The 40,672-nt window shown below is 65.0% G+C and carries 37 protein-coding genes; 30 read left to right on the forward strand and 7 right to left on the reverse strand.

Annotated elements, in window-relative coordinates; translation table 11 throughout:
- Positions 1-253 precede the first annotated feature (253 nt).
- Complete coding sequence (locus ACZ2IA_RS19595; RefSeq protein ID WP_470294273.1) at positions 254-466, reverse strand: hypothetical protein; 213 nt, start codon at positions 464-466, stop codon at positions 254-256.
- A gap of 280 nt (positions 467-746) precedes the next feature.
- Between ACZ2IA_RS19595 and ACZ2IA_RS19600 the strand changes: the two genes are divergently transcribed.
- The 7 genes from ACZ2IA_RS19600 to ACZ2IA_RS19630 all read left to right on the forward strand — a co-directional run bounded on the left by ACZ2IA_RS19600 (position 747) and on the right by ACZ2IA_RS19630 (position 10,222).
- Positions 747-1,517: an ABC transporter substrate-binding protein gene (locus ACZ2IA_RS19600; protein WP_470294274.1), complete on the forward strand. Its 771-nt coding sequence runs from the start codon at positions 747-749 to the stop codon at positions 1,515-1,517.
- 171 nt (positions 1,518-1,688) lie between these two features.
- Complete coding sequence (locus ACZ2IA_RS19605; RefSeq protein ID WP_470294275.1) at positions 1,689-2,888, forward strand: amidohydrolase family protein; 1,200 nt, start codon at positions 1,689-1,691, stop codon at positions 2,886-2,888.
- A 60-nt stretch (positions 2,889-2,948) separates the two neighbouring features.
- Complete coding sequence (locus tag ACZ2IA_RS19610; RefSeq protein WP_470294276.1) at positions 2,949-4,421, forward strand: amidohydrolase family protein; 1,473 nt, start codon at positions 2,949-2,951, stop codon at positions 4,419-4,421.
- Positions 4,422-4,968: 547 nt separating this feature from the next.
- Positions 4,969-6,651 (forward strand): FAD-binding protein, encoded by a 1,683-nt coding sequence (locus tag ACZ2IA_RS19615; RefSeq protein WP_470294277.1) that lies wholly within the window; start codon positions 4,969-4,971, stop codon positions 6,649-6,651.
- Positions 6,635-7,411, forward strand: a complete 777-nt coding sequence (locus tag ACZ2IA_RS19620) for a glucose 1-dehydrogenase (protein ID WP_470294278.1) — start codon at positions 6,635-6,637, stop codon at positions 7,409-7,411. Before ACZ2IA_RS19615 ends, ACZ2IA_RS19620 begins: the two co-directional genes overlap by 17 nt.
- A gap of 4 nt (positions 7,412-7,415) precedes the next feature.
- Positions 7,416-8,438 (forward strand): 2Fe-2S iron-sulfur cluster-binding protein, encoded by a 1,023-nt coding sequence (locus tag ACZ2IA_RS19625; RefSeq protein ID WP_470294279.1) that lies wholly within the window; start codon positions 7,416-7,418, stop codon positions 8,436-8,438.
- Positions 8,439-8,638: 200 nt separating this feature from the next.
- Positions 8,639-10,222 carry a FadD3 family acyl-CoA ligase gene (locus ACZ2IA_RS19630; protein ID WP_470294280.1) on the forward strand — a complete coding sequence of 528 codons (1,584 nt, stop codon included), beginning with the start codon at positions 8,639-8,641 and terminating at the stop codon, positions 10,220-10,222.
- 396 nt (positions 10,223-10,618) lie between these two features.
- On the opposite strand, the gene ACZ2IA_RS19635 is transcribed toward ACZ2IA_RS19630, so the two are convergent.
- The gene (locus ACZ2IA_RS19635) at positions 10,619-10,852 is read right to left on the reverse strand and encodes a hypothetical protein (protein ID WP_470294281.1); all 234 of its coding nucleotides are present in this window, start codon (positions 10,850-10,852) and stop codon (positions 10,619-10,621) included.
- Between the two features lie 472 nt (positions 10,853-11,324).
- Between ACZ2IA_RS19635 and ACZ2IA_RS19640 the strand changes: the two genes are divergently transcribed.
- A complete protein-coding gene (locus tag ACZ2IA_RS19640) occupies positions 11,325-11,924 on the forward strand; it encodes a hypothetical protein (protein ID WP_470294282.1) in 600 nt (199 codons plus the stop codon).
- A gap of 296 nt (positions 11,925-12,220) precedes the next feature.
- On the opposite strand, the gene ACZ2IA_RS19645 is transcribed toward ACZ2IA_RS19640, so the two are convergent.
- Together ACZ2IA_RS19645 and ACZ2IA_RS19650 are read right to left on the reverse strand one after the other, a co-directional pair.
- Positions 12,221-12,793 carry a DUF1643 domain-containing protein gene (locus ACZ2IA_RS19645; RefSeq protein WP_470294283.1) on the reverse strand — a complete coding sequence of 191 codons (573 nt, stop codon included), beginning with the start codon at positions 12,791-12,793 and terminating at the stop codon, positions 12,221-12,223.
- A 158-nt stretch (positions 12,794-12,951) separates the two neighbouring features.
- Positions 12,952-13,767, reverse strand: coding sequence for a hypothetical protein (locus ACZ2IA_RS19650; RefSeq protein WP_470294284.1), 816 nt, complete (start codon positions 13,765-13,767; stop codon positions 12,952-12,954).
- Positions 13,768-14,259: 492 nt separating this feature from the next.
- Between ACZ2IA_RS19650 and ACZ2IA_RS19655 the strand changes: the two genes are divergently transcribed.
- From ACZ2IA_RS19655 to ACZ2IA_RS19755, 21 genes are all read left to right on the forward strand, one after another.
- On the forward strand, positions 14,260-15,153 hold the full coding sequence (locus ACZ2IA_RS19655) for a VOC family protein (protein WP_470294285.1): 894 nt from the start codon (positions 14,260-14,262) through the stop codon (positions 15,151-15,153).
- Positions 15,154-15,157: 4 nt separating this feature from the next.
- Complete coding sequence (locus ACZ2IA_RS19660; RefSeq protein WP_470294286.1) at positions 15,158-16,048, forward strand: CoA transferase subunit A; 891 nt, start codon at positions 15,158-15,160, stop codon at positions 16,046-16,048.
- 10 nt (positions 16,049-16,058) lie between these two features.
- Positions 16,059-16,844 (forward strand): CoA-transferase subunit beta, encoded by a 786-nt coding sequence (locus tag ACZ2IA_RS19665; RefSeq protein WP_470294287.1) that lies wholly within the window; start codon positions 16,059-16,061, stop codon positions 16,842-16,844.
- Positions 16,845-16,855: 11 nt separating this feature from the next.
- Positions 16,856-17,743: an enoyl-CoA hydratase gene (locus ACZ2IA_RS19670; protein ID WP_470294288.1), complete on the forward strand. Its 888-nt coding sequence runs from the start codon at positions 16,856-16,858 to the stop codon at positions 17,741-17,743.
- Positions 17,740-18,858 carry an NAD(P)H-dependent flavin oxidoreductase gene (locus tag ACZ2IA_RS19675; protein WP_470294289.1) on the forward strand — a complete coding sequence of 373 codons (1,119 nt, stop codon included), beginning with the start codon at positions 17,740-17,742 and terminating at the stop codon, positions 18,856-18,858. The genes ACZ2IA_RS19670 and ACZ2IA_RS19675 overlap by 4 nt, the downstream gene beginning before the upstream one ends.
- Positions 18,855-19,616 (forward strand): enoyl-CoA hydratase family protein, encoded by a 762-nt coding sequence (locus ACZ2IA_RS19680; RefSeq protein WP_470294290.1) that lies wholly within the window; start codon positions 18,855-18,857, stop codon positions 19,614-19,616. The genes ACZ2IA_RS19675 and ACZ2IA_RS19680 overlap by 4 nt, the downstream gene beginning before the upstream one ends.
- 117 nt (positions 19,617-19,733) lie before the next feature.
- Positions 19,734-20,900: an acyl-CoA dehydrogenase gene (locus ACZ2IA_RS19685; protein WP_470294291.1), complete on the forward strand. Its 1,167-nt coding sequence runs from the start codon at positions 19,734-19,736 to the stop codon at positions 20,898-20,900.
- A gap of 206 nt (positions 20,901-21,106) precedes the next feature.
- A complete protein-coding gene (locus ACZ2IA_RS19690; protein WP_470294292.1) occupies positions 21,107-22,168 on the forward strand; it encodes an acyl-CoA dehydrogenase family protein in 1,062 nt (353 codons plus the stop codon).
- An 8-nt stretch (positions 22,169-22,176) separates the two neighbouring features.
- Positions 22,177-23,325 (forward strand): acetyl-CoA C-acetyltransferase, encoded by a 1,149-nt coding sequence (locus ACZ2IA_RS19695; protein WP_470294293.1) that lies wholly within the window; start codon positions 22,177-22,179, stop codon positions 23,323-23,325.
- Positions 23,326-24,260: 935 nt separating this feature from the next.
- Positions 24,261-25,139: an SDR family oxidoreductase gene (locus ACZ2IA_RS19700; protein ID WP_470294294.1), complete on the forward strand. Its 879-nt coding sequence runs from the start codon at positions 24,261-24,263 to the stop codon at positions 25,137-25,139.
- 143 nt (positions 25,140-25,282) lie between these two features.
- On the forward strand, positions 25,283-26,422 hold the full coding sequence (locus ACZ2IA_RS19705; RefSeq protein WP_470294295.1) for an acyl-CoA dehydrogenase family protein: 1,140 nt from the start codon (positions 25,283-25,285) through the stop codon (positions 26,420-26,422).
- Positions 26,419-27,603: an acyl-CoA dehydrogenase family protein gene (locus ACZ2IA_RS19710; RefSeq protein WP_470294296.1), complete on the forward strand. Its 1,185-nt coding sequence runs from the start codon at positions 26,419-26,421 to the stop codon at positions 27,601-27,603. Before ACZ2IA_RS19705 ends, ACZ2IA_RS19710 begins: the two co-directional genes overlap by 4 nt.
- A 152-nt stretch (positions 27,604-27,755) precedes the next feature.
- Positions 27,756-28,544: an SDR family oxidoreductase gene (locus tag ACZ2IA_RS19715; protein ID WP_470294297.1), complete on the forward strand. Its 789-nt coding sequence runs from the start codon at positions 27,756-27,758 to the stop codon at positions 28,542-28,544.
- A 7-nt stretch (positions 28,545-28,551) separates the two neighbouring features.
- Positions 28,552-29,025 carry a MaoC family dehydratase gene (locus ACZ2IA_RS19720; RefSeq protein WP_470294298.1) on the forward strand — a complete coding sequence of 158 codons (474 nt, stop codon included), beginning with the start codon at positions 28,552-28,554 and terminating at the stop codon, positions 29,023-29,025.
- 4 nt (positions 29,026-29,029) lie between these two features.
- Positions 29,030-30,241, forward strand: a complete 1,212-nt coding sequence (locus tag ACZ2IA_RS19725) for an acetyl-CoA C-acyltransferase (RefSeq protein WP_470294299.1) — start codon at positions 29,030-29,032, stop codon at positions 30,239-30,241.
- A gap of 162 nt (positions 30,242-30,403) precedes the next feature.
- Positions 30,404-30,787, forward strand: a complete 384-nt coding sequence (locus ACZ2IA_RS19730; protein ID WP_470294300.1) for a steroid Delta-isomerase — start codon at positions 30,404-30,406, stop codon at positions 30,785-30,787.
- 312 nt (positions 30,788-31,099) lie between these two features.
- Positions 31,100-31,276, forward strand: coding sequence for a hypothetical protein (locus ACZ2IA_RS19735; RefSeq protein WP_470294301.1), 177 nt, complete (start codon positions 31,100-31,102; stop codon positions 31,274-31,276).
- 191 nt (positions 31,277-31,467) lie between these two features.
- Positions 31,468-32,454 (forward strand): WD40/YVTN/BNR-like repeat-containing protein, encoded by a 987-nt coding sequence (locus tag ACZ2IA_RS19740; protein WP_470294302.1) that lies wholly within the window; start codon positions 31,468-31,470, stop codon positions 32,452-32,454.
- On the forward strand, positions 32,455-34,833 hold the full coding sequence (locus tag ACZ2IA_RS19745) for an efflux RND transporter permease subunit (RefSeq protein WP_470294303.1): 2,379 nt from the start codon (positions 32,455-32,457) through the stop codon (positions 34,831-34,833).
- A 96-nt stretch (positions 34,834-34,929) separates the two neighbouring features.
- The gene (locus tag ACZ2IA_RS19750; protein WP_470294304.1) at positions 34,930-36,288 is read left to right on the forward strand and encodes a DUF1254 domain-containing protein; all 1,359 of its coding nucleotides are present in this window, start codon (positions 34,930-34,932) and stop codon (positions 36,286-36,288) included.
- 146 nt (positions 36,289-36,434) lie between these two features.
- Positions 36,435-37,259 (forward strand): ferritin-like domain-containing protein, encoded by an 825-nt coding sequence (locus ACZ2IA_RS19755; RefSeq protein ID WP_470294305.1) that lies wholly within the window; start codon positions 36,435-36,437, stop codon positions 37,257-37,259.
- Between the two features lie 211 nt (positions 37,260-37,470).
- Here ACZ2IA_RS19755 and ACZ2IA_RS19760 read toward each other — a convergent pair whose 3' ends face one another.
- From ACZ2IA_RS19760 to ACZ2IA_RS19770, 3 genes are all read right to left on the reverse strand, one after another.
- The gene (locus tag ACZ2IA_RS19760) at positions 37,471-37,992 is read right to left on the reverse strand and encodes a DUF1643 domain-containing protein (protein WP_470294306.1); all 522 of its coding nucleotides are present in this window, start codon (positions 37,990-37,992) and stop codon (positions 37,471-37,473) included.
- A 108-nt stretch (positions 37,993-38,100) separates the two neighbouring features.
- Positions 38,101-38,556 (reverse strand): MEKHLA domain-containing protein, encoded by a 456-nt coding sequence (locus tag ACZ2IA_RS19765; protein ID WP_470294307.1) that lies wholly within the window; start codon positions 38,554-38,556, stop codon positions 38,101-38,103.
- A 212-nt stretch (positions 38,557-38,768) separates the two neighbouring features.
- A complete protein-coding gene (locus tag ACZ2IA_RS19770; RefSeq protein WP_470294308.1) occupies positions 38,769-39,245 on the reverse strand; it encodes a cupin domain-containing protein in 477 nt (158 codons plus the stop codon).
- Between the two features lie 136 nt (positions 39,246-39,381).
- Here ACZ2IA_RS19770 and ACZ2IA_RS19775 point away from each other — a divergent pair, with 136 nt between their 5' ends.
- The gene (locus tag ACZ2IA_RS19775; RefSeq protein ID WP_470294309.1) at positions 39,382-40,371 is read left to right on the forward strand and encodes a GlxA family transcriptional regulator; all 990 of its coding nucleotides are present in this window, start codon (positions 39,382-39,384) and stop codon (positions 40,369-40,371) included.
- The last annotated feature ends 301 nt before the right edge of the window (positions 40,372-40,672 follow it).

Raw genomic sequence — 40,672 nt, forward strand, 5'->3', positions numbered from 1 at the left:
ACCGGTTATCCCCCTGAACAAACCGTGTCATTGCTCAGTCCTCGGCATGGCATTACGGAAATCATAGCCTTGGGGACGTTTTCACACAGCCTCCGGCCAAAGCGGACGCAGGCTATACGTCTGGCTAGCGCCTGCTTTAAGCCAAAAACAGACGCCCATACCACCCGTTAGGTCTGAGGCGTGTGGTTAACGAGGCGTCTAGGGAAGTGGGGCCGATTCAGTGGGTACTTCCACCTCTTACGCCGTGGTCCGATCAAAGACAGCTTGGCTTCTTCTGCTGCAATAGCTTTTTCTCGGCCACCGCTGCCATCGAGGCATCAGACAAACCGGTGATGCCACAGTCGGGGGCGCTCCACTGTAGAACCAACAATGCCCCCTGAGAGTAGGTCTCTTTCCAAGAAGCAAAGCTGGGCTTAGCTCGGCTCTGCTTCATTGGCATGACGTGGTCAATCAGAAGTGGCTTCATTACGTTCTCCACTGATAGTCATTTCAACATTTCATTTCAAAATGATGACGCACTTCCCTAAGCTGCTGTAGTCACAGCAGACGCAATTTGACTTTTCTAGGGGTTGGGTCCTAAGGCGGATTGCTGGTTTTTTCGTATCGCTAGTATGTGCATCCCCGCGTGAAGTTGTGCTCGCAAGCACAGGTTTTCCGTGGGGGTGATTTAGGGGCAATCAGAAAAAAACTACAACTGATTGACCATCTGCAACTGCAGTACTACTTAGCTTGTCTACGGAGATATCATGAAGAAGCTTGCAATTGCTGTTGCTCTCGCCTTGGTGGCTAATGGCGGCCATGCGATGGAAACAAAGGTCCTCCGCTTTGGCGTTGATCCCACTTATGCCCCATTTGAATCGAAGGCCCCTGATGGTAAGTTAGTCGGTTTCGATATTGATCTCGGCAATGCGATCTGTGAAACACTGAAAGCCAAATGTGTTTGGGTCGAAACTTCCTTCGACGGCATCATTCCTGCACTGAAAGCCAGGAAATTTGATGGGATTCTCTCCTCAATGAGTGTGACGGCGAAGCGGCAGGAACAGATTGCCTTTTCCGACAAAATCGACAATGTCCCTCCCCGCCTGGTAGTGAAGAAAGGCGCGCCTATCCAACCGACGGTCGAGTCGCTCAAAGGTAAGCATGTGGGTATGGAACAGGGGTCGACACAGGAAGCCTATGCCAAGGCGTACTGGGAGCCAAAAGGCGTGATTGTCACGACGTACCAGAATCAAGACCAGGTGTACCAAGACCTGGTGGCTGGCCGCCTGGATGCAGCCCTACAGTCGTCGGTTCAAGCCGACCTGGGTTTCTTGAAGACCGCGGCCGGCCGCGACTATGCCTTTGCCGGCTCCGCGCTGCACGATCCGAAAACCTTGGGCGTTGGTGCTGCTATTGGTCTGCGCAAGGAAGACAATGACTTACGCCTACAGATCAACAAGGCGCTTGCAGAGATGCTGAAGGATGGCACCTACCAGCGCATCGCCAAAAAGTATTTCTCCTTCGATATCTACAACTAAGCGATTTCAATAAGGCGTAGATAGAGCCCCTCCTCTCAAAGGCGGGGCCAATAGGCTTGGAAAATGAGCAGACCCTTGGTCTGCTGCAGGTGCCTTCTGGCAAAGGCTTAGAGAAGCGTCCTCATTTCCTTCCGCCTACGGGAGGCTCGCTCGCACAATCATGGAATTCAAATGACTAAATCTTTTTGGGTGCGCAATGTCCGCCCTTATGGCGGTGACTTTGAAGACATTAAGGTTGTCGATGGGCGAATTGCCGAGCGTCGCCCCGCCGGTACCGAACCGGCAACGAGTATTGACATGGATGGTCAAGGTCAGCTGCTGGTTCCAGCACTAGTGGAGAGCCACATCCATCTGGACAAGACCCTTTGGGGCCTGCCTTGGCGGCCGCATAGTGCCGGGCCGACGCTGAAAGACCGAATTGCTAATGAGCGTAGGGTACTCCGTGAGCTCGAATCCCCCATTGCTGAGCGTGCCGGCGCACTGCTTGAGCAGTGTATTGCTCGCGGTTCTCTCACGTTTCGTTGCCATGTGGATGTCGACCCCGAGCTGGGGCTGAAGCACATTGAGGCCATGCTGGCATTGCGCGAACGATACGCCGATCTTGTTGATATGGAGTTTGTGGCATTCCCACAGGCAGGGCTCATTCGTCACCCAGGCACAGAGGAGTTGATGTGTGAAGCCTTGAAGCTTGGCATTGAAGTCGTGGGTGGATTGGACCCCTGCGGCATCGACAATGACCCCATTGCCCATCTCACTACGGTGTTCGAGATGGCCGAGCGGTTTGGCTGTGGCGTCGATATTCACCTCCATGATGGCGGTGAGCTGGGGCTATGGCAGATTGATCGCATCATCGAGTTCACTGAGCGTTATCAGCTCCAGGGCAAGGTCATGATCAGCCATGCCTTCTGCTTGGGCATGAAGAGCTGGCCCGAGATACGCCCGCTTGCCGAACGGCTTGCGGCCAACCGGATCTCGCTAATGACCACCGCTCCTGCTGATATTGCCATCCCCCCATTTGCCGAGTTGATCGCGACAGGCGTCAACATTTGCCTTGGCTCTGACGGCATTCGTGATGCTTGGTCTCCAATGGGTAATGGCGACATGCTTGAACGCGCCATGTTGCTTGCCTTCCGCTGCGGCATGAGAAGGGACGAAAGCATTTGCACAGCGTTTGACGCCGCAACCCACTATGGCGCAAAGGCGCTTGGCCGCCTCGACTATGGGTTGGAAACGGGACACGCTGCCAACTTCCTATTGTTGCCAGCCGAGACCCTTAGCGAGGCAGTTGTCACTCGCCCGGTGGCCAGAACGGTGATCCGCCGCGGTGTTGTGGTCGCTCGACAGGGGCGTCTGCTTGAGAGTCGCTTGTGAGCCTGGAATTGCCCACCTGCTTGGCAATCCGATTTGACACTCTCATGCATGGATACCTTTATGACCATTCAGAATGACCTAAGCGCAGCCGTAGTGCACGTAGACTTGCTCATCGAACACGGTGTAGTCATCACCGTGGATGAGACTCGGCGAGTGATCCAAGATGGAGCCGTGGCCGTTCGTGGTGATCGCATCATCGCGGTGGGTAGGACGGATGAACTGCGTGTACGCTACACCGCAGACAAAATCATCAACGCCCGGAACAAGGCAGTGCTTCCGGGCCTGATTGACAGCCATGCCCACGCCGGCCATGCCATGTTGAAATCCCTTGGTGGTAGTGATGGTGATGCCTGGACGCTTGCTTGCCAGACCATCTACATGTCAGCCTCCGGCCCGGAGTTTTGGGAAGTGGACGCCAGGTTGTCCGCACTGGAGCGGCTCAAATGCGGCACTACCACGGGGGTGTCGCTACTGGGCGGCGGTGACTCGATCATGCGGGTCGACGATCCCGTCTATGCCCAGCGACATGCCCAAGCTATTGTCGAAACCGGTACCCGCTCTGTGGTGGCGGTAGGGCCGTCACGGCCGGGTGTTCCGCCCACCTATCTGGACTGGTCGACCGAACCTCCACGGCGACATGAAGTCGACTCTGTCACCGTGTTCGAGGTATGCGAAGAAATCGTCAGAACCTGTGAGGGGTTAGGTGGGGGGCGAGTACAAATCGCCATCTCGCTGCCGGTGTATGCACCACAGTATGAGCAAAGTCACCAGGCGCTCGCCCCAGTATTTCGCCAACAGGCACAGGACTACATGGCCCTGGCCCGGCGACACGGTTTGACCTTCACCCAAGATGGCCATCGCGGTGGAACACTGGCGCTGGCACATCGCGAGCTGGGCTTACTCGGCCCGACCTCCGCCATGTCGCACAGTATCGACCTGACAGAAGAAGACATAGCGCTGTGCAGGGAAACCCAGACCAAGATCATTCACAACCCCAGCGCCATCATGTCAATCCTCGGGCGTTGCCCAGTCCCTGAGCTGATCGAGGCCGGAGTGACGGTTGCCATTGGTTCAGACGGCGCGGCCCCGGATCGCAGTTATGACATGTTCCGCCACATGTTCCAGTGCATGCATTATCACCGTCGCCATTTCAGTGACCCGGACATCCTGCCGCATGGCAAGGTTCTGGAAATGGTCACCATCGATGCCGCTAAGGCGCTGTCGTTGGATCACGAGATCGGCTCGCTGGAAGTCGGTAAGAAAGCCGACATCATCCTGGTCGACCTGTTCAAACCGCACCTGATGCCGATGAACATGCCTGTCTACCGTGTTACCTGCTTTGCCAATGGAGGTGATGTCTGTACCACCATCGTCGACGGCAAGATCCTGATGGAAGACTACGTCGTGCGCATGGTTGACGAGCGCGCTGTCCTTGACGCCGCACAAGAAGAGTCGGAACGCATGCTGGCCCGCAGTGGTTTGCGCAGCCTCACTGTGGAGTCGGCCAACCTTTGGCGTGCGGCCCGGTACTAGGTTTACCAGACGGAGGGTGATTGAGAATGGACTGCCCCGACAACGGTAGACATTTCCTGCTTTGAGGATGGATGAACTTCCGCTATGTCGAGTTCAGTCTTACACGATGGGGGAAAGCTGCCGTTCCGCGCGAAGATCCCAACCAACGTCCGGTGACCGCTCTGTAGCGGAAGGTGACTGCTCGGATCTCCGAAGGCAGTAATGGCCGATGCACCGCCATTCTTTTGACAAGGGTCGAATGACCGAGATGGGGCAATGACAGTCATACGCTACGTTCTGAATCAAGCAAGCAGCTGTTCGTCATCATCGATAGCCTCTAACCTTCACAAGAGACTTAGCCGTAGATGCTTGCGGCCTACTGATTACGAATCAGTAGGCCTGTCGATGGGGATTCGAACCCCCGCCATGAGGCGGCGGGGATCGAACCCGCGTCCGTGAGTTCGAATCTCACCATTTCCTCATCGATTCTCCCCCTAGTCCCCTCGGACGATGTAGCCCATCCCCCCGCCCGCGAAGATGTCCGCAACCCTACTGACAGGTTGCGACGATGGCAGCGGACACCCACCACAGCGAACAAGACTGGCACGCCGCCTGCGACGTGCTGGTGATCGGCTTCGGCGCGGCCGGGGCGGCTGCGGCGCTTGAGGCTGCCGAGCAGGGCGCTTCGGTGCTAGTCGCCGAGCGCTTCGGCGGCGGCGGGGCCAGTGCCCTGTCCGGTGGCGTGGTGTACCTGGGCGGTGGCACCGCGCAGCAGCACGAGGCCGGCTTTGCCGACACGCCGGCGGCGATGGCCGATTACCTGCGCCACGAGGTCGGCGACGCGGTGTCGGCCGAAACGCTTCATCGCTTCTGCGCCGACAGCGTCGGGCTGGGCCGCTGGCTCGAAGCGCTCGGCGTCGAGTTCGATGCCTCGGTGCCTCCGCACAAGACGTCTTATCCCAGCGACCAGCATTACCTCTATTACTCCGGCAACGAGACGGTGGCCGCCTACCGCGGCGAGGCGCCGCCGGCGCCGCGCGGTCACCGGGTGAAGGGGCAGGGCATGTCCGGCCGCGTGCTGTTCGCGACCTTGGCCGCCGCGGTTCGCCGCGCCGGCGTTGGCCTGCTGCTGCAGGCGCGCGCCGAGCGGCTCTTGACCGACGAGGCCGGCCGGGTGATCGGTGCCGAGCTGCGCCGCTTGCGCCCGGGCAGCCTCGCCTGCGCCTTGCACCGCTGGCTGGCGCCGCTGGTCTTCACGCTGCACAACGCGCACCCAGCGTTGGGCGGGGCGGCGCGCCGCCTGCTCGGCTGGCTGGAGGGCCGTTTCGGCCAACCTTTCCGGGTCCACGCGCGCCGCGCGGTGGTACTGACCACCGGCGGCTACATCTTCGACCGCGAGCGGGTGGCGCGCGAGGCGCCGGCGTATCGCAGCACCTTCGCGCTCGGCAGCCCCGGTTGCACCGGTAGCGCCTTAAGGTTGGCCGAACCGCTCGGCGCGGCCGCTGAGCACCTCGACCGGATGTCGGCGTGGCGCTTCATCAACCCGCCCTATGCCTGGGTGCACGGCATGCTGGTCAACCGCGTGGGGCGGCGCTTCTGCAACGAGGAACAGTACGGCGCAGCGATCGGCCACGAGCTGGTGGAAAAGCAGGACGGCCGCGCCTGGCTGATCCTCGATGCCGCGCAGTTAAGGACGGCGCTGCACGAGGTGCGCCACGGCGGGCTGTGGCCGTTCCAGAGCGTGCCGGCCTGGCTGCTGATGCGGCTGGCGCGGCGCAAGGGGACGACGCTCGCCGCGCTGGCTCGCCGCATCGGCGTCGACCCGGCATCGCTCGCCGACAGCGTCGAGCGCTACAACGCCGCCGCCGCGGCAGGCAGTGACGCCGAGTTCGGCAAGTCGGCCGCGCTGCTGCAGGCGCTAGACACCGGCCCCTTCTACGCGCTCGACGTCTCGGCGGCGAGCCGCTTGTTTCCCTGCCCGACGATCACCCTCGGCGGCCTAGCGGTCGACGAGGGCAGCGGCGCGGTGCTCGACACCGCGCGCCGGCCCATCGCCGGACTCTATGCCGCCGGCCGCGCCGCGGTCGGCATCGCCTCCTGCCGTTACGTCAGCGGGCTGTCGCTCGCCGACTGTCTCTGGTCGGGACGGCGCGCCGGCCGCCATGCGGCCGAACAGCATATCGGCCGGAATCGTTCGGCCAACCCCCAGCCAATCAGAACCGAGGAGATGACAGATGACACAGCAAGCTGACAAGGGCCGGGTGGCCGGCAAGGTGGCGCTGATCACCGGCGGCGCCAGCGGCGTGGGCCGCGAGGACGCGCTGCTCTTGGCGCGCCAGGGCGCGCGGGTGGTGATCACCGACGTCAACGCCGACGCCGGCCAGGCGCTGGCGAGCGAGATCGGCGACGCGGCGCTGTTCGTGCGTCACGACATCGCCAGCGAAGCCGACTGGCAGCGCGCGATGGAGCTGACGCTGTCGCGCTTCGGCCGGCTCGACGTGCTGGTCAACAACGCGGCGATCCTGCAGCTCGGTTCGATCGAGGACACCACGCTGGAGCAATGGCGTCGCCTGCTCGACATCAATGCGGCGGGTTACTTCCTCGGCTGCCAGTCGGCGGTGAAGGCGATGAAGGACACCGGCGGCGGCTCGATCGTCAATATGTCCTCGCTCGCCGGCATCGGCGGCATGTCGATGTTCTGCGCGTATTCGGCCAGCAAGGGCGCGGTCAGTGCGCTCACCCGCAGCGTCGCCGCCTACTGCAAGCGCCAGAAGTACAACATCCGCTGTAACTCGATCCACCCGGACGGTATCAAGACGCCGATGGTGGCGGCGCTGGCCGCACAGGCCGACCCGAGCCAGATGAGCGATAGCGGTGCCGACCCGCTGGCGCGCATGTGCGAGCCGGTGGACGTCGCCAATGTGGTGCTGTTCCTCGCCTCGGACGAGTCGCGCTGGGTGAACGGGCTGGAGCTGCGCGTCGACAACGGCTTCCTGATGACCGCGGACTGACGCCATGGACTACGCCCGCGAATCCACTCCGGGCTTCTTCCGGCTGCGCGTCGCCGAGGTGCGCGCCGAAACGCCCGATGCCAAGTCCTTCGTGTTCGAGGTGCCCACCACGTTGGCCGAACGGTTCCGCGCCCGGCCCGGGCAATTTTTGACCTTCCGGCTGCCGGTGGCGGGCGAGGCGCTGATCCGCTGTTACTCGCTGGCGAGCAGCCCGGCACTCGCCGAGGCGCCGAAGGTGACGGTGAAACGGGTGCGCGACGGCCGGGCGTCGAACTGGCTGTGCGACCACATTGTCGCCGGCGACTGGCTGGAGGTGGCGGCGCCTGCCGGCCTGTTCGTGCCGGCCAGCCTCGACGCCGACCTGTTGCTGTTCGCCGGCGGCAGCGGCATCACCCCGGTGATCGCCATCGCCAAGTCGGCGCTGGCCACCGGGCGCGGATCGGTGACGCTGCTGTACGCCAACCGCGACGAGCGCTCGGTGATCTTCGCCGCCGAGCTGGCCGAACTGGCACGCACCCATCCGCAACGATTCCGGGTGATCCACTGGCTCGATGTCGTTCAAGGCATCACGTCGGCCGAACAGCTGGCTAGCCTCGCCGCGCCGTGGCGCGATGCCGACGCCTTCATCTGCGGGCCGGCGCCGTTCATGGCCGCCGCCGAGGCGGCGCTGGCGAGCATCGGCATGCCGGCCGCGCGGGTGCATCTGGAGCGCTTCGTCGCCGGTGACGCGCCGGCTCCGGTGGTTGGAGCCGAGACTGCGCACGTCGAGGTGGCACTCGACGACGAGGTCTACGCCTTCGACTGGCAGCCGGGCGAAGTGCTGCTCGACGCGATGGGCCGCGCCGGCATGAAGCCGCCGTCGTCCTGCCGCGCCGGCGCCTGCGGCGCGTGTATGTGCAAGGTCGAGGCGGGCGAAGTCAGCATGGCCGGCAATCAGGTGCTCGACGCCGCCGAGTTGGCCGAAGGCTGGATCCTGGCCTGCCAGGCGCGGCCGGTGTCGGCCACCTTGCGCGTCGCCTTTCCTTAGAGCCGCTAACAAAACCCTCCTGGCGTTGTTGCCCTGCCTTGCCGTACGACTTGTACTGTCTGCGGCAGGGCGCCTAGCCAGGACCGCTTCGCTGGGTTTTGTTAGCGACTCTTCATGTGAAGACAGAGTCGGGCCGCCCTCGCGGCCCATCCCATCCCCATGCCGGTTTTGCCCGGCGCCTGTCCAAGGATCACCGTTCCATGGCTGCGACCTATTCGACCATTCCGCAACTGATCGCCGACCGCGCCGTGCGCGATGCGGAGCGTACGGCGATCGATCACGACGGCGTGGCCCTGAGCTACGCCGAACTCGACGCGCTCCGCCGCCGCGCCGCCGCCGCCTTGCTCACCTTCGGCATCGAGAAAGGCGACCGGGTGGCGATCTGGGCGCCCAATTGCCCCGAGTGGATCGTCGCCGCGCTGGCGATCCACAGCGTCGGCGCGGTGCTGGTGCCGATCAACACCCGGATGAAGGGCATGGAGGCCGGCTATATCCTGGCCAAGAGCGGCGCGCGGCTGCTGTTCTGCACCGGCGATTTCCTGGACGCGCGTTACCCGGCGCTGCTGGCCGGCCACCGTCCAGCTACTTTGGAACAGCTGGTGGTGATCGGCGATGCCGAGCCGGGCGAGCTCGACTGGGGCGGCTTCGTCGCGCAGGGCGACGCGGTGGACGACGCAGTGGTGAACGAGTGCGCCGCCGCGGTCGGGCAGGATGACCTGTCCGACCTGATGTTCACCTCGGGCACCACCGGCCACCCCAAGGGGGTGATGACCCGCCACGGCCAGAACCTGCGCGGCGTCGCCGCCTGGGCCGGCTGCATGCGCCTGAGCCCGGCCGACCGTTACCTGATCGTCAACCCGTTCTTCCACACCTTCGGCTACAAGGCCGGCTGGCTCGCGGCGCTGACGGCCGGCGCCACCGTGCTGATGGAGCCGGTGTTCGACACGCGCCGGGTGCTGAAGCGGATCGAGCAGGAGCGCGTCAGCGTGCTGCCCGGCCCGCCGACCTTGTTCCACAGCCTGTTGGCCGAAGCGGACCTGGCGAGCTTCGACCTGTCCAGCCTGCGTGCCAGCGTCACCGGCGCGGCGACGATCCCGCCGGTGCTGATCGAACGGATGCGCAAGGAGCTGGGCTTCGAGATCGTGCTGACCGGTTATGGACTGACCGAATCCTGCGGCTTCGCCGCGATGAGCGAGGCCACCGACGACCCGCTCACCACCGCCACCAGCTGCGGCCACGCGCTGCCGGGGGTGGAGCTCTGCTGCGTCGATGCGGCAGGTCGACCGGTGGCGGCGGGGCAGGAGGGCGAGCTGTTGCTGCGCGGCTACAACGTGATGGCCGGCTATTTCGACGACGCGGCCGCGACCGCCGCCACCATCGATAACGACGGCTGGCTGCACACCGGCGACGTCGGCGTGCTGGACGAGCGCGGCTATCTGCGCATCACCGACCGCATCAAGGACCTGTTCATCGTCGGTGGCTTCAACTGCTATCCGGCCGAGATCGAACGGCTGCTCGCCAACCATCCGGGCGTCGCGCAGTCGGCGGTGATCGGCATGCCCGACGAGCGCCTCGGCGAAGTCGGCTGGGCCTATGTGGTGGCGCGCCAGGGTATCGAGCTGACCGAGGCCGGGCTGATCGCCTGGTGCCGCGAGCAGATGGCCAACTACAAGGTGCCGCGCCGGGTGCTGTTGGTCGACGCGCTGCCCACCAATGCATCCGGCAAGGTCGTGAAGTACCAGTTGCGCGAGCGGGCGGGGGAGGAGCTGCGGGTGGCGGGATAGGGTATCGCACCGTAGCCCGGAGGAGGCCCTACGGGCCGAGTCCGGGGAGTGTCGTCAGTCATGTCCCGGACGCGGGCTTGCGCCCTTCTCCGGGCTACGGAAGTGCCGACCAATGCGTCGGGCAAGATGGTGAGGTATCAGTTGCGGGAGCGGGCGGGGGAGGTGTTGCGGGAGGTGGGGTAGGGCGTCGTCGTCCGGCAGGGGAGCGGTTGCTCGACCTCGCGCGGTCGCCAGCACGCCCTGCTCGGCGAAGACGTCATAACGTAAATCGGCATTGATTAATCGCAATGCTTTGCCATATTGCAGGATATGGACATGGTATGTGTACGAACCTGATCTCTCCGGCGGGCCGAAGAACCTCAAAAAGTATCTGATCCCTGTTCGTCGGGTGAGTTGTTAACGACTTAATCGAGCAGTGTATTGCGGCTGATCTACCTTTGCGGCCGGCTGCTTGAACTTTGAACTCAAAGGGAAGCCATGGATACCATTGTATATTTTCTCTTCGGGATGGTGGTTTATGGCGCAGGCCCCTGCGCTATTGCCTATATGGTTTTCCGGTTTTTGAGGGAAAAGCGGCCGGGATACAGACCCATCATTCAGCACCACGATCGGCACCACGATGACGGCCATATTCACTCGGGGAGATGGGCAAGGCCATAGTCTGTACTACCTCTTAATAATGCAATCGGAGCGTAGCCGATTGCGTTACCGCTTCACCCGGTATATGACCAGTTATCTGGTTCAACGTGCCGGGTGAAAAAACACAGCGCCTTCCGTGCTCAATATGAGCCGGAAGGCGCTGTGTTTTTGGCATCGTGGAAACGAGCAGCCGCTACTAGGTCGTTAAGCCGATGGGCCGTACGGCCGGCCCCTGCCGCCACGCAGCACCGTAGCCCGGAGGAGGCCCAGGGGGCCGAGTCCGGGGAGCCCAGCCAGCCATTCCCCGGACGCGGGCTGCGCCCTTCTCCGGGCTACGGGACCTGAGCGACTGACTGATAGGCGAACGCGTACTATCTTGTCTTACACAGGGTTTCAGCCGTGGCTCGACACGGTGAGAGCGCTCGCGCCATGCGGGAGGAAGATGGGATAGAGGAAGCAGAACATGGTCTACCCATACTCGCCGATCGGCCGCATCGCCGCAGTTCTGTTGGCATTTGTCGCCCTGGTGCAAACCGTTGGCGGTGCTTCCAAGCCGACCGTTCAGGGGGAACGTGCGGAGTTGTCCTATGGGTACTACGAGACAAACGGGAAATCAGTCTATCTAAAAGAACTGGCGATTGACGGTAGCAAGCTGTCCGGCAAGGAATACCTGGCGCCGGGATCTCACAAGGTCACGGTAAAAGTGCTGTGGTCCAATGAATGGGAGGACGAAACGGCGCTCGATGCCGAGCTTGCTGCAGAGCGCCAGTATGTCGTCTTGGCCTATGAACTTGCCCCAGGTCAGCCCCCTTCAAGCGCGGTGCTGAAGCCTTATTCCGAGCCCAGCCTCGGCAAGATTGCGGGAGCAGGGGCTGCACAAGGTGCGCTTATAGGAGCCCTTCCGCTCATCATACTGACGGCTCCGATATGGGGGCCAATATGGTGGGCGGTCCACACACGCACTCCGTCTCCAATGGGAAGACCATTTGAGCACTGTTGCTTCGTCTGGATTCAGGATGTGCACTCAGGGGCTGTTGTGGCGGGCATGAGTCCACTGGGGTAACGTGAATGAGCCTAAAAATAAATCTGTCCCCTTTTCCTACTTTTCCTATCCCCCATGTCCGTATCCCCCATGTCCGGGCGCAGGCTGTGCCCTTTTCCGCATGAGAAAGGGGGGATTTATTTTTTAGGAGGCCGAACTGTTCGTGGCGACTACTCTCAACAGTTTAGGGTTTAAAAATAAATCTGTCCCCTTTTCGGTTTCCCCTTTTCTGGTTGTGGCAGGTATGAGTCCACTGGGGGGCGCGTGAATAATCCTTAATAAATCAGGCCCCATTTTTCCAATATGGGTTAAGCGTCTTAGTTTGCCTTTGATGGCCAAAGGGCAAGTTTGGTCTCGTCTCTAACGATCTCATCACTAATTAATAGAGGATGGTGGGGCTCACCTCTCTTTGTGTAACAAAGACATCGTGCTGATCCGAGCAATGCCAATACTGTACCTGAAGCATTAACGGTGCGCCCCTTATTGCCCCAAGCCACTATTGACTCCTTAGCGAGTGAGCGAAGCATTCGAAGCGCTGCGTCATTGATGGGGTCATGTTCGCGGTGGTGAGCCAGCAAGTCTTTAGCAGACTTAGTTCGCCATGCAATGACGTTCCCAAATAGAAGGCCGCCGTAGCCCCACCACTTTGACCACTTCTTGCACTGCTCCAGCGTGTTTCGGCGTCGTTGCTCGGTCTCGCCAGTGCCGGGGTTAAGCATTACCCACAGCACGAGCTTTCCCTGCGGATCCCAAATTTCCGAATAGGCGTAGCGCTTCGTTTTGTCCACCGAGTACATGAACTCTTGCGCCGAGTTGTCGGGTGCCAAGGTTGATACCACTTCCAGGTCGTGTGACGAAGCGTACTCATGAAATGTGATCGATGTTGTCATGCGAAGAACTGTGTATACCTAATATGATGTATGCGCCTTAAATGACACATTTAATAGAGAAGGGGGATGGATTTATTTTTTAGGAAGCCGAACTGTTGATGACGACTACGCCAAACAGTTTAGGGTGGTAAAAATAAATCTTTCCCCTTTTCGCATTTTTATGAAAATTCCATTGGAAAATCACGTTCAAGCTCCTGAAGGTTCATGAGAAGTAGTCTTAGTTCGCGGTTAAGATATTCTCTCCAGGTGAAAATAACTGTTTCTGAGAAAATTGTAGCCAAAATAAAAATAACATAAAAACACAAAGTGAGTTGATCTTTATAAACCCAAGAGAGTGGGCTCACCTTTACAACCCATCCGATGCATAAAAGAACAAAACTAACTATCATCATGAAAATTAAACGCTTAATATGGGGGCGCTCTATATAATAACCACTAATCAATGTGACTCCTGATTTGAAAATATTTACTGCTTGCTTTCTTGCTAATGTTCCTGTGGTATCTTCCTGTAAAAGTGAAATCATTGCACTCTTCAAAATAGAGCCAATTTCTTTGCGACGATAAGTCCATGAATATAAATCCAAACACAAATATATGAAGTAAATTGTTCCAAATATGTGTATGGATTTTGCAGTTAGTAGCAGCGAAACTAAAAGAATGCCAACTCCAAAAATTATGGCCGACTGGATGAAAAAACTCGTTGGAACGTAGCACCTTGGATCTAACCATTCGATAAGAGTTTTAAGTTCAAGTTTTCCAGAAAAAATCCAAAGCACCGCAAGAACACCTATGATTGTCAAGGTGATAAAATATGCATAATCATTTATTGATAGCAAGCCTTTTCGATAAATGGCCTTTAATAGTTCATCCAATATGTACTTTAAAGTCAATACTCCGCATATTATTTGTGTTGTCGCTCGTTCTGCATCGAGAAGGCTTTCACTCTGATCTTTTATATTATTTTTATTTGCCATGTATCTCGTGCTCACTTTCACACCCTCCATTGCTGCTAAGATGTTTAGCAATGTATAACCCTATCTCCGCTTGTCTGCCCTGACACTGGCTAAAAGACACAGATCGTGATGCGTTTCATGTCTTGCTATGTATTTGTAGGCTCAATCTACGGATGATTCTGAGGAAACTGCTGTCTTATTGTCTTGATTTAGGTATGGTCGGCTCGATGATGGATGATCAATGGAGCCATAAATCCAAGCCTGTACACCTCAAATGTCCAAATATTGAATTTTTCAGGGGCGGCAACATAAATTTATGCTAGATCATTTATGGGTTGTTGCAATTGGCATTGACAGTTGGCAGACCGATTTTTTCCACAAGGAGGTGCTTCGCATTCCTCCATCCACATCTTCCCCTTAGTCCCATCAGACGATGTCCCCCCTGTTCCGCGCGGCTACAGTCCGCCCCAAGCACTGGCGGTCTGCGCCAAGCGCACGGAACAGGAGGAGCACATGATCGACATTCGCGGCCTGGCCTATATCGTGGCCGAGGCGCAAGACCCGCAAGCGTGGCGCCCGTTCGGCGAACAGGTGCTCGGCACGATGGTGAACGACGCGCCGGACGGCGGCGTGTACCTGAAGCTTGACGAGCGTCACTTCCGCATCGCGGTACAGGCCGGTTCGGCCAACCGTTACTACGCCTCGGGCTGGGAGGTGGCCGACCAGGCGGCGTTCGACGCCGCGATTGCCGCGCTGAACAAGGCCGGGGTCGAGACGATCCGCGCCGATGCGGCGCTGAAGGCGGCGCGCCAGGTGCTGGATCTGGTGTCGTTCGTCGACCCGTCCGGCAACCGCCACGAGCTGGCGCTGGGCTTCAAGAGCGATTTCGCGCGCTTCGCGTCGCCGCAGGGGGTGCCGCACTTCGTCACCGGCCACCTGGGCATGGGGCACACCGTGCTGCCGGCGCCGAACTTCGACGCCACCGCCGCGTTCTTCCGCGACGTGCTGGGCTTCGGCCAGGCGGACACCTTTATCCACCGTTTCGCGCCGGACGCCCCGGCGCAGCGCATCCACTTCCTGCATTGCGGCAACGCCCGCCACCACAGCCTGGCGCTGTTCGAGGGCGAGGTGCCGTCCGGCTGCGTGCACGCGATGGTCGAGGTGCCGAGCATGGACGAGGTGGGCCGCGCGCAGGACCGCATGGAAAAAGCCGGCGTGAAGCTGATGGCCACGCTGGGCCGCCATGTGAACGACCACATGATGTCCTTCTACATGCTGACGCCGTCCGGCTTTGCACTGGAGTACGGCTGCGAGGGCCGGTTGGTGGACTGGGACGAGCACGTGGTGTTCGAGTCCACCGCGGTCAGCCAGTGGGGCCACGATTTCAGCGTCGGTTTCAGGGAGTGATGCGATGACCCGGCAACTCGATAAACGGACCAGCCTTGCCGAGGTGGTGGGGCAGTTGAAAAGCGGCATGACCATCGGCATCGGCGGCTGGGGCCCGCGCCGCAAACCGATGGCGCTGGTGCGCGCGATCCTGCGATCGGACTTGAAAGACCTGACCATCGTCGGCTACGGCGGCCCGGAGATGGGCATGCTGTGCGCGGCCGGCAAGGTAAAGAAGCTGGTCTACGGCTTCGTGTCGATGGACTTCATCCCGCTGGAGCCGTTCTTCCGCCGCGCCCGCGAGCGCGGCGAGGTGAACGTCAGCGAGCTGGACGAAGGCCTGCTGAACCTGGGCCTGCGCGCCGCCGGCATGCGCGTGCCCTTCCTGCCGACCCGGGTGGGCCTCGGCACCGACCTGTTGACCCACAACCCCGAACTGCGCCTGGTGCGCTCGCCGTACGCCGACGAGGAGACGCTGCTGGCGATGCCGGCGATTCCGCTCGACGTGGCGCTGCTGCACGTCGACTACGCCGACCGGCTCGGCAATACCCAGATCCACGGCCCGGACCCGTTCTTCGACGAGCAGATGGCCCGTGCGGCCGAGCGCACCTTCGTCAGTGCCGAATATGTGGTCGACAGCCTGGCCGATGGCTGCGGCGACACCGCCAAGCGCAATTACTTCGAGCGCTCGCTGGTGTCCGGCGTGGTGTACGCGCCGGGCGGGGCGCACCCGACCTCGTGCGCGCCGCAGTACGGCTGGGACGCGGCGCACCTGAAGGACTACGTCGCCGCCGCCGGCAAGGACGACGGTTGGCAGCGCTACGCCAACCAGTACCTGGGCCGCGACGAGGCCGACTACCTGCAGCGGGTCGGAGGCCTGTCGCACGTGACCCAATTGCCGCTGCCGGTGCTGTGAGGAGAATGAAATGAGCGAATTCACCCTGAGCGAACTGGCCATCGTCGCCTGCGCCGAGGTCTGGCGCGACGACGGCGAGGTGCTGGCCACCGGCATCGGCACCATCCCGCGCATCGCGGCGGGCCTGACGAAGCTGACGCACAACCCGGCGCTGCTGATGACCGACGGCGAGGCGTATCTGATCGAGGAGCCGCTGCCGCTCGGCCCGCGCGAGGGCAAGACGCAGTTTAGCGGCTGGATGCCTTACAGCCGCGTGTTTGACGTGGTGTGGCACGGCCGCCGCCATGCGCTGGTGACGCCGACCCAGGTCGACCGCTTCGGCCAGGGCAACATCTCGTGCATCGGCGATTTCAACAAGCCGAAGGTGCAGATGCTGGGCATGCGCGGCTTTCCGGGCAACAGCGTCAGCCACGCCAACTCGATGTTCATCCCCGGCCACAACGCCCGCGTGTTCGTGGCGGGCGAGGTCGACGTGGTGTGTAGCGCCGGCTACAACCCGGCACGTTGGCCGAACGGCAAGGTACCGGCCAGCCTGGACATCCGCCGCATCGTCACCGACCTATGCGTGATGGACTTCGGCGGGCCGGACCGCAGCATCCGCGTGGTGTCGCTGCACCCGGGCGTGACCCTGGACGAGGTGCGCGCGGCGACCGGCTTCCCGCTGGAGGTTTCGGCCAACCTCACCGAGACGCCGCACCCGACCGAGGAGCAGCTCGCGATCATCCGCCGCCTCGACCCGCACAATCTGCGCGCGGCGGCGATCAAGAACAACCCGCCGGGCATCCGGGCGCGCTGAGGACTGCACACATGGACAAGGCGACAACTGAACAGCTGGAGCCGCCGCTCGATGCGGCCGAGGTGGTGTTGTACGAGGCGGAGGGCGGCGTGGCGACGATCACGCTTAACCGCCCGGCCTATCACAACGCGCAGAACTCGAAGATGACCTATGCGCTCGACGCCGCGTTTCGCCGCGCCGCCGACGACGATGCGGTGAAGGTGATCGTGCTGGCCGGGGCCGGCAAGCACTTCTCGGCCGGCCACGACATCGGCACGCCGGGACGCGACATCGACCAGAGCTTCGACAGGGCTTCGCTGTGGTACGACCATGTGGGCAAGCCGGGCGGGGAGTTTCTGTACGCGCGCGAGCAGGAGGTGTACCTGGGCATGTGCCGGCGCTGGCGCGACATCCCCAAGCCGACCATCGCGATGGTGCACGGCGCCTGCGTGGCCGGCGGGCTGATGCTCGCCTGGGTGTGCGACCTGATCGTCGCCTCGGACGACGCGTTCTTCGCCGACCCGGTGGTGCGCATGGGCATTCCCGGCGTCGAATACTTCGCGCACCCGTACGAGCTCAACCCGCGCATCGCCAAGGAATTCCTGTTCCTCGGCGAGAGGATGTCGGCCGAACGCGCCTACCAGATGGGCATGGTCAACAAGGTGGTGGCGCGCGAGGCGCTGCGTGACGAGGTGCAGTCCATCGCCGGCCGCATCGCCGCGATGCCGCGGCTGGGCCTGGCGCTGACCAAGCAGGCGATCAACCACGTCGAAGACCTGCAGGGCAAGCGTGCCGGCATGGACGCGGCGTTCGCCTGGCACCACTTCGCCCACGCGCACAACGAGCTGGTGTCCGGCGACAAGTTGGCCGGCTTCGACGCGCGCAGCATGGCCGCGTCGCAGCGCAAGGAGGCGGAATGAACGCGCTCTTTGTCCCGGAGCCGCAGGCGAGCGGCTGGCTGCACACCGACATCGTGCGGCTGCTTGGCTGCCGCTACCCGATCATCCAGACCGCGATGGGCTGGGTGGCCGACGCGCGGCTGACCGCCGCCACTTGTAATGCCGGCGGCTTCGGCTTTCTGGCCGCCGCGACGATTCCGGCCGACCGGATCGAGGCCGAGATCGAGCGGCTCAAGTCGCTGACCGACAAGCCGTTCGGCGTCAATTTCCACATGTTCCAGCCCAACGCCGCGCAGGTGATCGAGCTCTGTATCGAACATAAAGTGCGCGCGGTCAGCTACGGGCGCGGCCCGGACAAGGCCACGGTGAAACGGCTGAAGGATGCCGGCGTGCTGTGCATCCCCACCGTCGGCGCGGTGAAGCACGCGGTGAAGGCGGTGCAGCTCGGCGCCGACGCGGTCACCGTGCAGGGCGGCGAGGGCGGTGGGCATACCGGCTCGGTGCCGACCACGATATTGCTGCCGCAGGTGCTCGATGCGGTCGACGTGCCGGTGCTGGCCGCCGGCGGCTATTACAGCGGCCGGGGGCTCGCCTCGGCGCTGGCGGCCGGCGCGGCCGGGGTGGCGATGGGCACGCGCTTCCTGATGACGCGCGAGTCGCCGGTGCCGGCTGACACGCTGGCGCGCTACCTCAAGGTCGACGACGTCAACGCGATTGCTGTGTCGCACGCGGTGGATGGCCTGCCGCAGCGGATGATCGCCAACGCCTACCTCGACAAGCTGGAACATAGCGCCGGCTGGCGCCGCCTGGCCATCGCGCTCGGTTCGGCCTGGCAGTGGAAGCGGCAGATCGGCATGAGCGCCGGCCAGATGCTGGCCATCCTCGGCAAGGCTCTGCGCGAGGACCGGACCAAGTTGGCCGAAACGCTGATGGCCGCCAATGCGCCGGTGTTGATCCAGCGCGCCATGGTCGACGGCCACCCCGACGAGGGCGTGCTGCCCAGTGGCCAGGCCGCCGCCGCCATCGCCGAACTGATTTCCTGCGAGCAATTGATTGCCTCGCTGGTGAGCGAGGCCGAAGCCTGCCTCGCCGCCGTCTACAACCGTCAGCCATCGCAACAGGGAGCCGTCGCATGACGCAGCCTTTCAGCATCGACATCAAGCAGGGCGTGGCGGAACTGGTGATCAGCCGGCCGCCGGTCAACGCGCTCGACAACGCCGGCTGGCTCCAGCTTGCCGCCGCGATAGCCGCGCTCGGGCAGAACGACGACGCGCGGGTGATTGTGATCCGCGCCGAGGGGCGCGGCTTTTGCGCCGGCGTCGACATCAAGGAGCTGGACGCGCATCCGGAGCTGATCGTGTCGGTCAACGCCGGCAACTACGCGACCTTCCGCGCCATCCATCGCAATCCCAAACCGGTGATCGCGGCGCTGCACGGCTTCGTGTTGGGTGGCGGCATCGGCATCGCCGGCGCGGCCGACGTGGTGCTCGCGTCCGAGTGCGCCACCTTCGGCGTCCCCGAGGTGGACCGCGGCGCGATGGGCGGCGGTGCCCATCTGCAGCGGCTGTTCCCGGTGCAGAAGGTGCGCGCGATGTACTTCAGCGGCGAGCCGATCACGGCCGCCGAGGCCTACCGGCTCGGCGCGATCGAAAAGGTCGTGCCGCGCGAACAACTGCGCGACACCGTGCTCGACTTCGCTCGCCGCGTCGCCGCCAAGAGCGCCGCGATGATCCAGCTGGCCAAGGAATCGCTCAACGGCATCGAGGACGGCAACCTGGAAGACAAGTACCGCTGGGAGCAGGGCTTCACCCTGCAGGCCTATCTGTCGGCCGACTCGGCCGAGACCCGCCGCGCCTTCGTCGAGAAGCGCGACGCGCAGTTCGCCGCGCGATGAAAAACGGTTTGCAGGATGGGTGAAGCGCCGCCGGCCGTCGAACGCGCATGGGCCTGCGTCCTTATCCACCCTGCGGCCACGAGCCAGACGACCCAGCCAGGAGCTTAGGGAGAACACATGAACCTGGACTACACCGACAAGCAGCGCGCCTTCCGCGCCGAGATCCGCGCGTGGCTGGCGGCGCATGTGCCGACACAGCCGCTGCCGAGCTTCGATACCGAGGAGGGCTTTGCCGCCCACCGCGACTGGGAGCGCACCCTGTTCGAGGGGCGCTGGAGCATGGTCACCTGGCCCAAGGAGCTGGGCGGGCGCGGCTGCGACCTGATCGAATGGCTGATCTTCGAAGAGGAATACTGGTGCGCCGCAGCACCGCTGCGCGTCAACCAGAACGGCGTATTTCTGCTCGGGCCGACCATCATGGACTACGGCACCGACGAACAGCGACAGCGCTTCCTGCCGCGCATTGCCGCCGGTGACGACGTGTGGGCGCAGGGCTGGTCGGAGCCGAACGCCGGCTCGGACATGGCGGCGATCCGCACCAAGGCGATCCGCGACGGCGACCACTACGTGATCAACGGCCAGAAGACCTGGTCGACCCGCGCAGTGTGGGCCGACTGGCTGTTCGGCCTGTTCCGCACCGACCCGGAGTCGACCCGCCATCATGGCCTGTCCTTCGTGCTGGTGCCGCTCGACACCCCAGGTATCACGGTGCGGCCGATCCGCCAGCTCAACGGTGAGACCGGTTTCGCCGAGGTGTTCTTCGACGACGTGCGCGTGCCGGTCGAGAACCGCCTGGGCGACGAGGGCGCCGGCTGGCAGGTGGCGATGGCCACCGCCGGCTTCGAGCGCGGCCTGATGCTGCGCTCGCCGGCGCGCTTCCAGGCTACCGCCGCGGCGCTGGTGCGGCTGTACCAGGCCAACCGCGAGCAGGCCGACCGCGACCCGGCGATCCGCAACACAGTGCTCGACGCCTGGATGCGCGCCGAGGCGTACGCGCTCGCGACCTACCGCACCGCCAGCCGGCTGATCCAGGGCGGCGAGATCGGCGCCGAGGCGAGCACCAACAAGATCTTCTGGTCGGAGCTGGATTTAAAAATGCACGACGCGGCTCAGTCTATCCTCGGCGCGCACGGCGAGCTCGTCGGCAGCGTGCCGCGCGAGGGCGCGATCGGCAGCTGGATCGACGGCTTCCTGTTCGCGCAGGCCGGGCCGATCTACGCCGGCACCAACGAGATCCAGCGCAACATCATCGCCGAGCGCCTGCTCGGCATGCCCCGAGCGTGACGGTTGGCATGGTGGCTTACGTAGCCCGGAAGAGCGCCCCTTAGAGTAGCCCGGAGGAGGCCCTTGGGGCCGAGTCCGGGGTGAACGTAGCGGGCCGGCCATATGGGCAACTGCGTTCCCGGACTCGCCCTAGCGGGCTCCTCCGGGCTACGGTGCTACGGGCCGGGGAGAGGGTGAGCGGTGGCAACGGATAAAGGATTAAAAACATGGATTTCACCTTTAGCGAAGACCAGCTGGCGCTGCGCGCCAATGTGCGCAGCGTGTTCATGAAAGAGGTCGCGCCGGAGCTCGTACGCGAGCTGTGGGAGACCGACAGCGGCCGCTCGCACGAGCTGTGGCAGCTGGTCGCCGAGCAGGGCCTGACCGCACTGTCGGTGCCCGAGGAATACGGCGGCCTGGGCCTGTCCGACGTCGACTGGCTGCTGATGGCGCAGGAGGTCGGCTACTACGGCTTGACCGAGCCCTTGATCGATACGAGCTGGGTCGGCGCGGCGCTGATCGCGGCCTTGCCCGCGTCGACCGATGCGTTCAAGGACGTGTGGCTCGCGCGCATCGCGCACGGCGAAGCGAAGCTCGCGATCGGGCACCCGGTTAATCCCTTGGTCGAGAATGCCCACGTCGCCGACCTGCTGTTGCTCGCCCACGGCGACGAGGTGCACGCGGTGCCGCGCGGCCAGGCGAAACTGACCGCGCACGCCAGCCTCGATGCGTCGCGGCGGCTGTTCGCCGTCGAGTGGACGCCGGGCGACGCGACCCGGCTCGCCGACGCCAACGTTGGCCGAACACTGTGGGCCGACGCGTTCGACCGCGCTTCGCTGGCGGTGGCGGCGCAGCTGTCCGGGCTGGTGTCGCGGGTGCTCGATCTCGCGATCGACTACACCGCCGAGCGCAAGCAGTTCGGCAAGCCGATCGGCAGCTTCCAGGCAGTCAAGCATCTGCTCGCCGACGTGGCGGTGGAGCTCGAGTTCGCCAAGCCCGCGCTGTTCCGCGCCGGGGTGTCGCTCGCCAACGGCCACCCGCTGACCAGTCTGCACGTGTCGCATGCGCGTCTCGCGCTGGCCGACACCGCCGCGCTCGCCGCGCGCCACTGCATGCAGGTGCACGGCGCGATGGGCTACACCTGGGAGCTCGACCTGCAGATATTCATGAAGCGCATCTGGGCGCTGGCCGCCTTCTGGGGCGACAAGGCGTTTCATCTGCAGCGCGTCGCCGACCATGTGTTGGCCGACGACACCGTGCTCGACCCCTTGCAAACCTTCGCCGCCTGAGAGTCATCATGAAAACAGCCTATATCGTCGACGCGCTGCGCACCCCCACCGGCAAGCGCCGCGGCAGCCTGGCCGACATCCACGGCGCCGACCTCGGCGCCCACGTGCTGCGAGAGCTGGTCGAGCGCAACGACATTCCGGCCGACGAGTACGACGACGTGATCTTCGGCTGCGTCGACACCATCGGCCCCTTGGCCGGCAATATCGCGCGCAGCAGCTGGCTGGCCGCCGGCCTGCCTCTCTCCGTGCCCGGCGTCACCGTCGACCGCCAGTGCGGCTCCTCGCAGCAGGCGGTGCACTTCGCCGCGCAGGCGGTGATGAGCGGCACGCAGCATGTCGTCGTCGCCGGCGGCGTGCAGACGATGAGCCGCATCCCGATCTCGTCGGCGATGCTGGCCGGACAACCCTTGGGTTTCGCCGATCCGTTCTCCGGCAGCGTCGGCTGGCGCGAGCGCTTTGGCGACCAGCCGGTGTCGCAGTTCCACGCGGCGAAATTGATCGCCGAGCGCTGGGGCTGCACCCGCGGCGATATGGAAGCCTACGCACTGGAGAGCCACCGCCGCGCCCGCCACGCGCAGGAGCACGGTTATTTCGAGCGCGAGATCGTGCCGATCGCCGGCCTGTCGGTCGACGAGACGCCGCGCGACACGTCCTTGGCCAAGATGGCCGAACTGGAGCCGCTGGAACCGGGCAGCCCGCTCACCGCCGCGGTGGCTAGCCAGACCTGCGACGCCGCCGCCGCGCTGCTCGTGGTGTCCGAAGCGGCACTGAAGCGCTACAACCTGACCCCGCGCGCGGCGATCCGCCATCTCAGTGTCGCCGCCGACGACCCGGTGTGGATGCTGACCGCGCCGATCCCGGCCACCGCCAAGGCGCTGAAGTTGGCCGGCCTGACGTTGGCCGATATCGATCTCGTCGAGATCAACGAGGCGTTCGCCTCGGTGGCGATGGCCTGGCTGAAGGAAACCGGCTACCCGCACGAGTTGACCAATGTGAACGGCGGCGCGATCGGGTTGGGTCATCCGCTCGGTGCGACCGGCGCGCGGTTGATGACGACCTTGTTGCATGAGTTGGAGCGGCGCGGTGGGCGGTATGGCTTGCAGACGATGTGCGAGGGGGGCGGGGTGGCGAATGTGACGATTATTGAAAGGCTGTAGTTTTTCATCGGTGCTGGTGCTGGTGCTGATGATTGTGGCTGGCCGGTTCCGCCCGGCAGACGGGCAGGGGGCTTTGCTTGCCCAAAGCCCCCTGCCCCCCAAAGGGCACCCCAGCGAGCGCCGAAACCCCGTCCAAAATCACCTTGGCAAGGCGCCGCCGAACTCTCAGCGCGCTACCGTCGCGCTGCTCGAACAGACGGCGGCTTAAAACCTTGCCAAGGCGCTTTTGGCCGGCGGCGCTCGAAGGGGGATTGGCGAGTGCCGCGGTTAGTGGCTTTGGGGTGAGGACGCTCCGGAGTTTGAAGCGCTCACAAAGCCCTGTGTCGCGGTCCTCGATGGGTGTGTCCCCGTTGCGCAGGACAAGCTGCACCGCTAAGTGAACGTAACAACATCGGAGAAGGCTTTGTTGGCGGCTCCATTCAAGGAGTCGCTACAAACAGCAGCCTATCCCCCTGGATGCCGCCGAAAAAATCCGGTTCGGCCAGGTTTTAAGCCGCCGCTTTGTCTGAGCGATTCGATGTTAGCGAATCGCGAGTTCGGCGGCGCCTGGCCGGGCCGGATTTTTTCGGGAACCCGAAGGGCGGCAATCCCGGGGTCGCCTTTTCTTTGGTTCGTTTCTTTTGGCGAAGCAAAAGAAATGAACCCGCCAGCCGGGTGGGACCGGCAATCTTGCCTCACGCTGAAACAGTGCCGTCCGGCACCGTCTTTTCTTCCCCATCCGCGAAGCTCCGTTCCTTTTGGCGAGATAAAAGAAACGCCCCCTCCAGACAGGCGGGACCGGCAATCTGGCCTCGCGCTGACACCGTGCCGTCGAGCACCGTCTTTATCTCCCCATCTAGGCAATTCGGACGATGCCCCCACCGCCCCATCAGCGGATGCTGTCCCCAACCCCCGGCCCGTCCGGGATGGCAAGACACTCAGCAAGGGGACGCACGATGGGCATCTGTGACAACCGTACCGTCATCATTACCGGCGCCGGCGGGGGACTCGGCCGCGCCTACGCGCTGGCGTTCGCCGCCGAGGGCGCGGCGGTGCTGGTCAACGACCTGCGCGCCGAGGCGGCCGAGGCCGTCGTCGCCGAGATCCGCGCCGGCGGCGGCGACGCGCTCGCCGACAGCCACGACATCACCAGCACCGACGGCGCGCGCGCCATCGTCGACGCGGCGCTCGTGGCATTCGGCGAGGTGCACGTGCTGGTCAACAACGCCGGCGTCTGCCGCGACCGGATGTTCGTCAGCCTGTCCGAAGACGACTGGGACGCGGTGATGCGCGTGCACCTGAAGGGCCATTTCTGCCTCGCCAACGTGCTCGCCAAGCGCTGGCGCGACCAGGCGAAAGACGGCATCGCGGTCAACGCTCGCATCATCAATACCAGCTCCGGCGCCGGCCTGCAGGGCTCGATCGGGCAGAGCAACTACAGCGCCGCCAAGGCCGGCATCGCCGCCTTGACCCTGGTGCAGGCGGCCGAGCTCGCGCGCTACGGCATCACCGCCAACGCGCTGGCTCCGTCGGCTCGCACCGGCATGACCGAGACGGTGTTCGCCGAGATGATGAAGGTGCCGGAAGACGGCGGCTTCGACTTCTGGGATTCGGCCAATGTCGCCCCGCTGGTGGTGTGGCTCGGCAGCGCCGCGTCGCGCCACGTGACCGGCCAGGTATTCGAGGCGGCCGGCGGCAAGATCTCGATCGCCGACGGCTGGCGCGCCGGCCCTGAAGTGGACAAGGGCGCGCGCTGGCAACCGGACGAGGTCGGCGTGGCGGTCGACGGCCTGCTCGCCCGCGCGGTGCCGGCGCAGAAGGTGTATGGGACGTAGCCCGGAGCAGGCCCGCCGGGCCGCGTCCGGGGGGCATGCGGCACATGCGCTTTTTGCGAGCCAACGACTAGAGCGGCGTCTGGCGCCGCCCCGGATGCGCTTCGCTTTTCCGGGCTACGAGTCGCGTATTGAGGAATTCATACATGGATCTATCGCTTAACCAGGACCGGCAGATGATCCGCGACGCGGCGGAAGACTTCCTGTCCGCGTACAGCGATTCGGCCAAGGTGCGCGCCGCGCACGAGGCCGGCGGCGTCGATGCAGCAGTCTGGCAGCGCATCGCCGGCGAGCTCGGCTGGTGCGGCATCGCCATCGCCGAAGAACACGACGGCATGGGGCTCGGCCTGTTCGAGCTCGCGCTGTTGCAGGAGCAGGCCGGGCGCTTCCTGCTCGCCGCGCCGTTCTTCACCACCGCCTGCCTCGTCTCGCCACTGTTGACCGAAGCGGGCACTCCGGAGGCAAAGCAGCGCTGGCTGCCGGCGATCGCCAGTGGCGAAGCGAGTGCCACCGTCGCGCTGTCGGCGCGCGGGCTAGCCCCTTTCACCGCCGGCGATGGCGTCCGTGCCGAGCAGGACGGCGACGGCTATGTCCTGTCCGGCCGCTGTCGCCATGTGCCGCATGCCTTGAGTGCGGATCTCGTGATCGTCGCCGCACGGCTTTCGGCCAACGTTGACTCTCTCGCGCTGTTCGCACTGCCGGCCGGAGCCGAGGGCATGACGCTGACCCCGCTTGCCACGCTCGATCAGGGCAGGCCGCTCGCCGACCTGCAGCTAGCCGCGGTGCGGCTGCCGGCCGACGCGCGGCTCGATCGCGGCGACGCGGCCGCCCTCCAGCGCGCGCTGTCTCGCGCCGCCATCGCGCTCGCCGCCGAACAGCTCGGCCTCGCGCAGCAGTGCCTGGACCTGACCGTTGCGTATGTGCAGGAGCGCGTCCAGTTCGGCCGGGTCATCGCCGGCTTCCAGGCGGTGAAGCACCGCTGCGCCGAGATGATGGTCAGGGTCGAGGCGGCGCGCTCGGCGGTGTACGGCGCGGCGGCCGAGATCGATGAAGGCGTCTTGGACGACGAGCTGCTGCTCGCCGCCGCCAGTGCCAAATCGTTCGCTGACGCGGCGGCGCGCTTTGCCGCGCAGGAGGCGATCCAACTGCACGGCGGCGTCGGCTTCACCTGGGAATACGACCCGCATCTCTACTTCAAGCGCGCGCAAGCCTACAGCCACTGGCTCGGCAACGCCGACGCCTGGCGCGAACGCGTCGCCGCGCAACTGTTGGAGGACGCCGCATGAGCGAGTCCGTACAAGATCATTCGGCGCTGCGCGCCGAGCTGGCCGACTGGCTGGCGCCGCGCCTCGCCGAGCCGTTCGGCCAACTGCGTCATCGCGGCGGCCCCGGCGACGAGGACGCGTTAGGCAAAGAGCGCAAGGCCTGGGAGCAGGAACTCGCCCGCGGTGGCTGGACCTGCGTCGGTTGGCCGAAGGAGCACGGCGGGCGAGGGTTCTCCATCGCCGAGCAGGTCGCGTTCCACGAGGAATACGCGCGCCTCGGCGGGCCGGGGCGGATGGGCCATATCGGCGAGGGGCTGATCGGTCCGACGCTGATCGCCTTCGGCACGCCCGAACAGCAGCAACGTTTCCTGCCCGGCATCGTCGCCGGCACCGAGTTCTGGTGCCAGGGCTATTCGGAACCGAACGCCGGCTCGGACCTCGCCAACGTGCAGACCCGCGCGGTGCAGGACCCGGAAACCGGCCACTGGCGCGTGCACGGCCAGAAGGTATGGACCTCGCTCGCGCACGAGTCGGACTGGATCTTCGTGCTGGCGCGCTGCGAGCCCGGCTCGCGCGGCCACCAGGGGCTGATCTTCCTGTTGATGCCGCTCGATCAGCCCGGCGTCGAGATACGCCCGATCCGCCAACTCACCGGCACGTCCGAATTCAACGAGGTGTTCTTCGACGGCGCCGTGGCACGTGCGGAACACGTGGTCGGAGCGCCGGGCGAGGGCTGGAAGATCGCGATGGCCTTGCTCGGCTTCGAGCGCGGCGTGTCGACTCTGGGCCAGCAGATGCACTTCGCGCACGAGCTAGAGCTGCTGATTGCCACCGCCAAGCAGAACGGCGCGGCCCGCATTCCCGCGATCCGCACCCGCCTCGCCGACGCGGCGCTGGGGCTCAAGGTGCTGCGTGCCAACGCGCTCAGGATGATGGCCGGCGCCGACGACGGGCAGCTGCGCCGCGAGGCGCTCAGCTACAAGTACGCCTGGTCGAACTGGCACCGCGAACTGGGCCAGCTCGCCGCTGACGTGCTCGGGCCGGACGGCGACGTGATAGCCGGCGAATTGAACCGCCTGCAGCAGGTTTATTTGTTTAGCCGCTCCGACACGATCTACGCCGGCACCAACGAAATCCAGCTCAACCTGATCGCCGAGCGTGCGCTGGGCCTGCCGAAAGAGACGCGCCGGTCTCCAACGTAGCCCGGAGGAGGCGCATGGGCGCCGAGTCCGGGGGCGGCCCGCCGGCCGCGTGATAGGCATGAATCGGCCCCGGAGCTCCCCGGACTCGGCCCTGCGGGCGCTCCTCCGGGCTACCGGGTTAGAGGCAGGACTTTAAGCAAAAGGAACATCGCATGACACAGATTCCACAGTACGTTCCGGGCCACGGCCTGTTGAAGGGCAAGTCGGTGCTGATCACCGCTGCGGCCGGCGCCGGCATCGGCTACGCCGCCGCGCAGCGCGCCGCCGAGGAGGGCTGCCGCGCGCTGATGATTTCCGACGTGCACGAGAAAAGGTTGGCCGAAGCGGTCGAGCGGCTGCGCGCCGATACCAGCCTCGACGCGGTGTTCGGCCAACTGGCCGACGTCACCGACGAGGCACAGGTGCAGGCGCTGATCGCGAGCGCCGAGGAGCGGCTTGCCGGCACCGACGTGCTGATCAACAACGCCGGCCTCGGCGGCTCGCGCCTGGTCGTAGAGATGACCGACGACGAGTGGCACAGGGTGCTCGACGTGACGCTGACCGGCACCTTCCGGATGACCCGCGCGATGCTGCGCACGATGCAGGCGCGCGGCCGTGGCGGTGCGATCGTCAACAACGCCTCGGTGCTCGGCTGGCGCGCGCAGAAGGAGCAGGCACACTACGCGGCGGCCAAGGCCGGGGTGATGGCGCTGACCCGCTGCTCGGCGCTCGAGGCGGCCGAGTTCGGCGTGCGCATCAACGCGGTGGCGCCGTCGATCGCGTTCCATGACTTCCTGAAGAAGTCCGCGCCGGCCGAGCTGCTGCAGCAACTGGCGTCGCGCGAGGCGTTCGGCCGCGCCGCCGAGGTATGGGAGATCGCCAACGTGATGATGTTCCTCGCCAGCGACTACGCGTCGTACCTGACCGGCGAGGTGATTTCCGCCTCCAGCCAACAGGCGTGAGGCGGCGATGAATGACATCTTTCATACCGTGATCGATTCCCCGGCCGCGATGCAGGCCGCGGTCGGCCGCGAGCTCGGCGTCACCGACTGGCTGGCGATCGAGCAGCCGCGCATCGACCTGTTCGCCGAGGCGACCGGCGACGCGCAGTGGATCCACGTCGACCCGGTCCGTGCGAAAGACGGCCCGTTCGGCGCCTGCATCGCGCACGGCTATCTGACGCTGTCTCTGGTCAACGCTTTCCTGCCGCAGATCTGGGACGTGCAGAACCTGGCGATGGGCGTCAACTACGGCTGCGACCGGGTGCGCTTCCCGGCGCCGGTGAAGGTCGGCCAGCGGGTGCGCGGTCGGGCGGAACTCATCAAGGTCGAGCCGGCAGGCGCGGCTCTACAGGCGACGGTGCGCGTCACCGTCGAGATCGAGGGCAGCGAGCGCCCGGCCTGCGTCGTCGACACCATCAGCCGTTACACATTTAGGGATTGAAACTATGTCGAGAATGAACGAAGCGGTGATCGTCTCGGTCGCCCGTACCGCGATCGGCAAGGCGTTTCGCGGCGCCTTCAACGACACCGAGGCGCCGGTGCTCGGCGGCCATGTGGTGCGCGCGGTGTTGGAGCGCGCCGGGGTCGAAGGACAAGCGATCGACGACGTGCTGATCGGCGCCGCGGCGCAGCAGGGCACCCAGTCGTACAACCTGGGGCGGCTCTGTGCGTACACGGCGGGCCTCGGCGAGACGGTGCCGGGCATGGCGCTCGACCGGATGTGCGCTTCGGGGCTGATGACCATCGCCAGCGCCGCCAAGACCATCATGGCCGGTGAGCAGGACATCGTGATCGCCGGCGGCCTCGAATCGATCTCGCTGACGCAGAACGCGCACAAGAACACCTTCCGCGCTCAGTCGCAGGCGGCGATCGCCGCCGTGCCGGCCGCCTACATCCCGATGATCGAGACCGCCGAGCTGGTGTCGCGCCGCTATGGCATCGGCCGCGCGGCACAGGACGACTACTCGCTACAGAGCCAGCAGCGCACCGCCGCCGCGCAGGCCGCCGGGCGCTTCGACGAGGAGATCGTGCCGCTGACTTCGACCAAGTTGCTCTACGACAAGGCGGGCGAGGTGGTGGGGTCCGAGGCGGTGACACTCACGCGTGACGAGTGCAACCGCGCCGACACGTCGGCCGAAAGCCTGGCAGCGCTCAAGCCGGTGTGGAAGGGCGGGGCGTGGGTTGCCCAGGGCGAGTTCATCACCGCCGGCAACGCCTCGCAGCTGTCCGACGGTGCGGCGGCGGTGTTGGTGATGAGCCGCCACGAGGCGCTGGAGCGCGGTCTCGCGCCGCTCGGTGTGTATCGCGGTTTGGCGGTGGCCGGCTGCGCGGCCGACGAGATGGGCATCGGCCCGGTCTATGCGATCCCGAAACTGCTGAAGCGCCACGGCCTGACCGTCGGCGACATCGGTCTGTGGGAGATCAACGAGGCGTTCGCTTGCCAGGTACTGTATTGCCGTGACCAGCTCGGCATCCCGGCCGACCGGCTCAATGTGAACGGCGGCGCGATCGCGATCGGCCACCCGTTCGGTATGTCGGGCGCGCGCCTGACCGGCCACGCGCTGCTCGAGGGTCGCCGCCGCGGCGTGCGCTACGCGGTGGTGGCGATGTGCATCGGCGGCGGCATGGGCGCGGCGGCGCTGTTCGAGATCGCCTGAAGGTTTTATGCCGTAGCCCGGAGGAGCGCAGCGAGTCCGGGGGCGCGTGCAGCACGCGCTGTAGTGGAAGTGGTAACGGATAACACGAGCGGCGCAAGGCGCCGCCCCGGGCTCGCTACGCTCCCCCCGGGCTACCTTGAATCCATCCTAATGGAGCAATGAATGAGCCAACTCTCTACCGAAGCCATGCGCGCCACGCTGCAGGGCTATCTGGATGCCCTCAACCGCAACGACGCCGACGCGGTGCTGGCGCTCTACAACGACAACCCCACCGTCGAAGACCCGGTCGGCAGCCCGCCGCTGGTCGGCCGCGCCGCGGTCGAGGCGTTCTACCGCAAGGTGGCCGGCATGCCGCTACGGCTGGAGCCGGCGGCGCCGATCCGCGCCTCGCACGGCAACGCGGCGGCGATGGCGTTCGACGTGCTGGTCGGCGTGCCCGGCCAGGGTCAGCGCATCAGCGTGATCGACGTGATGACCTTCGATGCCGACGGCCGCATCGCCAGCATGAAGGCGTATTGGGGGCCGGACGACGCGACGCCGCTCTGAGATCACTAACAGAACCCTTCCGGCGTTGTCGCCCTGCCTAGCCGTACTACTTGTACTGTTTTCGGCAGGGCTCCTAGCCGGAACCGCTTCGCTGGGTTCTGTTGGCGGCGCCAGTATATTCATTTCTCGGCAGCTCCCTCTCGCGTCCTGCTCCTGCCGTGATCCGGCCGGGCAGGCGTTTTTTTGTCTTCTTGAAAAGCCAACGCTCCTCCATTCGGACGATGCGGCCGGCTCGGCCTGCTCCGAATACTGGCCAAAAAAACCGGCCGGGCGACCACGCCACGGACCGCGCCACCGCGAAGGAGAGACCCCATGATCAAGCTCGTCGTCTGTGTCGTAGTGCTGGCGGTACTGGCCGCCACCGTCTACGTGCTCCGTTTCGGTTCGGCCGAGGTACACGCCTGTGCCGACTCGGACGGTTCCCTCTCCTGCGTCGGCCGCAGCATGCCGCCGGACGGGCTGGCGTTCTTCCAGCGCCGGCCTGGCTGAACACCGCGACCGCCGTACCCGCGTTGGCAAGGGCCGAGATGTGGGGCCGGGGCACGGCCGTGCCCGGTTTTCGGCCGCATCGACGTAGCTCCTCCATTCGGACGATGCCGGCAAGTCCGTCTCGTCCGAACAATCGCTGCAAACAACACGGGCCGGTGGCTGCCGGCACCCACAACGAGAGGAGAACCCCCATGACCAAACTCGTCGGGCTCGCCATGTCGCTGATCACGCTGATCGCGGCGCTGGTGGCCTTTTCCCCTCGGCCGATGCCCAGCTTTCGGCCAAGCCGGCTCGACGCCAGCGAGCTGATCGTCAACGGCGTCGCGCAGGCTGGCGACCGGGTGGTCGCGGTCGGCGAACAGGGCCACATCCTGTATTCGGCCGACGGCGGCACCCGCTGGCAGGAAGCCGACATCGCCCGTGGCCGCGACTCGGCCTTGACCCAGGTGGCTTTCACCTCGCCGGACAACGGCGTGGCGGTCGGCCACGACGGCTGGATCGTGCGGAGCCAGGACGGCGGCCGCCACTGGCAGGAGGTGGCGTTCGACGCCAAGCGCAGCGACCCGCTGCTCGGCGTGTGGGGCGACGGCAAGGGGCCGCTGTTCGCCTACGGCAGCTTCGGCCAACTGTTGCGCTCGACCGACGGCGGCGCGCACTGGACGGCGCAAAAGATCGACGTCGACGAGCGTCATCTGTACGGCATGGACGGCGCCGCCGGCACGCGGGTGCTGGTCGGCGAGCAGGGCACCTTGCTGCGCTCGAGCGACGGCGGCGCCAGCTGGCAGAAGCAGCCGCCGTTCTACGAGGGCTCGCTGTTCGGCGTGCTCGCTTTGGGCCAAGGCGAGTGGCTGGCCTACGGCATGCGCGGCCATGTGTTCAAGAGCAGCGACGACGGCGCGAGCTGGCAGCCGGTGGCGGTGCCGATCCCGGCGACGCTGTTCGGCGGCGCACGTCTGGCCGACGGCCGCGTGGTGCTGGTCGGCCAGGGCGGCACGGTGCTCGAGTCGGCCGACCGCGGCCAGCAGTTCCGCGTGGTGCGTGCCGGCGGTAAGCAGAGCCTGACCGCGGTGCTCGCCGGCCGCGACGGCGCCGTGTTCACCGCCGGCGAGACCGGCGTGGCGCGCGACGCCGCGCTGTCCGCCGCTCCATCCCGCCCATCCGCCACGCCACGGAGCTGAATGATGAAGATTTCTGCCAAGTCACTGCTGGACCGTGCCGCCGACGCGCTGATCGCCTGGCGCCGGCCGCTGTTGATCCTGTTTGTCGCGCTGACCGCGCTGTTCGGCTACACCGCTACCCAGCTGAAGCTCGATCCGGGCTTCAACAAGATGATCCCGCTCAAGCACGAGTACATGCGCACCTTCGTGCAATACGCGCAGACCTTCTCCGGTGCCAACCGCATCGTCGTCAACCTGCGCTGGAAGGGGAGGGGCGACATCTACAACCCGCAGTTCCTCGACACGCTCCGAAAGGCCACCGACGAGGTGTTCTTCATCCCCGGCGTCGAACGCACCCGGGTGTTCTCGTTGTTCACGCCGAACGTGCGCTACATCGAGGTGACCGAGAAGGGCTACGTCGGTGACGTGGTGGTGCCGGCGCACTTCACCGGCAGCCAGGCCGACCTCGACACGGTGCGCCGCAACGTCGCCCGCTCCGGCGAGATCGGCAGCCTGGTGTCCAACGACCTGAAGGGCGCGCTGATCCGCGCCGAACTGCTGGAAGTGAACCCGGCCACCGGCGAGCGGCTCGACTACGTTGACGTCGCCCGTCGGCTAGAGGAGATCCGCCAGCATTTTGGCCACGACAATGTCGAGGTCAACATCACCGGCTTCGCCAAGCTGATCGGCGACGTCGAGGCCGGGCTCAACGGCGTGCTGGTGTTCTTCGTGGTGGCGTTCGCGATCACCGCGCTGCTGCTGTTCGTCTACAGCCGTTCGCTGAAGCTGACCGTGGTGGCGCTGCTGGTCGCGCTGCTGCCGGTGGTGTGGCTGCTCGGCCTGCTGCCGCTGTTCGGCCAGGGTATCGACCCGATGTCTATCCTGGTGCCGTTCCTGATCTTCTCGATCGGCGTGTCGCACGCGGTGCAGATGACCAACGCGTGGAAGCAGGAGAAGCTCGCCGGCGCCGGCTCCGAGCAGGCCGCGCGGCTGGCGTTTCGCAAGCTGTTCGTGCCGGGCTCGGTGGCGCTCTTGACCAACGCGCTCGGCTTCATGGTGATCATGCACATTGACATCGCGATCGTGCGCGAGCTGGGACTGACTGCGTGTCTGGGGGTGTCGCTGATGATCGTCACCAACAAGATGATGCTGCCGGTGGTGCTGTCCTATTTGAAGCTGGAACCGGCCGCCAGCCGCAGCCGCTACGACGCAAGCCGGCGTCACCCGCTGTGGTGGGCGATCTCGGGCTTTGCCGAGCGCAAGAAGGGTTTGCTCGCGTTCGCGGTGGCGATCGTGCTCCTGGCCGGCGGCACCCTGCTGTCGCGGCACCTTGCCACCGGCGACATCGGCAGCGGCGTGCCGGAGCTGCGCGACGACTCTCGCTACAACCGCGACAACCAGGCGATCGTCAGCCACTACAACGTCGGTGTCGACGTGCTCACGGTGGTCGCCGAGACCAAGGGTTTCGACGACGCCTGCCTGCACTACCCGGTGATGGCGGCGATCGACCGCTTCGAATTGTTCATGCGCGGCGTCGCCGGTGTGCACTCGGTGTTCAGCGTGCCGTCGGCCGCCAAGGTGTCGATCGCCGCCAGTAACGAGGGCCATCCGCGCTGGGCCGCGCTGCCGCGCAACCGCGAAGGGCTGACCCAGGGCGCCAACGGCTTCAACCCCGACCTCGGCCTCAACACCGACGGCTGCGGCGCGATCCAGATCCTGATCTATCCGAAAGACCACCAGGGCACCACCGTCGCGCACATCGTCGCCGAGGCGAAGCGCTTCATCGCCGCCGAACAGCTGCCGAACCTGCGCTTCCGGCTGGCAGGCGGCAACGTCGGGGTGATGGCGGCGACCAACGAGGCGGTCGAGAACGCCGAGGTGACGATGCTGCTGTCGATCTTCGGCGCGATCGCCTTGCTGTGTTTCATCACCTTCCGCTCCTGGCGCGCGGTGCTGTGCATCATCGTGCCGCTGACCATCGTGTCTATCCTGTGCAACGCACTGATGGCGACGCTCGGTATCGGCCTCAAGGTGTCGACGCTGCCGGTGATCGCGCTCGGCGTCGGCGTCGGCGTCGACTACGGCATCTACCTGTTCGAGCGCATCCAGCACCAGATGCAGCACGAGGGCCAGGGCCTGCGCGAGGCGTTCTACCAGGCGATGTGCCAGCGCGGCACTGCCGCGGCATTCACCGCGGTGACGATGGCGGCCGGCGTCGCCACCTGGGCGCTGTCTGCGCTGAAGTTCCAGGCCGACATGGGCATCCTCCTCGCGTTCATGTTCCTGGTGAACCTGCTCGGCGCGGTGTTCCTGCTGCCTGCGCTGGCCGCGTGGCTCGGCGTCGGCGACACCGCCCGGCAGGAAAAGGAACAGGTGGTGCTGTCCAAGGCGGGTAGCTGACGCCATACCGTATCGACACCGCCACGCCCCGGGATCGGTGCGTGGCGGTTTGGCCATTCGGATCACTCATCCGACGCCCGAAGCAAGGGGGATTTCATGAAACTGCGAGCGAAGGCCGGCGTGTTGCTGGCGACCCTGGGTGCGCTGCTGCCGGCGGTGGGCGCGTCGGCGCAGGATAACGACGCGGCGCTGATCGGCGAGGCGTTCTATTACGGCTTTCTGCTGTACCGGCTGTCCGAATACCGCTGGACGGCGCTAGAGACTCACGACGCGCGCACCAGCACGGTGCTCAACTGCTTCGCGCACTCGCGCCATATCGCCACGCCGGCCGACCGCTGGGCCAACGCGCCTATCGTCGACGCCTTGTATTCCACCGCCTGGCTCGACCTGGCGCACGGCCCGGTGCGCGTCGACACGCCGGACACGCACGGCCGCTACACCGTGCTGACGCTGATCGACTTCTATTCGAACACTTTCTTCTACGCCGGCGCGCGCAGCACCGGCAGTGCGGCGCAGCACTACTGGCTGGTCGGGCCGCTCTGGCAAGGGGTGGCGCCGGCCGGCACGACGCTGGTGCGCGCGCCGACCAACGATGTCTACGTCAACCTGCGCGTCGCGGTCGACGGCCCGGCCGATCAGGCGGCCGCCAACGCGGTGCAGGACGGCTTTACGCTGAGCCAAGCCTGCGACGGCGTCGCACCGCAGCGACGCCTGGCCCCTAAACCCGGCGATGCGGCCAACTTCGTCGACGTGGTCAACCAGATGCTGGCGCTCGACCCGCCGCCGGCGCGGGATCGGGCGCTGCTGGCCCGCTACCGGCAGGTGGGCATCTGCGGCCGCGACTGCAGTTGGGCTAGCCTCTCCGACGCACAGCGCGCGCAGTGGCGGGCACGCTATCCGGAGCTGGTCACCGGCTTCATGAAGGGCTATCTCGCCGCCGGCGCCGCCAGCGGCTGGATCGACTACAGCCCGCCGGGCGCGAAGCTCGGCACCACCGAAATGGATTACTCGCTGCGCGCCGGCTCGCTGGCGCTGGGCATGGGCATGCTTGGGCTGACCCGCAGCGAGGCCAATTACTGGACGACGTTTCGTGACGCGGCCGGCCAGCCGCTCGACGGGGCGAAGCGCTACCGGCTGCACCTGCCGCCGGGCGGCATCCCGGCCAAGGCGTTCTGGTCGGTCAGCCTGTACGCGGTCGATCGCGACGGCCAGTTCCTCGCCGCCAACCCGCTCAAGCGCTACCACCTCGGCAGCCGCTCGCCGACGCTCGCAAGCAACGCCGACGGCAGCATCGACATCTGGCTGCAGCCAACTGCCCCGGCCGCCCGGCAGGCCAACTGGCTGCCGACCCCGGCCGACGGGCGGCGCTTCTCGCTGTTCGCACGCGCCTATATCCCGACCGGCGCGGTGCTGGCCGGGACGTTCCGGATGCCGCAGGTCGAGGCGCTGGATTAGCGGGGCCTTGGGGTACGGGCAGCGGCATCGGGCCATGCGTCCAATGACACCCCGGCCCAGCGTCGGTTCAGGCGCTGGGCCGTTTGTCGTTTTCCGTCTAAGGTTCGATAAGGTCTTGTGCGGCTAGGGCTAAGGGAGAATTCGCGATGCAGGAACAGGCGATCATGGCATCGGGTTGGGACCTCGATCGGCTTCCCCTGGCTTCGATAGAAACGGCGTCCGTCAAGGCGCAAGAAGACTTGTTTTACTTGGTGACCGCCGCTTCGTTCATCGAAAGCGGTGCCGACCTCTACACCGGCAACCTGGCGGGCTATTTCGATGGCGACGACGAGGTGACCGATTGGCTGAGCCGCCGTTGGCAGGTCGAGGAAATGCGGCATGGCCGTGCCTTGCGAGCCTATGTCTGCCATGTCTGGCCGGAGTTCGACTGGAAGCGGGCCTACGCGTCGTTTCTCGCCGACTATTCGCGGCAATGCACCGTCGACGCATTCGAGCCCACCCGGGTCCTCGAGATGGCCGCCCGCTGCGTGATCGAAACCGGGACGGTCACCTTCTATCAGGCGTTGGCAGCGCAAGCCGTCGAGCCGGTATTGGCCGGCATCGCAGCCCGAATCAGGGCAGACGAAATCAACCACTACAAACATTTCTACCGCTATTTCCGCCTGTACTGCAGTTGCGAATCGCCCGGACGCCTGCGCGTCATGGCCGCCGTCGGCAGGCGCGTGCTCGAAGCGCGCAGGGGCGATGGGGAATGCGCGTTGTGGCATGCGTTTGTCGTTCGCCAGCCCGAAGCGAAAGACGACCAGGCCCAGTTCCGGGCGCTCAGCAGGCGGCTTGGCCAGCAGTTAAAACGTCATTACCCAGTCGAGATGGCCGTCAAGATGCTGCTCAAACCGCTCGATTTGCCGCCGCGGTTTGCCCATGCGCTACACGGGCCGCTGGCCCGGGCGGTCGGCTGGGCGTTGCATTAGCAAAAGCCCATTCGGTTGCAGCATGAAAAAAGCCGGGGCACTGCCCCGATTTTTATTGACTGAGTTGAAACTTGACTGAGGTTGTCTCTTGCCTCCAGCCGCCAAACACCAACCGATGGAACAGGTTCGGCCAACCTTTACGCTTCAGCGCTTTTCATCCCTGACGTTGGAACTCAGCGGTTGCCATAGCCAGCTCCGCCGGAACGAGTGGTCAGCTGCGTAGGGTGCGCACATAGCTCTCCACCTCCAACGGAGCAAATTCCCACGTGTACTTCAGGCGCGACGGATGGCGCGGATGGCCTTTAGCCGTTAGCTCGCCGAAGCGCAGCCAAGTGACCGGATATTTCTGCAGCCTGGCGAACAGCTCGACGCAGGCCTCTACGAAGAAGTCTCGGGTCAAGATGCCTTCGCCCCAGGCGGCCCAGACCACTGGTCCGGATTCCGCCGCGATCACCGCCTCGATGTGCTCGAGGTTCTCAACGAAGGCGGTTCTGTCTGCGTTCCGCGGCAAGTCTCTGAAGTTGGGGGCGCGAACGGGATACAGGTTGAGCATGACAAAACCGTCAAAGCCGTTACGCTGCGCCACCTGTTCTACCTTGGCGACGGTGGCGTCTGACTTCACCCTCGTGGCCGTGCTGGGGTTGAGGCCTATCGTAAGCAGCTTACGCTGCCCCGACTTTCCAAGAGTAAAGCGCCAGGCATCTGCGCAGGCATTCGAGTAGATGTCGTACACGGTGTGAACCCGGCTTGTGAAGGAGGGCCCGGGATCAAGGTGCGGCGGTTGAGCCGCCGTCGCAGATGGCCAGGCCCGGGCAGCAGCATGCCGCCACCTTCACATAGATCAGGCGTCGGTCCAGCGACGGTAGGTCGCGGCCTGGCCGTGATTCACGCCGTTGCGATCGACAAGATTCCAGACGGTGACATCCTCGATCCAGAAGCGTCTTCCGGACTTCGAGATACGCAGGCCGCGATAGCCGCTCGCGTAGCCCCGGGTTCGCACCGCTTCGAGGAGGCGCTCCCGCTCTTCCCGGTTCGGCTGTTCCGCGGACAGTCGGGAGCGCAGGGCCGTCATTTCCTCCCAGCTGTACTCGAAACAGCGCTGCGCCGCCCTATTGGCGTAAACGAAGCGCGGATCGCCGTCGGTGTTGTGGGTCACCACGCAAAATGGCGCATCCTCGTAGAGCCAGCGAGCGGCATCGGCCGGCAGAACGTCGGAATTCAGCAGGGGAACGCCAACCAAACGGAGGTGGCTATCCGCAATGAGGGCGCAGAAATCGGGGTCGAGGGCCAGTGACATATTTAGGGGGTGGGAGTGAAGGGGGCTTACCGCGAGCAGACGCGAGGGAAGCGCCGTTCGCCACGGAGAATGATTATGCGCCACGCGGCCGGATCGTGTCTTCTGCCCATAGCAGAGAGGCGTGTCCCTATGAAAAAACGCGCCCGATCAAGGGCGCGTCTTGCTACAGGTACAGCCTGCACCCACCCCGCCCGGCAGCCGCGGGTCGGGGCTCAGGCCGCCGCCGCGGACGGCCAGGCCGGCGGGTCGGGCAGCAGCACGCCGTCCTCGACGGTGGCGGCGTGCAGGCTGTCTTGCTTGACCTGCAGAACGATGAACAAGAGCGGCTCGTCGCCGGTGTTGCGAAAAGCCCGTGCCGCCGGCGGCGCCACCCGGATCACCGAGCCTTCTGCCACTTCCAGTAGTTCATCGTCGACCAGGAATTCGCCGGTTCCGCGCAGGAATAGATACACCTCTTCGTGCTCGCGATGGCGGTGCAGAAACGGGGTGCCGGTGCCCGGCGGCAGGGTGTTGAACGAGATCTCCGCGCCGGTCAGCGCCAACGCTTCCTGCAAGAACACCTTGCCCGGCACCTTGAGCCCGCCCAGCGCCGGCAGTGCAAAGCGGTACTGCGCCAGGCCGTCCAGCGCGCCGAGTGTGGCGTGGCTGTAGTGCGCGCCGTGGCGCACCGCCAGTGTTGTGTCGTCCATGCTCATCTCCTTGACTCTATCGATCCGTGGTCGCGCCACCGTCCTACGACGGTAGCGCCGACCAGTCTAGGCGTGGCGCCTATGCCATTGAAGTGGCAATATCGACATTTTAAAAGCCGATATCGCCAATCCGCCCATGCACGAGATTGCCATTCTGCTGCCGGAGTCGTTCTTTGCCGGCGGTGTCACCGGGATGCTGGACCTGTTCGACCTGGCCAACCGCTTGGCCGCCCGCAACGGTGAGGCGGTATTCCGCTGGCGGCTGCTCAGCGCCGACGGCGCGCCGGTGACGTCGTCCAGCGGCCTGCGCCTGGCGGCCGACGGCGATTTCTCGGAGGCCGCTCGTGCCGGCACCGTGCTGTTGCCGGGCATCGCCTATCGCAGCCTGGCCGACTTCGAGGCCCGGCTCGAGCGCGAGCGCGTGCTGTACGAGCGCCTGCATCGCTGGTACGGCGATGGCAAGCTGATCGCCGCCAACTGCACCGGCGTCGCACTGTTGGCCGAAAGCGGCCTGCTCGCCGGACGGGCTGCCACGATCAGCTGGTGGCTGCTGCCGTGGTTCCGGGCGCGTTACCCGCAGGTGGCGCTGGAACCGTACGCGATGCTGACCGAGGCGCCGCGGCTCATGTGCGGCGGCGCAACCACCGCCTATCTCGACCTGGTGCTGCGCCTGGTGGAACGCCATGGCGGCGCCGACCTAGCGCTGGCCTGCGCGCGGATCATGCTGGTCGACACCAATCGGATCACACAGGCGCCGTACGCCAGCCTGCAGGAGTTCGTCGGTCATAACGATGCGCTGGTGCTGCGCTGCCAGGGCTGGCTGCTCGACAACCTGACGCGGCCGTACCGGCTGGACGAGCTGGCGGCGGCGGTCGGCGCCAGCGAGCGCACCGTGATGCGGCGCTTTCGCCAGGTGCTGGGTGAGACGCCGCTGCACTACCTGCAGCAGCTGCGTCTGCAAACCGCCCGCCGGCTGCTGGAGAGCACCGCGCTGGGGCTCGATGAGATCGTGGCGCGGGTCGGCTATAGCGACGTCGGCGCGTTCCGCCGGCTGTTCAGCCGCGAGCTGCACTGCTCGCCGGCCGAGTACCGGCGCCGCTTCGCGCCGGGTGGGCAGGGGCGCTGAGCCGGGTTCCGAAAACAGAACGCGCTCCAACTTGGGAGCGCGTTTTTTCATCGTCAGGCTGATCAGCAAAGGTTTGGAGGCTCGTCTGGTTGCCAAGGCCAGCGGCAACGAGCCGGTGTCGAACGGTCAGAAGCGCGCCGCTGCGGAAGTTTCGCGGTAGCCGAACAGGCTTGCTAGACGGAAATCTGCGTGGCAACCAAGGCTTGTGAATGTCTGTTTAGGAACCAGGCTGTGTAAAAACGAAGCCCGACCCGGTTGGCACGGACCGTTGCAGGGTGCCGATCTTGAGGGCAACGAAGTC

The organism is Crenobacter sp. CS_VA4 (genome assembly GCF_055597485.1).

Excerpts from the sequence above, each read along its gene's own strand:
- ACZ2IA_RS19595 (WP_470294273.1), bottom strand. The coding sequence starts at position 466 with ATGAAGCCACTTCTGATTGACCACGTCATGCCAATGAAGCAGAGCCGA.
- ACZ2IA_RS19600 (WP_470294274.1), top strand. The coding sequence starts at position 747 with ATGAAGAAGCTTGCAATTGCTGTTGCTCTCGCCTTGGTGGCTAATGGC.
- ACZ2IA_RS19605 (WP_470294275.1), top strand. The coding sequence starts at position 1,689 with ATGACTAAATCTTTTTGGGTGCGCAATGTCCGCCCTTATGGCGGTGAC.
- ACZ2IA_RS19610 (WP_470294276.1), top strand. The coding sequence starts at position 2,949 with ATGACCATTCAGAATGACCTAAGCGCAGCCGTAGTGCACGTAGACTTG.
- ACZ2IA_RS19615 (WP_470294277.1), top strand. The coding sequence starts at position 4,969 with ATGGCAGCGGACACCCACCACAGCGAACAAGACTGGCACGCCGCCTGC.
- ACZ2IA_RS19620 (WP_470294278.1), top strand. The coding sequence starts at position 6,635 with ATGACACAGCAAGCTGACAAGGGCCGGGTGGCCGGCAAGGTGGCGCTG.
- ACZ2IA_RS19625 (WP_470294279.1), top strand. The coding sequence starts at position 7,416 with ATGGACTACGCCCGCGAATCCACTCCGGGCTTCTTCCGGCTGCGCGTC.
- ACZ2IA_RS19630 (WP_470294280.1), top strand. The coding sequence starts at position 8,639 with ATGGCTGCGACCTATTCGACCATTCCGCAACTGATCGCCGACCGCGCC.
- ACZ2IA_RS19635 (WP_470294281.1), bottom strand. The coding sequence starts at position 10,852 with ATGGCCGTCATCGTGGTGCCGATCGTGGTGCTGAATGATGGGTCTGTA.
- ACZ2IA_RS19640 (WP_470294282.1), top strand. The coding sequence starts at position 11,325 with ATGGTCTACCCATACTCGCCGATCGGCCGCATCGCCGCAGTTCTGTTG.
- ACZ2IA_RS19645 (WP_470294283.1), bottom strand. The coding sequence starts at position 12,793 with ATGACAACATCGATCACATTTCATGAGTACGCTTCGTCACACGACCTG.
- ACZ2IA_RS19650 (WP_470294284.1), bottom strand. The coding sequence starts at position 13,767 with ATGGCAAATAAAAATAATATAAAAGATCAGAGTGAAAGCCTTCTCGAT.
- ACZ2IA_RS19655 (WP_470294285.1), top strand. The coding sequence starts at position 14,260 with ATGATCGACATTCGCGGCCTGGCCTATATCGTGGCCGAGGCGCAAGAC.
- ACZ2IA_RS19660 (WP_470294286.1), top strand. The coding sequence starts at position 15,158 with ATGACCCGGCAACTCGATAAACGGACCAGCCTTGCCGAGGTGGTGGGG.
- ACZ2IA_RS19665 (WP_470294287.1), top strand. The coding sequence starts at position 16,059 with ATGAGCGAATTCACCCTGAGCGAACTGGCCATCGTCGCCTGCGCCGAG.
- ACZ2IA_RS19670 (WP_470294288.1), top strand. The coding sequence starts at position 16,856 with ATGGACAAGGCGACAACTGAACAGCTGGAGCCGCCGCTCGATGCGGCC.
- ACZ2IA_RS19675 (WP_470294289.1), top strand. The coding sequence starts at position 17,740 with ATGAACGCGCTCTTTGTCCCGGAGCCGCAGGCGAGCGGCTGGCTGCAC.
- ACZ2IA_RS19680 (WP_470294290.1), top strand. The coding sequence starts at position 18,855 with ATGACGCAGCCTTTCAGCATCGACATCAAGCAGGGCGTGGCGGAACTG.
- ACZ2IA_RS19685 (WP_470294291.1), top strand. The coding sequence starts at position 19,734 with ATGAACCTGGACTACACCGACAAGCAGCGCGCCTTCCGCGCCGAGATC.
- ACZ2IA_RS19690 (WP_470294292.1), top strand. The coding sequence starts at position 21,107 with ATGGATTTCACCTTTAGCGAAGACCAGCTGGCGCTGCGCGCCAATGTG.
- ACZ2IA_RS19695 (WP_470294293.1), top strand. The coding sequence starts at position 22,177 with ATGAAAACAGCCTATATCGTCGACGCGCTGCGCACCCCCACCGGCAAG.
- ACZ2IA_RS19700 (WP_470294294.1), top strand. The coding sequence starts at position 24,261 with ATGGGCATCTGTGACAACCGTACCGTCATCATTACCGGCGCCGGCGGG.
- ACZ2IA_RS19705 (WP_470294295.1), top strand. The coding sequence starts at position 25,283 with ATGGATCTATCGCTTAACCAGGACCGGCAGATGATCCGCGACGCGGCG.
- ACZ2IA_RS19710 (WP_470294296.1), top strand. The coding sequence starts at position 26,419 with ATGAGCGAGTCCGTACAAGATCATTCGGCGCTGCGCGCCGAGCTGGCC.
- ACZ2IA_RS19715 (WP_470294297.1), top strand. The coding sequence starts at position 27,756 with ATGACACAGATTCCACAGTACGTTCCGGGCCACGGCCTGTTGAAGGGC.
- ACZ2IA_RS19720 (WP_470294298.1), top strand. The coding sequence starts at position 28,552 with ATGAATGACATCTTTCATACCGTGATCGATTCCCCGGCCGCGATGCAG.
- ACZ2IA_RS19725 (WP_470294299.1), top strand. The coding sequence starts at position 29,030 with ATGTCGAGAATGAACGAAGCGGTGATCGTCTCGGTCGCCCGTACCGCG.
- ACZ2IA_RS19730 (WP_470294300.1), top strand. The coding sequence starts at position 30,404 with ATGAGCCAACTCTCTACCGAAGCCATGCGCGCCACGCTGCAGGGCTAT.
- ACZ2IA_RS19735 (WP_470294301.1), top strand. The coding sequence starts at position 31,100 with ATGATCAAGCTCGTCGTCTGTGTCGTAGTGCTGGCGGTACTGGCCGCC.
- ACZ2IA_RS19740 (WP_470294302.1), top strand. The coding sequence starts at position 31,468 with ATGACCAAACTCGTCGGGCTCGCCATGTCGCTGATCACGCTGATCGCG.
- ACZ2IA_RS19745 (WP_470294303.1), top strand. The coding sequence starts at position 32,455 with ATGATGAAGATTTCTGCCAAGTCACTGCTGGACCGTGCCGCCGACGCG.
- ACZ2IA_RS19750 (WP_470294304.1), top strand. The coding sequence starts at position 34,930 with ATGAAACTGCGAGCGAAGGCCGGCGTGTTGCTGGCGACCCTGGGTGCG.
- ACZ2IA_RS19755 (WP_470294305.1), top strand. The coding sequence starts at position 36,435 with ATGCAGGAACAGGCGATCATGGCATCGGGTTGGGACCTCGATCGGCTT.
- ACZ2IA_RS19765 (WP_470294307.1), bottom strand. The coding sequence starts at position 38,556 with ATGTCACTGGCCCTCGACCCCGATTTCTGCGCCCTCATTGCGGATAGC.
- ACZ2IA_RS19770 (WP_470294308.1), bottom strand. The coding sequence starts at position 39,245 with ATGGACGACACAACACTGGCGGTGCGCCACGGCGCGCACTACAGCCAC.
- ACZ2IA_RS19775 (WP_470294309.1), top strand. The coding sequence starts at position 39,382 with ATGCACGAGATTGCCATTCTGCTGCCGGAGTCGTTCTTTGCCGGCGGT.